General features: G+C 73.5%; 53 protein-coding genes, 3 pseudogenes and 1 riboswitch (1 of these 57 cut by a window edge). Of the genes and pseudogenes, 18 read left to right on the forward strand and 38 right to left on the reverse strand.

What is annotated here, in order from left to right; translation table 11 throughout:
• Positions 1-96 precede the first annotated feature (96 nt).
• Positions 97-321: pseudogene (locus ACPXCB_RS26275) on the forward strand (IS630 family transposase); the annotation flags it as partial.
• A gap of 35 nt (positions 322-356) precedes the next feature.
• On the opposite strand, the gene ACPXCB_RS26280 reads toward ACPXCB_RS26275, so the two are convergent.
• Both ACPXCB_RS26280 and ACPXCB_RS26285 read right to left on the reverse strand, forming a co-directional pair.
• Positions 357-764 (reverse strand): SRPBCC family protein, encoded by a 408-nt coding sequence (locus tag ACPXCB_RS26280; RefSeq protein WP_425878343.1) that lies wholly within the window; start codon positions 762-764, stop codon positions 357-359.
• Positions 761-1,066: an ArsR/SmtB family transcription factor gene (locus ACPXCB_RS26285; protein WP_425878345.1), complete on the reverse strand. Its 306-nt coding sequence runs from the start codon at positions 1,064-1,066 to the stop codon at positions 761-763. The genes ACPXCB_RS26280 and ACPXCB_RS26285 overlap by 4 nt, the downstream gene beginning before the upstream one ends.
• Positions 1,067-1,131: 65 nt before the next feature.
• Here ACPXCB_RS26285 and ACPXCB_RS26290 point away from each other — a divergent pair, with 65 nt between their 5' ends.
• On the forward strand, positions 1,132-1,545 hold the full coding sequence (locus tag ACPXCB_RS26290) for a hypothetical protein (RefSeq protein ID WP_425878347.1): 414 nt from the start codon (positions 1,132-1,134) through the stop codon (positions 1,543-1,545).
• A 193-nt stretch (positions 1,546-1,738) separates the two neighbouring features.
• On the opposite strand, the gene ACPXCB_RS26295 is transcribed toward ACPXCB_RS26290, so the two are convergent.
• The 3 genes from ACPXCB_RS26295 to ACPXCB_RS26305 all read right to left on the reverse strand — a co-directional run bounded on the left by ACPXCB_RS26295 (position 1,739) and on the right by ACPXCB_RS26305 (position 3,348).
• Positions 1,739-2,071: a hypothetical protein gene (locus ACPXCB_RS26295; protein ID WP_311413558.1), complete on the reverse strand. Its 333-nt coding sequence runs from the start codon at positions 2,069-2,071 to the stop codon at positions 1,739-1,741.
• 213 nt (positions 2,072-2,284) lie between these two features.
• Positions 2,285-2,740 carry a hypothetical protein gene (locus tag ACPXCB_RS26300; RefSeq protein WP_425878349.1) on the reverse strand — a complete coding sequence of 152 codons (456 nt, stop codon included), beginning with the start codon at positions 2,738-2,740 and terminating at the stop codon, positions 2,285-2,287.
• Positions 2,741-2,862: 122 nt separating this feature from the next.
• Complete coding sequence (locus ACPXCB_RS26305; RefSeq protein ID WP_425878351.1) at positions 2,863-3,348, reverse strand: hypothetical protein; 486 nt, start codon at positions 3,346-3,348, stop codon at positions 2,863-2,865.
• Between the two features lie 435 nt (positions 3,349-3,783).
• On the opposite strand from ACPXCB_RS26305, the gene ACPXCB_RS26310 reads away from it, so the two are divergent.
• Complete coding sequence (locus tag ACPXCB_RS26310) at positions 3,784-5,388, forward strand: Na+/H+ antiporter (protein ID WP_425878353.1); 1,605 nt, start codon at positions 3,784-3,786, stop codon at positions 5,386-5,388.
• A 16-nt stretch (positions 5,389-5,404) separates the two neighbouring features.
• Here the strand turns inward: ACPXCB_RS26310 and dinB are convergent, their stop codons facing one another.
• From dinB to ACPXCB_RS26325, 3 genes are all read right to left on the reverse strand, one after another.
• On the reverse strand, positions 5,405-6,592 hold the full coding sequence (gene dinB, locus ACPXCB_RS26315) for a DNA polymerase IV (RefSeq protein ID WP_425878355.1): 1,188 nt from the start codon (positions 6,590-6,592) through the stop codon (positions 5,405-5,407).
• Positions 6,593-6,700: 108 nt separating this feature from the next.
• On the reverse strand, positions 6,701-7,225 hold the full coding sequence (locus ACPXCB_RS26320; protein ID WP_393170604.1) for a GNAT family N-acetyltransferase: 525 nt from the start codon (positions 7,223-7,225) through the stop codon (positions 6,701-6,703).
• A 57-nt stretch (positions 7,226-7,282) separates the two neighbouring features.
• Positions 7,283-7,687 carry a DUF2809 domain-containing protein gene (locus ACPXCB_RS26325; protein WP_425878357.1) on the reverse strand — a complete coding sequence of 135 codons (405 nt, stop codon included), beginning with the start codon at positions 7,685-7,687 and terminating at the stop codon, positions 7,283-7,285.
• Positions 7,688-7,791: 104 nt separating this feature from the next.
• Between ACPXCB_RS26325 and ACPXCB_RS26330 the strand changes: the two genes are divergently transcribed.
• On the forward strand, positions 7,792-8,328 hold the full coding sequence (locus tag ACPXCB_RS26330; RefSeq protein WP_425878359.1) for a hypothetical protein: 537 nt from the start codon (positions 7,792-7,794) through the stop codon (positions 8,326-8,328).
• Positions 8,329-8,648: 320 nt separating this feature from the next.
• Here the strand turns inward: ACPXCB_RS26330 and ACPXCB_RS26335 are convergent, their stop codons facing one another.
• From ACPXCB_RS26335 to ACPXCB_RS26380, 10 genes are all read right to left on the reverse strand, one after another.
• On the reverse strand, positions 8,649-10,223 hold the full coding sequence (locus ACPXCB_RS26335; RefSeq protein ID WP_425878361.1) for a glutamate synthase-related protein: 1,575 nt from the start codon (positions 10,221-10,223) through the stop codon (positions 8,649-8,651).
• A 107-nt stretch (positions 10,224-10,330) separates the two neighbouring features.
• Entirely contained in the window at positions 10,331-11,551 is a 1,221-nt protein-coding gene (locus ACPXCB_RS26340; RefSeq protein ID WP_425878363.1) for a PP2C family protein-serine/threonine phosphatase, read from the reverse strand.
• A gap of 69 nt (positions 11,552-11,620) precedes the next feature.
• Positions 11,621-13,774, reverse strand: coding sequence for a glycogen debranching N-terminal domain-containing protein (locus ACPXCB_RS26345; RefSeq protein WP_425878364.1), 2,154 nt, complete (start codon positions 13,772-13,774; stop codon positions 11,621-11,623).
• Between the two features lie 176 nt (positions 13,775-13,950).
• Positions 13,951-14,364 carry a VOC family protein gene (locus ACPXCB_RS26350; RefSeq protein WP_425878366.1) on the reverse strand — a complete coding sequence of 138 codons (414 nt, stop codon included), beginning with the start codon at positions 14,362-14,364 and terminating at the stop codon, positions 13,951-13,953.
• A 121-nt stretch (positions 14,365-14,485) separates the two neighbouring features.
• Positions 14,486-15,616: a peptidoglycan recognition protein family protein gene (locus ACPXCB_RS26355; RefSeq protein WP_425878367.1), complete on the reverse strand. Its 1,131-nt coding sequence runs from the start codon at positions 15,614-15,616 to the stop codon at positions 14,486-14,488.
• Between the two features lie 106 nt (positions 15,617-15,722).
• Entirely contained in the window at positions 15,723-16,460 is a 738-nt protein-coding gene (locus ACPXCB_RS26360) for an amino acid ABC transporter ATP-binding protein (protein WP_425878486.1), read from the reverse strand.
• A 2-nt stretch (positions 16,461-16,462) separates the two neighbouring features.
• Entirely contained in the window at positions 16,463-17,242 is a 780-nt protein-coding gene (locus tag ACPXCB_RS26365; RefSeq protein WP_425878369.1) for an amino acid ABC transporter permease, read from the reverse strand.
• A gap of 40 nt (positions 17,243-17,282) precedes the next feature.
• Positions 17,283-18,137 (reverse strand): ABC transporter substrate-binding protein, encoded by an 855-nt coding sequence (locus ACPXCB_RS26370; protein WP_425878371.1) that lies wholly within the window; start codon positions 18,135-18,137, stop codon positions 17,283-17,285.
• A gap of 109 nt (positions 18,138-18,246) precedes the next feature.
• Complete coding sequence (locus ACPXCB_RS26375; protein WP_357580726.1) at positions 18,247-18,378, reverse strand: hypothetical protein; 132 nt, start codon at positions 18,376-18,378, stop codon at positions 18,247-18,249.
• A gap of 31 nt (positions 18,379-18,409) precedes the next feature.
• Positions 18,410-18,521, reverse strand: a riboswitch (SAM riboswitch).
• An 81-nt stretch (positions 18,522-18,602) separates the two neighbouring features.
• The gene (locus tag ACPXCB_RS26380) at positions 18,603-19,295 is read right to left on the reverse strand and encodes an RraA family protein (protein ID WP_425878374.1); all 693 of its coding nucleotides are present in this window, start codon (positions 19,293-19,295) and stop codon (positions 18,603-18,605) included.
• A gap of 466 nt (positions 19,296-19,761) precedes the next feature.
• Between ACPXCB_RS26380 and ACPXCB_RS26385 the strand changes: the two are divergent.
• Positions 19,762-20,316: pseudogene (locus ACPXCB_RS26385) on the forward strand (MFS transporter); the annotation flags it as partial.
• A gap of 167 nt (positions 20,317-20,483) precedes the next feature.
• Here the strand turns inward: ACPXCB_RS26385 and ACPXCB_RS26390 are convergent.
• A complete protein-coding gene (locus ACPXCB_RS26390) occupies positions 20,484-20,606 on the reverse strand; it encodes a hypothetical protein (RefSeq protein WP_425878375.1) in 123 nt (40 codons plus the stop codon).
• 302 nt (positions 20,607-20,908) lie between these two features.
• Between ACPXCB_RS26390 and ACPXCB_RS26395 the strand changes: the two genes are divergently transcribed.
• Complete coding sequence (locus tag ACPXCB_RS26395; RefSeq protein ID WP_425878377.1) at positions 20,909-21,763, forward strand: SPFH domain-containing protein; 855 nt, start codon at positions 20,909-20,911, stop codon at positions 21,761-21,763.
• 21 nt (positions 21,764-21,784) lie between these two features.
• Here the strand turns inward: ACPXCB_RS26395 and ACPXCB_RS26400 are convergent, their stop codons facing one another.
• Positions 21,785-23,344, reverse strand: a complete 1,560-nt coding sequence (locus ACPXCB_RS26400) for a sensor histidine kinase (protein WP_425878379.1) — start codon at positions 23,342-23,344, stop codon at positions 21,785-21,787.
• 272 nt (positions 23,345-23,616) lie between these two features.
• On the opposite strand from ACPXCB_RS26400, the gene ACPXCB_RS26405 reads away from it, so the two are divergent.
• From ACPXCB_RS26405 to ACPXCB_RS26420, 4 genes and pseudogenes are all read left to right on the forward strand, one after another.
• On the forward strand, positions 23,617-25,242 hold the full coding sequence (locus ACPXCB_RS26405; RefSeq protein ID WP_425878380.1) for a serine/threonine-protein kinase: 1,626 nt from the start codon (positions 23,617-23,619) through the stop codon (positions 25,240-25,242).
• Between the two features lie 46 nt (positions 25,243-25,288).
• Complete coding sequence (locus ACPXCB_RS26410) at positions 25,289-26,302, forward strand: hypothetical protein (RefSeq protein WP_425878382.1); 1,014 nt, start codon at positions 25,289-25,291, stop codon at positions 26,300-26,302.
• Positions 26,303-26,375: 73 nt separating this feature from the next.
• Positions 26,376-27,401 (forward strand): mechanosensitive ion channel family protein, encoded by a 1,026-nt coding sequence (locus ACPXCB_RS26415; protein WP_425878384.1) that lies wholly within the window; start codon positions 26,376-26,378, stop codon positions 27,399-27,401.
• Positions 27,402-27,769: 368 nt separating this feature from the next.
• Positions 27,770-28,102 (forward strand): annotated as a pseudogene (locus tag ACPXCB_RS26420) (hypothetical protein); the annotation flags it as partial.
• A gap of 158 nt (positions 28,103-28,260) precedes the next feature.
• Here ACPXCB_RS26420 and ACPXCB_RS26425 read toward each other — a convergent pair.
• On the reverse strand, positions 28,261-29,022 hold the full coding sequence (locus ACPXCB_RS26425) for a FadR/GntR family transcriptional regulator (RefSeq protein ID WP_425878386.1): 762 nt from the start codon (positions 29,020-29,022) through the stop codon (positions 28,261-28,263).
• A gap of 151 nt (positions 29,023-29,173) precedes the next feature.
• Between ACPXCB_RS26425 and ACPXCB_RS26430 the strand changes: the two genes are divergently transcribed.
• From ACPXCB_RS26430 to ACPXCB_RS26465, 8 genes are all read left to right on the forward strand, one after another.
• Positions 29,174-30,463, forward strand: coding sequence for an ABC transporter substrate-binding protein (locus ACPXCB_RS26430; RefSeq protein WP_425878388.1), 1,290 nt, complete (start codon positions 29,174-29,176; stop codon positions 30,461-30,463).
• A gap of 77 nt (positions 30,464-30,540) precedes the next feature.
• Positions 30,541-31,491 (forward strand): carbohydrate ABC transporter permease, encoded by a 951-nt coding sequence (locus ACPXCB_RS26435; protein ID WP_425878389.1) that lies wholly within the window; start codon positions 30,541-30,543, stop codon positions 31,489-31,491.
• Positions 31,488-32,303: a carbohydrate ABC transporter permease gene (locus ACPXCB_RS26440; protein ID WP_151453636.1), complete on the forward strand. Its 816-nt coding sequence runs from the start codon at positions 31,488-31,490 to the stop codon at positions 32,301-32,303. The genes ACPXCB_RS26435 and ACPXCB_RS26440 overlap by 4 nt, the downstream gene beginning before the upstream one ends.
• A 7-nt stretch (positions 32,304-32,310) precedes the next feature.
• Positions 32,311-33,459 carry a galactonate dehydratase gene (dgoD, locus tag ACPXCB_RS26445; RefSeq protein WP_425878391.1) on the forward strand — a complete coding sequence of 383 codons (1,149 nt, stop codon included), beginning with the start codon at positions 32,311-32,313 and terminating at the stop codon, positions 33,457-33,459.
• Between the two features lie 4 nt (positions 33,460-33,463).
• On the forward strand, positions 33,464-34,102 hold the full coding sequence (locus ACPXCB_RS26450; RefSeq protein WP_425878392.1) for a bifunctional 4-hydroxy-2-oxoglutarate aldolase/2-dehydro-3-deoxy-phosphogluconate aldolase: 639 nt from the start codon (positions 33,464-33,466) through the stop codon (positions 34,100-34,102).
• On the forward strand, positions 34,099-35,052 hold the full coding sequence (locus ACPXCB_RS26455) for a sugar kinase (RefSeq protein ID WP_425878394.1): 954 nt from the start codon (positions 34,099-34,101) through the stop codon (positions 35,050-35,052). The genes ACPXCB_RS26450 and ACPXCB_RS26455 overlap by 4 nt, the downstream gene beginning before the upstream one ends.
• The gene (gene manD / locus ACPXCB_RS26460) at positions 35,049-36,314 is read left to right on the forward strand and encodes a D-mannonate dehydratase ManD (protein WP_151453658.1); all 1,266 of its coding nucleotides are present in this window, start codon (positions 35,049-35,051) and stop codon (positions 36,312-36,314) included. The genes ACPXCB_RS26455 and manD overlap by 4 nt, the downstream gene beginning before the upstream one ends.
• Positions 36,304-36,849, forward strand: a complete 546-nt coding sequence (locus ACPXCB_RS26465) for a gluconokinase (RefSeq protein ID WP_425878396.1) — start codon at positions 36,304-36,306, stop codon at positions 36,847-36,849. The genes manD and ACPXCB_RS26465 overlap by 11 nt, the downstream gene beginning before the upstream one ends.
• A 44-nt stretch (positions 36,850-36,893) precedes the next feature.
• Here the strand turns inward: ACPXCB_RS26465 and ACPXCB_RS26470 are convergent, their stop codons facing one another.
• From ACPXCB_RS26470 to ACPXCB_RS26550, 17 genes are all read right to left on the reverse strand, one after another.
• Positions 36,894-37,310, reverse strand: coding sequence for a YchJ family protein (locus ACPXCB_RS26470; RefSeq protein ID WP_425878397.1), 417 nt, complete (start codon positions 37,308-37,310; stop codon positions 36,894-36,896).
• 60 nt (positions 37,311-37,370) lie between these two features.
• Entirely contained in the window at positions 37,371-38,402 is a 1,032-nt protein-coding gene (locus ACPXCB_RS26475) for a methyltransferase (protein ID WP_425878399.1), read from the reverse strand.
• Positions 38,399-39,577, reverse strand: coding sequence for an aminotransferase class V-fold PLP-dependent enzyme (locus ACPXCB_RS26480; RefSeq protein ID WP_425878401.1), 1,179 nt, complete (start codon positions 39,575-39,577; stop codon positions 38,399-38,401). The genes ACPXCB_RS26475 and ACPXCB_RS26480 overlap by 4 nt, the downstream gene beginning before the upstream one ends.
• A complete protein-coding gene (locus tag ACPXCB_RS26485; protein ID WP_425878403.1) occupies positions 39,574-40,848 on the reverse strand; it encodes a tryptophan 2,3-dioxygenase family protein in 1,275 nt (424 codons plus the stop codon). Before ACPXCB_RS26485 ends, ACPXCB_RS26480 begins: the two co-directional genes overlap by 4 nt.
• Positions 40,849-40,923: 75 nt before the next feature.
• Positions 40,924-41,628, reverse strand: coding sequence for a tryptophan 2,3-dioxygenase family protein (locus tag ACPXCB_RS26490; RefSeq protein WP_425878405.1), 705 nt, complete (start codon positions 41,626-41,628; stop codon positions 40,924-40,926).
• Positions 41,629-41,995: 367 nt separating this feature from the next.
• A complete protein-coding gene (locus ACPXCB_RS26495) occupies positions 41,996-44,041 on the reverse strand; it encodes a glycosyl hydrolase family 28-related protein (RefSeq protein ID WP_425878407.1) in 2,046 nt (681 codons plus the stop codon).
• A 57-nt stretch (positions 44,042-44,098) separates the two neighbouring features.
• Positions 44,099-46,474: a discoidin domain-containing protein gene (locus ACPXCB_RS26500; RefSeq protein WP_425878409.1), complete on the reverse strand. Its 2,376-nt coding sequence runs from the start codon at positions 46,472-46,474 to the stop codon at positions 44,099-44,101.
• A gap of 164 nt (positions 46,475-46,638) precedes the next feature.
• Positions 46,639-47,643 carry an LLM class flavin-dependent oxidoreductase gene (locus tag ACPXCB_RS26505; RefSeq protein WP_425878411.1) on the reverse strand — a complete coding sequence of 335 codons (1,005 nt, stop codon included), beginning with the start codon at positions 47,641-47,643 and terminating at the stop codon, positions 46,639-46,641.
• Positions 47,640-47,966: a TIGR04076 family protein gene (locus ACPXCB_RS26510; protein ID WP_425878412.1), complete on the reverse strand. Its 327-nt coding sequence runs from the start codon at positions 47,964-47,966 to the stop codon at positions 47,640-47,642. Before ACPXCB_RS26510 ends, ACPXCB_RS26505 begins: the two co-directional genes overlap by 4 nt.
• Positions 47,963-48,340 (reverse strand): nuclear transport factor 2 family protein, encoded by a 378-nt coding sequence (locus ACPXCB_RS26515; protein WP_425878414.1) that lies wholly within the window; start codon positions 48,338-48,340, stop codon positions 47,963-47,965. The genes ACPXCB_RS26510 and ACPXCB_RS26515 overlap by 4 nt, the downstream gene beginning before the upstream one ends.
• Positions 48,341-48,391: 51 nt before the next feature.
• Positions 48,392-50,050, reverse strand: coding sequence for a DUF885 domain-containing protein (locus tag ACPXCB_RS26520; RefSeq protein WP_425878416.1), 1,659 nt, complete (start codon positions 50,048-50,050; stop codon positions 48,392-48,394).
• Positions 50,047-51,285 (reverse strand): amidohydrolase family protein, encoded by a 1,239-nt coding sequence (locus ACPXCB_RS26525; RefSeq protein ID WP_425878418.1) that lies wholly within the window; start codon positions 51,283-51,285, stop codon positions 50,047-50,049. The genes ACPXCB_RS26520 and ACPXCB_RS26525 overlap by 4 nt, the downstream gene beginning before the upstream one ends.
• Before the next feature lie 10 nt (positions 51,286-51,295).
• On the reverse strand, positions 51,296-52,279 hold the full coding sequence (locus tag ACPXCB_RS26530; RefSeq protein WP_425878420.1) for an ABC transporter ATP-binding protein: 984 nt from the start codon (positions 52,277-52,279) through the stop codon (positions 51,296-51,298).
• Positions 52,276-53,253, reverse strand: a complete 978-nt coding sequence (locus ACPXCB_RS26535) for an ABC transporter ATP-binding protein (protein WP_327028434.1) — start codon at positions 53,251-53,253, stop codon at positions 52,276-52,278. The genes ACPXCB_RS26530 and ACPXCB_RS26535 overlap by 4 nt, the downstream gene beginning before the upstream one ends.
• Before the next feature lie 3 nt (positions 53,254-53,256).
• Positions 53,257-54,177 (reverse strand): ABC transporter permease, encoded by a 921-nt coding sequence (locus tag ACPXCB_RS26540; protein WP_357580079.1) that lies wholly within the window; start codon positions 54,175-54,177, stop codon positions 53,257-53,259.
• Positions 54,174-55,262, reverse strand: a complete 1,089-nt coding sequence (locus tag ACPXCB_RS26545; RefSeq protein ID WP_199184498.1) for an ABC transporter permease — start codon at positions 55,260-55,262, stop codon at positions 54,174-54,176. Before ACPXCB_RS26545 ends, ACPXCB_RS26540 begins: the two co-directional genes overlap by 4 nt.
• Before the next feature lie 7 nt (positions 55,263-55,269).
• Positions 55,270-55,969: the final stretch of an ABC transporter substrate-binding protein gene (locus tag ACPXCB_RS26550; RefSeq protein ID WP_425878423.1), read on the reverse strand. Its footprint extends 908 nt past the window's final position; the window shows 700 of its 1,608 coding nt (coding positions 909-1,608); its start codon lies off the right edge, out of view; the stop codon is at positions 55,270-55,272.

The raw sequence follows: 55,969 nt of genomic DNA on the forward strand, positions 1-55,969 counted from the left end.
CGCCGTCCGCTACGAAGCCACCGTGCACATCGCCGCGATCAACGAGTGGCTGTAACCGACTTCGACACAGGCCCTAGTGGGCTGTCCACGTCGTGAGCCAACCCGATCGAGGCCCAGTTCGGGCCACTGCGCACCTTTACGATGGCCGGCTCGAACCACCCGAACCGCACCGTGCTGGCCCGTGAGCTGCAGAAATACCTGAGCTGGCGCAACGCCAACGCCCGCCACCCCGACGTCCTGGCAGCTCAACGCCGCGAACGCGCCCGAGTCCGCAGCGAACGCCAACACCGCTGGGGCCGACCTCGCATCAAAGCCGCCTGACCGATGAGACCCGGTGACCGTTCATGGACAGCCCGCTATGCGTTCGCGGCTTCAGCTTCGAGATTACCGAGGAAGCCGGCCCAGCCGGTGTGAGTGTTTACGACGAGATCGGGCGGCACGTTGGTGTGGTGCAGGGTCAGCAGGGTGCCGCCGGCCTGCGCCGACAGGGTCACCTCGACCTGGGAGGAGCCGGACGGCAGATCGGGCACGCCGGGCGTCGGATCCCAGCCAAATGTAAAGACGATCTTCTCGTATGGCCGAAGCTCGATGAAGCGGCCGCGTACAACGGGCCGTGGACCGTCGGGAAGCTGGAACATCAGTTCGCCGCCCGGCACCGGGTCGAGATCGGCCGGACCGAGCCAGCGGGCCATGCGCGCCGGATCGGTGAAGAAGCGCCAGACCACCTCGGGCGGGGCTTCGATCTTGATGGTGTGCTCAATCATCCCTGGTGTTCCTGCTCCACTTCTCGCTTGAGTTGGTCGAGCCGGGCCGCCCACATGGCGTCAAGGAAGCCAGCGGCCTCGGCGAAGCCTTCGGCCCGCAGCCGGTAGAGGCGGCGGCTTCCGTCGCGTCGCACGTGGAGCAGGCCGGCGTGGACCAGGACACGCAGGTGCTGCGAGACGGCTGGCCGGCTGATCACCGGGAACTGCGCGGCGATCTCGCCGGCTGCGACCTCGCGGTCGCGGGTGAGAAGAAGGATCCCACGGCGGGTGGGGTCGGCCACGGCAACGAACACCTCGTCCATCCGCACCCCTTTCGATGTTAGCTTGTGCCTACGAGCTTACGCGAAGACGGGAGTGTGATTCGGTGATGGAACGGCTGGAGCCCCTGGTCGGACGGTGGCGATCCAGCGGCGGCACGGTGGACGGCGTGCAGATCGCCGGCACCGACGCCTACGAGTGGCTCCCGGGCGGCGGGTTCCTGGTGCACTACGTCGACGTTCAGATGGGCGAGGACCGAGTGCAGGTGATCGAGATGATCGGCGACCCGGACCCGACCGACGGCGGCCGGCTGCGGATGCGGGCGTTCGACGACCAGGGCGGATACGGCGAGATGCGGGCAAGCGTCGACGAGGCCGGTGTCTGGACGTTCACCGGGGACACGATGCGCGCGACGCTAACCATCGACTCGGGCGGCAAGACGATGGCCGCGAAGTGGGAGCGCTCGCCCGACGGCGCAACCTGGGTGGACTGGATGGACATGGAGTTCGCCCGCGAAGCATGAGCGCTACATTGCGCCCGCTCGTGGCCAGCGCCCGGCCTCCTGGTGGTGGTCAGCGGGGACATCGCCGACCGACGGCCCAGGCATACCGCGCAAGCAAGTGCGCCGACGAAGGCTGACCGAGTGTGAACTCAGGCGGCCTTGGCGCAGGGGCCTCCGCGGCGTGCCAACCCGGTGAACGTTCGTGGTCAGCGCACTAGGCCGCCGACGCGGCCCGCGGGTCGTTCGGCCGGATGCGCTGCGCCAGCCCGGGCGCTGAACGGTCGGGGCGGCCCTGGCCGCCAGTCGGCCGTGTCGCGTGCGGCGACGGCTGTCCGGAGTCGGTGCGGGCCATGCGCAGGGCGCGCTGGGCGTTGTTCCAGGCCGGGCAGGGCCAGGCCTGGCCCGCGCAGAGCAGGTTGCGGCAACCACCGTCCCCGTCCGGCTCGTGGGCGTCGGCCACGTCGAGGGCGAGCTTCCACAGCAGCGGGTCGGTCACCTCGGCGGGACGGTCTGCCTGACGGTCGGACCGGGCGGTGGTGTCGGACACGAGTTGATCCCCCTTGAGCGCAGGTGTGATCTTCACCTTCTCCAGTCTGCCTGCCGGCGAAACCTCGGCACCCCTTCCAGGCTGCGCAACAGGGCGCCGGAGGGCGCGCAGGCCGGGGGCCGGGTGAGCCAGCTCACCGAGCAGCCCTGCCGAGAGGGGCCGGCGGGCTGCCGTTGCCGACGTAGCCGTCCACCGCGTCAGTGGTTCCCGGCGCTACCGCAGGTCCAACAGGTGTGGTGGCACCTGGCAGGCCAGGCCGGTCGCGTTCATGCGGTCGGTGATCGCGACCCCGTCGACGACCGGAACGACGAAGTGGGGCTCGCGACCGGCGGACAGCGCTGCGGCATGGCGTTCCCGGCTGTCGACCAGGGTCTCCCAGTCCGACAGCCAGTCGGCGGCCGGACGATCGTCGCGCAGTCTGGCGCTCCCCAGGCGCCGTACCTCTGCCACCATGGCGACCACCGCCGCGTTCTGCTGCCGGATCGCGCGCACCTTGGCCTTCGTCGCGGCACGTGGTGGTGCGGCCCGCACCACCACGGCGGCCCGCATGGTGGTGCAGGCGCGCTCCGCGACCTCGGCCACCTCGGGGCTGTCGATCAGTCCAGGACGGTCGTGGCCGCCGTAGGTGTGGACGAACAGGCCCAACAGGCACAGGCACGAGGCCACCACGGCGACACCTGCGGCGAGAACGGCGCCCGGTGACGCCCCGGGCTGACGTTCCGGGCGGACGCGGGGATCGACACCCGGCGGTGGGGGCGGGCTCTGGGCCATTCTCCCCGGCGGGCCGGTCGTCACTCGGCGTGGTGCGGGGCTCGCGGCGGCCGGTTCCGGCGCATCCGCAGCGCCGCGACTGCGGCGACGATCAGCAGGACCGCCAGGGCCGGTCCACCCGCGATGACCATGAGCCCCGCTCCGATGTTGGCGCCGATCCCGCCGGCGGTCAGCACCCGCCAGGCGAGGCCGAGGAGGACGCCGGCTGCGACGAGCGGCGCCAGCACCCACCACCACCGGCGATCGAGACGGCGGCGTGCGGTGGCCCGGATCAACCAGGCGAGCGTGAGGGCGACGCCGACGCACGCCAGCACGCCGACGATCCGGTCTCCCGCCGTACCGAGGCTGACCGGCCGGATCGCGTAGTCCAACTCGACGCCCTCGGCGGCGAGCCGTCGGGCCTCGTCGCCGGTCAGGTCCCCGATGAGCCACCAGGCGGCCACCGGGGTGCACAGCACCAGGACGAGCGCGGTGATCGGAGACGTCGGTCGGTGCTGCTTCGTCATGCCTGTGGCCTTCTCCCGGCGATCTTGTCCAACTAGCTCGGGTAAGTATGTGGGTGGTCTCCGGGCGGGGCGTGAGCACACCTACTCAGGGCGGCCCGCAGGTCGACCGGCGGCGCGGGCGGGATATCGACGGTGATTGACAGATCACTTTGTGCGCTGAGGATGACCCAATCCACCGACACCGCCCCGACGGCAACGGCCGCAACTACCGCAAGGGCACCGCCGTACCGCCGAGGCGCTGACGACCGGGTCGCGAACGGGGGTGCGTCGGGGTCCCGCCCGGCGCACCCCCGTCGCCCCCGCCCGGGCGCGACGGGCCCCCGCCGCCCGTCGCTCCCGCCCCGGGCGAGGGGAGGCGCGCTGCGCCGGCCACCCCCGCATGATCGGTTACGGTGATGGCCGGGGCGGAGGCCGACAGCGGGAGGGACCGGCGGGATGGGCGAGCTGGTGGCGTTGGCCCTCGGCGGCCTGGTCGTGGTCGTCCTGACCAACGCCCTGGCCCGTCGCACCCACCTGCCGGCGGCGGTGCTGCTGGTGCTCGCCGGGATCGGCTACGGCTACCTGCCCGGCCCGAACCTGGAACTCGATCCCGAGGTCGTGCTCTACCTCGTCATCCCCCCGCTGCTCTACGGCGCTGCCCTGCAGTCGAGCCTGACCGCGCTGCGCCGCAACGGCCGCACCGTGATCGGCCTGTCGGTGGCGCTCGTCCTGGTCACGGCGCTCGCCGTGGGTTTCGGGCTCAACGCGGTGGTGGCCGCCGTCCCGCTGAGCTTCGCCATCGCGGTGGGCGCGGCGGTCTCCCCGCCGGACCCGGTGGCGGCGCTGTCGATCGGCCGGCGTGCCGGCATGTCGCCCCGGCTGACCACACTGGTCGAGGGTGAGGGGCTGCTCAACGACGCGACCGCCCTGACGATCCTGCAGGTCGCCGTGGCGACGGCGATCGGCGGCAGGTTCTCCGTCGGGCACGCCGTGGGCGACTTCCTGTTCGTCGCCGCCGGTGGGCTGGCCGTCGGCATGGCCGTGGCGTGGGTCATCGCGTACCTGCGGAAGATGGCCTCCGATCCGCTGACCGACAACGCCCTGTCCCTGGGCACCCCGTTCGCCGCCTACGTGGCCGCCGAGAGCCTGCACGTCTCCGGCGTCCTGGCGGTCGTCGTGGCCGGCCTGTGGCTGGGCCACCGCAGCGCGTCCCTGCAGTCCAGCGGCGCACGGCTGCAGACCCGTTCGGTCTGGCACCTGGTGGAGTACCTCCTCGAGGGCTACGTGTTCCTGCTCATCGGCCAGCAGTTGCCCGCCGTCGTGCGCGGGCTGGCCGCCTACGACCTCGGCACCGTCGTCGCGGCGGGGGCCGTCACCGTCGGCATCGTCCTGCTGGTGCGTCCGCTGTGGCTGCTGGCCGCCGCGCACCTGCCCGCCCGGATGCACGCCCGCCTCGGCGGCGACCCCCGTCCCGACAACCCGCCGTTGTCCGGTCGGGAGTTGCTCGCGCTGAGCTGGGCGGGCACCCGGGGCGTCATCACCCTCGCGGCGGCGTTCACGCTGCCCGCGAGCACGCCCGCCCGGGACCTGCTGCTGTTCTGCGCGTACCTGGTCGTGCTGGTCACGCTCGTCGGTCAGGGCCTGACCTTCGCCCCGCTGCTGCGCCGGCTGCGGCTGCCGGGCAGCGCCGTCAGCCGGGCGCTGACCCGCAACGAGGCCCGCGCCGCGGCGGTGCAGGCCGCCCTCGACCGGCTGACCGCCCTGGCCGAGGCCGACCCGGGCGTACGCGACGTCGCCGCACCGTTGCGCCGGGCCGCCGAGGGCCGCCACAAGCGCTACACCGAACGGGTGGCACTGCTCTCCCACGTCGAGGACCAGGTGCTGCCGGTGGACGACCGCTACCGGGCGGCCCTGCTGGCACGCCGGGAGATGATCGCCGCCGAGCGGGACGAACTGCTCGCCTGGCGGGACGCGGGTCGCCTCGCCGACGCCGACATGCGCATCCTGGAGCGGGAGCTGGACCACGAGGAGAGCGTCCTGCCGTCGCTGCCCCCGTCCTGACTCGCCGCACGACGGTTCAGTCCGGCAGCAGCGGCATCTCCACACCGGGGTCCCGGCCGAGCAGCACCGCCCGAGTGAGCGCCCCCGACCCGAACCGGTCGCGCACCGCGTCCACGGCCGCGTCCAGGTCCGCCCCCGGATCGCGGTCGAACGGCAGCGGCGGCTGGACGGGGGAGTCGTCCAGGTTCCCGACCGACACGCCGAGCAGGGTCACGCCCCGCCGCTCGATCTCGGGCAGCGCGGCCCGCAGCAGCGCACGCGCCGCGGCGAGCAGCGGGGCCGTGTCGGCGGTCGCCTTGGCCACCGTGTGGGAGCGGGTAGCGCGGGTGTAGTCGCCGAACCGCAGGCGTAGCGTCACCGTCCGGCCGGCCCGCGTCGCCGCCCGCATCCGCCGGGTCACCCGGTCGACCAGGCCGGCGAGGACCGCCTCCAGCTCGGCGGGGGAGTGCGGAACGGCGGCGAGGGCGTGCTGCGCGCCCATCGAGGAGCGCCGGCGGCCGACCTGCACCGGCCGGGGGTCGCGGTTGTGCGCCAGGGCGTGCAGGTGCCGACCGGCGCCCGCGCCGAGCAGCGAGACCAGGGTCGCCTCGCCGAGACGGGCGACCTGCCCGACCGTACGGATGCGCCGCTCGCGCAGCTTCGTCGCGGTCACCGGCCCGACGCCCCACAACCGCTCCACCGGCAGCGGGTGCAGGAACGCCAGCTCCCCGTCCGGCGGGACGACCAGCAGCCCGTCGGGCTTCGCGACGCCGCTGGCCACCTTGGCGAGGAACTTCGTCCGGGCCACGCCCACCGTGATCGGCAGGCCGACCCCCTCGCGTACGTCCCGGCGCAGCCGGGCGGCGATGTCTGCGGGCGGGCCGACCAGCCGGCGCAGTCCGCCCACGTCGAGGAACGCCTCGTCGATGGAGAGCCCCTCGACGATCGGGGTGGTCCGCCGGAAGATCTCGAACACCGCGCGGCTCGCCGCCGTGTAGGCCGCCATCCTCGGCGGCACGACGATCGCCTCGGGACAGAGCCGCCGGGCCTGCCGGCCACCCATCGCGCTGCGGACGCCGCGGGCCTTCGCCTCGTAGCTGCACGCGAGGACCACGCCCCCGCCGACGATCACGGGCCGGCCGCGCAGGCGCGGATCGTCCCGCTGCTCGACCGACGCGTAGAACGCGTCCAGGTCGGCGTGCAGGATGCTGGCCTCTCGCGACACGAACACATGTTCGCACGCAGACCCGCTGCGACGGCACTGACCTGCCCGAACGCGGCCGGGCTAGTGTCCCCGGAGCTGCCCGTGGCCGCGACCGGCGGGCGCGGCGGCCTACAGCTCGTCGAACGGGCGGGCGTAGCTGAACCCGCCGCGGATCGACGACCGCCACGCGCTCAGCGGGCGGGCCATGAAGTATTGCGGCCCCCACGGCTGCGGCGGGGTGACGCCGAGGTCGACCGCCGGGCGGAACCCGAAGCGTGGGTAGTAGTCGGGGTGCCCGAGCAGCACCACCAGGGCCTCCTCGCGCGCGTCGGCCGCGCCGAGCACCGCGTGCATCAGCGCGGAGCCCACCCCGCGCCGCTGCCAGGCCGGCAGCACGCCGAGCGGACCCAACCCCAGCGCGACCGGCTCCCCGGCGACCCGGCCACGGGTGCACACCACGTGCCCGACCACCCGCCCGGCGTCGTCGGCCGCGACGAGGGAGAGGGCCGGCAGCCAGCCGTCGTCCGCCCGCAGCGCGTCCACCAACCCCGCCTCGACGGGTACGGCGTCCGGCTTCTCCGGGTCGGCGAAGGCGGCCAGGTGCACCGCCCGGATCGCGTCGACGTCGGCGGGGGTCTCGCGTCTGATCAGCACCGGGCCACGATAGGTGGAACGGTGCACGTGGTGCGCGCCATTATCGACACCACCCGATCATCGCGAGGGCTGCCGGCGTCGGGCGCGGATGGCGACGATTCGGTGCACCGCCACCAGCGGCAGCACCCCGACGGGGTACCAGGCGAGATCGACCGGATCGAACTGCGCCCCGAGCACCAGTCGCGCCAGCGGGCTGCGCGCCGACAGCGCCGCCGGTATCCCGGTCAGCTGCGACACCTCGACCGCCCAGCAGAGGGCGATCGCGATCGCGCCGGCAGTCGGCGGCGACAGACGCGGCCGGAGGAACAACACCCCGGCCCAGACCACGGACGCGTACAGCGCGGTACCGCAGTGCTGTGCGAGGCCGCCGCCGGCTGTTGCGCGCACGCCGAGGGCGACGACGATGAAGAGGGCGGCCGCGGCGAGCATCAGGACCCGGCACCGACGAGGAGTGATCGACATTCCGGCGATGCTAGGCGGTGCTTGAGAACACCAGATCGCCCGATAGAGCCGGGTTCACCGACCGGTTTGACCCTCACGCCGCGTGAGGCCGGAGGGTGGGGCACATGAGTGACTACTACGACGCTTTCGAGATGAGTCCCGTGCCCGACCCCGGTCCGGACGCGGTGGCACCGGAGCCGTTCCGGGGCATCTATGGGATGCCCGCGTTCGCGTCGATCCCCACGAGCGATCTGGCGGCGTCGGTGGACTTCTGGATTCGCGGGCTCGGGTTCTTCGAGCTGTTCAGCATCCCCGGCACCCTCGTGCATCTGCGCCGGTGGGCGTTCCAGGACGTACTCCTCGTCTCGGCGGCGGGCGTCCCGGCGCAGACACCGGCGGTGAGCTTCAGTTTCGCGTGCGTGCTAAGCCAGATCGATCCCCTTGTCGAGGCATGTCGTGCGTTGATCCCGGACTCGGTCGACGGCCCACGGGATACGTTCTGGAACACCCGCGACGTGGAGGTGATCACCCCCGAGAACGCACGGATCGTCTTCACCGCGGCGAAGCCCTTCGATCCGGCCAGTCAGGAGGCGCGGAACCTTGAAGCCATCGGGATCACCCCACCAGGTGTCGGGCGCGGTGACAATGAGGGGCATGCCTGATGCCACTGACGCCGATGGCCTGACCGTCAGTCAGGTCTCGACGCGTCTGGGCGTGACAGTCCGCGCGCTGCACCCCTGGGATGACATCGGCCTCGGCCTGGACAGGATTCGGGCCGTCCTGGACGCCTCGGCCGCAGACGTGCCCGGCGCACTGCGCGCGCAGCGCACCCAGGTCGCCGAGTTGCCCACTACGCCGGCATGCGCGCCGGCCTTGCCACGTGGCTCCGGCAGAGCACCGACGCCAGCGCACGTGCCCACGACATCGACCCGACGCCGCCACCTGGCGGTAGGGCGCGGGTCCCTCTCGTCCGCGCAATCAGCTACGTCATCGCGGTCGGCGAGGGCGGGGCGGTGCCGCCCTGCGGGGCCTCCGCCGTCATCAGCCGGGCGATCTGCGCCCGGTCGGAGGCGGACGGCAGGCCCCACTCGGGGCGGTAGCCGTACACCTCGTGCAGGGGGTGCGAGGCGGTCCGGCCGTCGAGGATCTCGATCGCGTCGGTGTCGATGAGGCCTGGATGCTCGACGCCGCAGGCCTCGGCGACCTTGACCAGGTCGCGGCGCAGCGTCCGGATGTAGTTGGCCGCGCGGACCGACTTCGAGCCCGGGTCCACGCCCCGGGCGAGCCACTGGTTCTGGGTGGCCACGCCGGTGGGGCAGGTGTCGGTGTGGCACTTCTGGGCCTGGATGCAGCCGATCGCCAGCATCGCCTCCCGGCCGACGTTGACCATGTCGCAGCCGAGCGCGAACGCCACCACCGCGTTGTCGGGCAGGCCGAGCTTGCCGGCGCCCACGAACACCACCTGCTCGTGCAGGTCGCGCTCGGCGAAGATCTTGTAGACCCGGGTGAAGCCCTGCTGGAACGGCAGCGACACCGAGTCCGTGAAGATCAGTGGCGCGGCGCCGGTGCCGCCCTCGCCGCCGTCGACGGTGACGAAGTCGACCCCACGCCCGGTGTCGCGCATCAGGGTGGTCAGCTCCTCCCAGAAGCCGAGGTCGCCCACCGCGGACTTGATGCCGACCGGCAGGCCCGTCTCGGCGGCGAGCAGTTCCACCCAGTCGAGCAGGCTGTCGCAGTCGGAGAACTCGGCGTGCCGCGACGGGCTGACGCAGTCGCGCCCCTGCGGGATGCCCCGGGTCGCCGCGATCTCCGCGGAGACCTTGGCCGCCGGCAGCAGGCCGCCGAGGCTGGGCTTGGCGCCCTGGCTGAGCTTGATCTCCAGTGCCCGTACCGGCGCGCCGGCGACCAGGTCCCTGAGCCGGTCCAGGCTGAACCGGCCGCGTTCGTCGCGGCAGCCGAAGTACGCGGTGCCGATCTGGAAGACCAGGTCGCCGCCCTTGCGGTGGTACGGCGACAGCCCGCCCTCGCCGGTGTTCTGCAGGCAGCCGGCCAGGGCGGCGCCCCGGTTGAGGGCCTCGACGGCGTTGCCGGACAACGAGCCGAAGCTCATCCCGGAGATGTTCACCACCGACTCGGGCCGGAACGCGTGGGCGCGGCCCCGCGCGGCGCCGAGCACCTTGGCGCACGGCAGCCGCACGTCGTGTCCGGCGCCCGGCGTCGACGGCGGGACGGCCCGGCCGAAGGTGCGGTGCTTGATGATCGGATATCCGGGCGTGAACTCGATGTCGTTGTCGGTGCCGAAGCCGAAGTAGTTGTTCTGCTGCTTCGCCGACGCGTACACCCAGCGGCGCTGGTCGCGGGTGAACGGCCGCTCCTCGTTGTTGCCCGCGACGATGTACTGGCGCAGCTCCGGCCCGATGGACTCCAGCAGGTACCGGGCCCGGCCGAGGACCGGGAAGGTACGCAGCAACGCGTGGTCGCGCTGGATCAGGTCACGCGCGGCGAGGGCCGCGACGGCGGCGACGGCGGCGGGTACGGCTCGGCTTGCCCACTTCATGCCCGCCACTCTTTCCGCGATCGCCCTCCGCCAAACGGGCCGGCCACCACGCGGCCGGCGTCGCCCGTCCGGACTGCGTTCCGGGGCGCGCAGGGCGGCCCGACGGATCAGTTCGGGGTCAGGAGCCGGTGGACGACCAGCATGGCGATGTCGTCGGTCGGCTGCTCGGTGCCGAGGGCGGCCATGACCGTGGCGCAGACCTCCTCGGCCGGTGCCGGCCGGACCACGTCGGCGAGCTGATCGAGGCCGACGTCGATGACCTCGTGGCGGCGTTCGACGAGACCGTCGGTGAAGCAGACGAGCGCCGCGCCCGGCGGGAATTCCACCTCCGCCTGCTGCCGGGGCGGTGGCCGGCGACCCGTGCCGAGCGGGGGATCGGCGTGGACCGGGACGGGCGCGCCCGGCTGGCCCGGCACGGCGAGGACGGGGCGCAGGTGCCCGGCGGCGGAGAGCCGGATGCGGGTCCGGTCGGGGGAGACCATGGCGTAGAGCGCAGTGGTGAGGTTTCCGGCCTCGAAGTGGCTGACCTTGCGGTCGAGGAGCGTCAACGCCTCCGCCGGGTCGTCGCAGACCAGCGCGTACGCGCGCAGCGCGCTGCGGACGCGCCCCATGACCACGGCCGACTGCAGGCCGTGGCCCGACACGTCGCCGATGACCAGGCCCAGCCAGCCCGAGGGTAGGACGAACACGTCGTACCAGTCGCCGCCGATTCCGGCGACGTGCCCGGGCACGTACCGGGCGGCCATGTCCAGGCCCGGCAGGCAGGGCAGCTGGGTGGGCAGCAGGCTGCGTTGCAGGGCGAGGGCGGCGTTGTGGTCGAGGTTGTTGGACCGGGCGAGGTTGGCCAGGCTGGCCCGGTCGGCGACCAGCTCCAGCAGGCGTACGTCGTCGGTGGTGAACCGGCGGTGGCTCAGCGTGCCGACGTGCAGTACGCCGATCAGCTCGCCCCTGGCGAACATCGGCACGCCGAGCAGCGACCGCAGCCCCATCGACAGCAGGACCGGGTTGACCACGACGTCGGGGGTGACCTCCTCGACGACCACCGGCCGTCGGGTCAGGGCGATCCGGCCGGCGAACCCGCGGCCCACGGAGATGCGGAACCCCTGCCGGACCTCCTCCTCCAGCCCTTTGGCCGCGGTGGCCACGAGCTGCTGGGAGTGCGTGTCCAGCATCAGGATGGCCGCCGTGTCGACGTCGAGCAGGTCCCGGACGCGGTCGAGGAGCTCGTCGAAGAGGTCGGCCGCGTCGAGGCGGGACAGCGTCGCGTCGGTCACGGCCTCGATGCGGCGCAACCGTTCGTTGTCCTGGATGAGCCCTTGATCGCCCACCACCGGATCCTAGCCCTGACGGCTGCGTACGCCGCTTCCGCGCTGCGCGGACCGGCCCGGGCCGGCCGGTCAGGACCGGCGGCGGGTCGCCGAGGCCTGGAGCGTGGGCCGGCGGACCACCGCGATCCGGTCGCCCCGGACGCGCAGGGACGTGCGCCCGCCGCGCCCGCGTCGTACGGTCAGGTCGACGGTGCGCCCGCCCACCCGCACGCCCTCCAGCGTGAGGTCCGGCAGCCACTCCGGCAGGTGCGGGTCGACGAAGATCGTCCGCAGCGGCGCGGCCGGGCGCAGCGCCAGCAGCGCCTGGATCAGCGCGACGACCGCGCTGGCGGACCAGGCCTGCGGGGAGCAGGAGTCCGGGTAGACGCCCGGGTGCGGATGGGCGGCGTCGCGGGGCAGTCCGCTGAGCACCTCCGGCAGGCGGTGTTCCGTGAAGAGCGCCGCCGCGGAGAACATCCCCTCCGCGAGCCGGTGCAGGTGCTCCCAGCAGCCGTACCGGGCCAGCCCCAGGCCGATCGTGCCCGCCTCGACCGGCCAGACGCTGCCCCGGTGGTAGCTGAACGGGTCGTACGCCGGGTGCGCCGAGGACAGGGTGCGCACCCCCCAGCCGCTGAACATGTCGGGGGCGAGCAGCCGGTCGGCGACCAGGGGCGCGATGCGGGCGGGCACGATCCCGGTGGCCAGCAGGTGGCCGTCGTTGGAGTTGACCGAGCGCACCTGCCGCTTGTCCGGCCCCAGCGCCAGCGCGTGGCAGCCCCGGTCGGGCATCCAGTAGGCCCGGTGGAAACGGCGCCGCAGGGCGGCGGCCCGGCGGATGAGCCCGGCGCCGTACGCGGGGTGGCCGGTCGCGGCGAACACCACCCCGGCGTGCCGCAGCGCGGCGTACCAGTACGCCTGCAACTCGCTGGTCGCGATCGGGTTCGGCACCACCTCGCCGTGCTCGTCGACGATGGCGGTGTCCGAGTCCTTCCACCCCTGGTTCTTCAGGCCGGCGGGGGACCGGCGGTGGTATTCGAGGAAGCCGTCCCGGTCGAGGTCGCCGAAGCGGTCGATCCAGCCCAGCACGCGCCGCGCGGTCGGCAGCAGGTCCCGTACCGTGTCGAGGTCCCCGGTCCAGGCCAGGTACTGGCCGAGGAAGACCAGGAAGTCCGGCGCGGTCGACCAGTCGCCGTAGTAGCCGTCGAACGGGTCGATCCCGAGCGCGGACACCGGGCCCCGCCGGGCCTCGTGCAACGGCTTGCCGGGTTCCTCGTCGCGCCAGTCGTCGATGCGCCGGCCGAGGTGGTGGGCGTTGAGCCGCAGGCTGTCCGCCAGCATGGTCGGCCCGGCGAGCAGGGACTGCCACGAGGCGGTCATCGTGTCGCGGCCGAAGATCTCCTGGTAGATGGGCAGGCCGGCCATGGGCGCCGTCGGCCCGTCCGGTTCTCCCAGTGGCAGCACGGCCAGGTCGTCGACCGCGCACCGCCAGGCGGCGGTGACGTCGAAGTTGCTGCTGGCGAGCCGGGCGAGTTCGCGGGCCAGGGTGCCGCGGGCGCGCGCGGCCGCGTCGTCCGGCTCGGCGAAGGTCGGCGGCGGCGCGGCGAGGCGCTGCCCGTCGAAGACGGGTTCGACGAGGAGTTCCACCCGGCGGGACCCCCGGGGCGGCACCGCGAGGTCGACCGTCAGGGCGGCGTCGGCGTCGGCGTACCGGACGGGCGTGTCCGCCCGTACGCCGATCGCCACCGCCCGGTCGAGGCCGTCGCACCGGTAGGTCAGGCGGAGCTCCCGGTCCCGGTCGTCCCAGCTCGCGTCGACCGTGCCGGACTGCACCCGGCGGCCGGTCTCGGCCTCGCTGGTGTCGGCGAAGTCGGCGGCGAGGTGGATCCGCAGCCGCAGGTCCAGCGGCACGGCCGCGTAGCTGACCACGGTCAGCCGGGTCCGCAGCCCCGCGCCGACGAAGCGCTCCACCAGCAGGTAGGCCGCGTGGGAGGGCAGCGTGTCGCCGTCGCCGAGGGCGGCGTACGAGAGCTGGGCGTGCCCCGCCACGTTGGCCGTGCTGAACGGGACCGGCTCGCGGCCGTCCACGCTGAGGCGTTCGGTGCTGAGCACCCGGGTGTTGCGGGCGAAGAAGCCCTGCGGGTCGGCGCCGGTGATCCGGCCGCGCACGTCGGTCACCAGGGTGCTCCAGCCGCTCGCCACGTAGAGCAGGTCCGGGCGGACGCGCAGGTTCCGGACCCGGGTCATCGCGGCCGGGGCGCGCTCGGGCGGGCGCACCGGGCGGGGCGGGCGGGGTGCGCGAGCGGCGACAGCATCGGGTGCACCCCTCTGGCCGGCGGCTGCGGGCCGGGGCGCACCGGTGGGGTGCCGCCCGGGCCCGCCGGACAGCGGTCCCTACCCGCCCACACCGCCACTACACCTCGTCAGCCCTGCGGCTGGCCGATGTTCACCATCCAGCCGATGCCGTAGCGGTCGACGCACATGCCGAACTCGTCGCCCCACATCTGCTTCTCCAGCGGCACGGTCACCGTGCCACCCTCGGTGAGCTTGCCCCAGTAGCCGCGCAGGTCGTCGGCGTCGTCGCCGCTGAGGCTCACGGCGACGTTGTTGCCGGGGTCGTGCGCCATCCCCGGCGCGGTGTCCGAGCCCATCAGGGTGAAGCCCCGGTCGGTCTCCAGCATCGCGTGCATGATCTTGTCGGCCAGCGCGGGATCGTCGGTGCCCATCGCGCCGAAGGTGCTCGTCGACAGCGAACCGCCGAACACGCGCTGGTAGAACTCCATTGCCTCCCGCGCGTTGCCCGGGAAGCTGAAGTACGGGTTGAGTCGAGACGCCACAGCACCCTCCTCCGGTCGCGACGGACCCATCGTCGCAGATCAGGAGCCTGGCGGGGGTGAGGTGCGACCGCGTTTCGCCGGCCCGCGGGGCGGGTCGCTCCCACGGACCGGCGGACGGTGTTCAGCCCCGGAACGACCGGCGTACGACGCCGCCGACGACCGCGCACCAGGTGTCGAGGTCGAGCTTGCCGTGCGCGGGGAGGCGGTGCAGACGCTGGACGTCCTTGACGGCCGTCCTGGTCGCGTGGTCGTACTCGCCGGTGACGGCAACCTCGGGGTAGCCCCGGTAGTTGAGCAGGAACTGCGCGGCGGTGACAGGCGCGCCGCTGGCGTGGGCGCCCAGCTCCGGCACCAGGGTCTCCCAGGTGGGCGTGGTGAGGGTGGCGTCGACGTCGACCGCGATGCCGTTGCGGTACTGCCAGTCCTGCACCGCGGCGACGGTGGCGGCGTCGAAGACGCTGTTGACCGGCACGGTGTAGCCGCGGTGGGCCAGCAGGTACTGCACCACCCGGACGCTGGGGGAGCCGACGAAGCGCCACAGGTCCGGCCAGCGGCGGGCCGGCACGTCGGCGAGGTCGGTGCCGAGGGCCTCGAAGACCCGGCGGCGCAGGGCGGGGAACTGCCCGTAGAAGGCGGCCCCGGGGCACAGGGTGGTACGGAAGTCCCAGTGGCCGAAGATGTCGTGGGCGTGCAGCCCGTACCGCCGGCAGATGGTCGCGCAGAGCGTGACCAGCGAGTCCAGCAGCGCCTCCGGCGGGGTCTCGGTGACGTACGTGCCCTCGTTCTCGATGCCGATGGCCCGGCCGTTCTCGCCCGGGCAGTGCGCCGAGATCATCTGCCGGTCGCCGGCCTGCAACCGCTCCAGGCTGCCCCGGCGTCCCTCCATGACGTACCCGCCGCGGCTGATCGTGAAGTGCTGGCCGGTGTCGGACCAGCCGTTGCCGTCCATGTGCAGGTTCTGGCAGTCGCGGGCCAGCTTGACCGCCTGCGCCTCGGAGTAGTCGGTGACGTTCGGGAACGCCATGTGGTGCACGATGATCTTGTTGGTGGGGATGGCGCTGACCGCCAGCGGGTCCGCCGGCGGGCGCGCGCCCCACTCGTCGCAGCTGTAGATCCAGTCCAGGTCGGTGCCGGGGTCCGCCTGCGCGGCGCCGGGGAGGGCGAGTTGGCTGCCGACGACCGCGACCGTGGCGGCGCCGAGGCCGGCCCGCAGCAGGGTTCGGCGGTCCAGTGCGGAATTCTCGACGTGCATGGCGTCTCTCCTCTGCGGCCGGAGGTGGGGGCGGGGGCGGCCCCATGAAAAGGAACTCCAGGCGTCGCGTGTGCAGTGGAGGATATTGCCAAGCGTCGGCCGGGCGCTAGAGCACCTGGGAGAGGAAGCGGCGCAGCCGGGGATGCGCGGCCCGCTCGAAGATCGCGGCCGGCTCGCCGGCCTCCAGCACCACGCCGCGGTCCATGAACGCCACGGTGTCGGCGACCTCGCGGGCGAACCCCATCTCGTGGGTGACCACCACCATCGTCATGCCCCCGGCGGACAGCTCGGCCATCAGCCCGAGCACGCCCTTGACCAGCTCCGGGTCCAGGGCGGAGGTGGCCTCGTCGAAGAGCATCACCTGCGGGCGCAACGCCAGCGCGCGGGCGATCGCGACCCGCTGCTGCTGCCCGCCGGACAGGTGCGCGGGACGGGCGTCGGCCTTGGCCGCCAGCCCCACCAGCTCCAGGTGCTCGCGGGCGACGGCCACCGCCTCGTCCTCACCGAGCTTGCGGATGCGGCGCAGCGCGAGGGTGACGTTGCGCAGCACGCTCATGTGCGGGAAGAGGTTGAACTGCTGGAAGACCATGCCGATCCGCTGCCGCAGGGCGTCCGGGTCGTCGCCCAGCACGCTGCGCCCGTCCAGCAGCACGTCGCCGCGGTCGGGCTCGATCAGCCGGTTGATCGTGCGCAGCAGGGTGGACTTGCCCGACCCGGACGGGCCGATCACGCAGGCCGTCGCCCCGCGCGCCACGTCCAGGTCCACCCCACGCAGCACCCGGTGCGCCCCGAAGGCCAGGTGCACGTCGCGGACGCTCAGGCTCACCGAGGTCGTCGTGTCGATACTCATCGCTGGTTCCCTCCCGCCGCGCCCGGCAGCGCCAGGTCGAGGTCGTCGTCGCCGTCACCGGGCGCGGTGGCCTGCCGGCCGTGCCGCAGTCGCCGGTCGATCCAGTTGACGGCGTGCGTCAGCGGAACCGTCAGCGTCAGGTAGAACAGCCCGGCCAGCAGCAGCGCCGACTGGTTGCCGGTGTTCGCCGCGTAGTCCTGCCCGATCCGGAACAGCTCCCGCTGGCTGGCCAGCAGGCCGAGGAAGTAGACCAGGCTGGAGTCCTTGATGAGCGCGATCAGCTGGTTCACCCAGGCCGGCAGCACCCGCCGGATCCCCTGCGGCACGATCACCAGGCGCATCGCCTCGCCCCAGGACAGGCCCAGCGCCCGGGCCCCCTCCAACTGGGCGGCCTCCACCGACTGGATGCCGGAGCGGAAGATCTCGCCGATGTAGGCCGCCGCGATCAGCGACAGCGCCAGGATGCCCAGGGGATACGGGTTGGGCCCCCACACCTGCATGCCCAGCGGCGCCAGGCCGACGCCGATGAGCAGGATCGTCGCCGCGGCGGGCAGGCCGCGGAACACGTCGGTGTAGACCCGCGCCGGCCACCGCAACCATCGGGTACGCGAGATGCCCGCGACGGCCAGCGCCATGCCCAGCACCGAGCCGAGCAGGGCGGCGGAGATCGCCAGGATCAGCGTGTTGGGCAGCCCCACCGTCAGCATCTCGGGCAGCGCCTCGCGCATGGAGTCCCAGTCGAAGAAGGTCTCCCACAGGGTGCTCAACGGATCCATCGTCGCTCCTACCGCCCCGCTCGCTCGTCGTCCGTACGTCTCAGGAGGTGGCCGACGCCGACGGCACCGCGACCGTGCCGCTGCCCGGCGTGAAGTCGGCCGGGATCGGGCGGCCCGGGTAGTACTGGGCCTGCAGGCGGCTCCACGTGCCGTCCGCGATCACCTCGTCGAGGCCCTTGTCGAGCGCCTCGCGCAGCTTGTCGTTGCCCTTGGCGAACGCGTACGCCGTCGGGGCCGGGCTGAGCAGCTTGGCCGCCACGGTGATCTTGCCGGCGCTGTCGGCGGCCGACTTGTCGCCGATCTCGGCGGGGGCGATCCAGGCGTCGGCCGTGCCGGCCTTGAGCTGGTTGATCGCGCCGTTGTAGTCGGGCACCCGGACCGGGTCGAGCCCCTCGCCGGTGGCGTAGTCGTCCTGGACGGTGCCCTGCACGACCACGACCCGCTTGCCGGCGAGCTGGTCGAAGCCGGTGATCGACGAGCCGGCCGGCACGTCGAGTCCGAAGTGGCCGAAGTCGTAGCCGTTGCCGAAGTCGACGGTCTTCTTGCGCGCCTCCGTGATCGTGATCGAGGAGCTGCCGACGTCGAACTTGCGGTTGTTGACCTGGGAGAGCAGGGCGGAGAAGTCCGTGCCGACGAACTCCACCTTCAGGCCGACCTTCCCCGCGACCGCGGTGAGCAGGTCGTTGTCGAAGCCGGTGAACCTGCCGTCCTTGAGGTAGACGTTCGGCGGGGCGTCGGTGAGCGTGCCGGCACGCAGCACGCCCGGCTGGAGCAGGCCGTACGGGTTGTCGGCCGCGCCGGCCGCGTCGTCGCCGCAGGCGGTCAGGGCGGTGGCGGCGAGGACGGCGGCCACGCCGAGGGCGGCGGCCCGGGTGAGGGAGGAAAGGAATCGCACAGGTGTCTCCGATGAGGTGTCTGCGGCGACGGGCACGGGGCGCGCGTCACCGACGGTGCGCCCGATGGGCGTACCGCTGGAATGGTTCGGGAAAGAAGGGGTGGCGCGGCTAGCGCGCGTCGCCGGGGCGACAGGAGGTGGCGCAGACCCGCATCATGTCGATGTGGCGGCGCCGGATCAGCGCCGGCGACGTCGGGGCCACGGCGGGGACCGCCGGTGGGGCGCAGATGCGGAAGGACATGGCTCTCCTCGGTCGGGACGACCTGGGAACCAGGCCGCGCTTGCACCGGAGCCGCTCCGGTGCCTGGTCCTCACCCGGGGCACCCCTGCGCGGACGAGGGTTGCCGGCCAGCGAGCCGGGGCTTGACGCTGGCGCTCATGACCTGCCGACGAGGCTAGCAGCCCGCCACGGTGGGTCGTCCAGCCGCTATGACCACCCTCACGCGCGCCTGCGGTGGAACCCGGTCACTCCTCGATCGCCCCGCCGACCTGCCGCAGGTGCTGCCGGAAGGTGTGGGCGGGGTCGGCGGCGCGGCGGGCCAGGTAGTCGGCGAAGGCGGTCTGCTCCCGCAGCGTCTCCCCGGCGCGGATCCGCCGCGCCTGGACCCGCTCGACGGTCCCGATGCGCTCCGCCGCCGCGAACAGCTCCGCGGCCCGCGCGGCGGGCACGAACAGCACCCCGTCGTCGTCGGCGACGACGAGGTCGTCGGCGGTCACCACGTGCGGCCCGACCCGGGCGCTGGTGAGGGTCTCCGGCTCCCGCGCATCGAGGCGGGCCGGGCCCGACGGGAGGCTGCCGTAGCTGAAGACGGGCAGGCCGATCTCCACCAGCTCGGGCGTGTCCCGGTGCAGGCCCCAGACGACGAGCCCGGCGATGCCGGCCGCGACGCCTTCCAGCACCGCCAGGTCCCCGACGCACGCCTCGTCGCTCCGGCCGCCGTTGTCGATCACGAGCACGTCGCCCGGGGTCGCGTGCGCGTACGCCTCCAGGAACACGTCCACGCTGCCGTGGTGGCGCACCGGCAGCGCCCGGCCCACGAGGCGGTGACCGGGGACGACCGCCCGGATCCCGGCCGGCGCCGCGCGCGGGGGCACGCCGAGGCGTACGCAGGCGTCGGCGATCAGCGGCGTGGACAGGTCGGCGAAGCGCTCCCGCATGACGTCCTCCCGGCGGTGCCCAGGTCGTTGGGCAGCCATCGTAGGGAGGCCGGTCGGCGCGGTGGCCAGGGCCAATCCGGCGCGGCTGGCCCCCATCGGTGGCGGCGTTCGGGTCTAGACTGTCCATCGTGATCCCGTCGCCGCCGCGCACGGCCTCTGGATCACCCCGGACCTGCCGCTCTACGGCGACGGCCACGAGCGCTCCGACTACGTTCCCTGACCGGCCCGGCACCCCACCGCCCACCGGTCCATCTCCGCCACGCTCTGGGAGTGCTCAGTCATGCCCGGATCCGATCACCGCCAACTCGTACCGCCCGCCGACCACCCACCCGCCGACCCCGCCGACACCTCCGCCCTCGCGGTGCTGCGGGCGCCGCAGACCGCCCGGGTCCTGGCGGCCAGCCTGCTCGGCCGGCTCCCGCTCGGCGCGGCCCCGCTGGCCCTGCTCGTCTTCGCCCGGGAGACGATGACGCTGACCGTCGCGGGCCTGCTGGTCGGCGCGTTCACCGCCGGCACCGCCGTGGGCCAGCCGATGCTCGCCCGGATGGCGCAGCGCTGGCGGCAGCCGCCGGTGCTGTGGCTCTCCGTGGCGGCGTCGACGATCGGCTTCGCCCTCACCGCCGTGCACGTCAACCTGCCGGTGACCGTGTTCGCCGCCGCCCTGGCCGGGGCGGGCGCGCCGCCGTTCGAGTCGTGTCTGCGGGTGCTCTGGCGCGACCTGCTCCCCGCGCACCGGGTGCAGACCGCGTACACCCTGGACATCGCCGTCCAGGAGCTGATCTTCATCCTCGGCCCGGTGGTCACGCTCGCCGCCCTGGGCCTGGCCGGCCCGACCGGCGGTCTGGCCGCCGCGGCGGGCTTCCAGGCCGCTGGCACCGCGTGGTTCGCCACCACCGACGCGGTCCGGCGCTGGCGGGGAGAGCCGGCGGTACGCCACTGGGCCGGGCCGCTGCGCGCCGGCCGGCTCCGACTGATCCTCGGGGCGCTGCTGCTGGTCGGGGCGGCGGTGGGGAGCGTGACAGTCGCCGCGACCGGATACGCGGAGGCGGCCGGGGCCCGGTCCTGGGCCGGCTGGCTGCTCGCCGCGCAGGCCACCGGGGCGCTGGTCGGCGGCCTGCTCTACGTACGCTTCGGCGGACTGCGCCGGCACGCCACGCTGCCGCGCGTGGTCGGCGTCTTCGCCGCCGGCTACCTGCCGTTGCTGCTCACCCCGGCCCCACCCGCGATGCTGGCGCTGATGGCGGTCAGCGGGCTCGCGCTGCCGGCGCTGCTGACCATCGCCTTCGTCGCGATCGACGACGTGGCGCCCACCGGCACGGTGGCCGAGGCGTTCGCCTGGGCGGCGACGGCGTTCTCGGTGGGCAGCGCGGGCGGCGCGGCGGTGGCCGGCGTGGTGCTGGACGCGGCGGGGGAGGTGACCGTCGGCTTCCTGATCGCCCCGCTGAGCGCCGTCGCGGCGTGCGGGATCGCGCTGGCGGCCGCCCGCCCGCCCGTCCGGCCGCGGCGGGTCGGCGGGCTGACCCGACGGGCCGGCCGGCCACCGCCGGTTCCGGGACTACTTCCCGGCGCAGCGGGAAAGGGGCGGCCGGGGAGCCGTTCGGATCGGGGGTGCCGTGGAAGCGGTCGTGATCGGCGTGGTGATCGTGGCCGCGCTCCTGGCGCTCGTCGGCGCGCTGAGCGTCCGGCTGGTGCAGCAGTACCAGCGCGGCGTCGTCTTCCGCTTCGGCCGGGTGCTCACGCCGGTCCGGGAGCCCGGCCTGCGGCTGATCGTCCCGGTCGCCGACCGGATGGTCCGGGTCAGCATGCAGACGACCGTCATCGGTGTGCCTCCGCAGGGGGCGATCACCCGGGACAACGTCACCCTCACCGTCGACGCGGTGGTCTACTACCGGGTCGTCGACCCGGTGAAGGCGCTGGTCAACGTCCGCGACTACCCCTCGGCCGTACTCCAGGTGGCACAGACCGCCCTGCGTTCGGTGATCGGCAAGGCCGACCTGGACACCGTGCTCGGCGACCGGGACCGGGTCAACGCCGAGCTGAAGGCGGTCATCGACGCGCCGACGGAGGGGCCGTGGGGGCTGCTGATCGAGCGGGTCGAGGTCAAGGACGTCGCGCTGCCCGAGGGGATGAAACGGTCGATGTCCCGCCAGGCCGAGGCGGAACGCGAACGCCGCGCCCGGGTGATCGCCGCCGACGGCGAGTACCAGGCGTCCCGCCGGCTCGCCGACGCGTCCCGGGCGATGGCTAACACGCCGGGGGCCTACCAGTTGCGGCTGTTGCAGACGGTGGTGGACGTGGCGGCGGAGAAGAACAGCACCCTGGTGATGCCGTTCCCGGTGGAGCTGCTGCGCTTCTTCGACAAGTTCACCCGGGGCGCGGAGCCACCGGCGGCGGAGCGCCCGCCGGCCGGGCGGCCGGAACCCGTCGCGCCGGTGCCCGGTGACGGCCACCGGCGCCCGCAGGCCTGATCCGGGGCGGCGGGCAGGCTCTCAGACCTCGGCCGCCGACTCCGCGGCCGGCTCGCCCGGCTGCGCGGGTACGACCGCCGTCGGCACCCGCGGCATCGTGAACACGAAGCGGGTCCCGTCGCGGTACGCCTCGTCCAGGCTCAACGTGCCGTCGTGGAACTCGACGACCTTCTTGCACACCGCGAGCCCGATGCCGGTGCCCGGGTACGCGCCACGGGGGTGCAGGCGCTGGAAGATGACGAAGATCTTCTCGGCGTACCGGGGGTCGATGCCGATGCCGTTGTCCTCGACGGCGAAGGACCAGCCCTGCGGGGTGTCCGTCACCGTCACCCGGATCAGCGGCGCCCGGTCGGGGCTGCGGAACTTGACCGCGTTGCCCAGCAGGTTCTGCCAGAGCATGGTCAGCAGGGTCGGCTCGCCCCGCACGGTGGGCAGCGGGTCGCGGGTGATCGTCGCCCCGGACTCGTCCACCGCCCGGGACAGGTTCGCCTCGGCCTGCGCGAACACCTCGGCCAGGTCGACCTCCCGCAGGTCACCGTAGACCCGACCGATCCGGGAGAAGGTGAGCAGGTCGCTGATCAGCTCCTGCATCCGGGTCGCCCCGTCGACGGCGAAGCCGATGTACTGCCGGGCGCGGTCGTCGAGCTGGTCGGCGTAGCGGCGCTCCAGCATCTGGCAGAACGACGCCACCTTGCGCAGCGGCTCCTGCAGGTCGTGCGACGCGACGTACGCGAACTGCTCCAGGTCCTCGTTGGAGCGGCGCAGCTCGGCCGCCTGCTGTTCCAGGGCGTCCCGGTCGTGCTGGCTGCGCTCCCACGCCTCCACGACGGTGCGGCGCATCGTCTCCACGTCACTGGTGAGCCGGGCGATGTCGGCGGGGCCGTCGGGCCGCAGCCGGTGCCGGAAGTCGCCGCCGGCCACCTGCCGCACCGAGGCGCCCAGCCGGTCCAGCGGGCGCAGCACCCTCGTGCGCACCAGCACGGATCCGACGATCCCGCACAGCAGCAGGGCCGCCAGGATCGCCACGAAGGTCAGGTCCCGCAGCGCCCGGGCCCGGTCGAGGTCGTCCCGGCCGGCGTCCCGGATCGCGTCGAGGCGGCCGCCCAGCCCGGTCAGCTCGGCGCGTACCGCCGCGAAGGTCTCCGCGTCCCCGGTCACCAGCGGCGCCAGCTCCTCCGGCGTCCCGCCGGCCTGCCGGGAGGCGACCAGGCGTTCGGCGTACTCGGTGCGCCAGCGGTCGGCCAGCCGCTGCGCCCGGTCCAGGTCGGCCAGCGCCTCCGGCTCGCCGGCGAGCAGCTCGCGCAGCCGGGACATGGTCGCGCGTTCACTCTCGACGCCCCGCCGGTACGCGTCGAGGAAGCGCGGGTCGGCGGTGACGACGTGGCCGCGTACGGCCGCCGCCTGGGCGAGCAGGCCGCTGTCGAGCTGGCCGACCGCCGTACGGGCCGGGGCGACCTGGTCGGCGAGGTGGTTGGAGACCGCGGCAGTGTGCCTCAGCGCGGCGGCGCCGGCGGCCCCGCCGAGCAGGACCAGGGCGGTCATCGTCAGCAACAGGACAGTGAGCCAACGCCGGGTCGTCATCGGCCGACGGGTCGCTGCCTCGGGAGTCGCCTCGCTGCCCACGGCCTGCACCCTAGTCCAGCCGACCCGGCCGGAGCGCCGTGGCGCGGTGCGGTTGCCGGCGGGTGGTACCAGTGACGTGTGTCCGTAACCGACCATGCCGCCACCCGCCGGGACGCCCCGGACGTCCGGGGGCCGGAAGCAGCCGTTGCGCCGATGGCCGCGCCGGCTCCCGCGACCACAATGGCGACCGGGGGACGGCCCCGTCGTCCCCGGGGCGGGGAGGTGAACGCGTGACCGGCTGGCAGGTCTCCGGCTACCGCCCGGTGCGGCAGCTCGGCGCCGGCGCGTCCGGCCGGGTGGACCTCGCCGTGCACGAGGCGACCGGCACCCCGGTGGCGATCAAGTACCTCACCGCCGGCATCGGCGACGACCCGGCGTTCCGCACCGCGTTCCGCGCCGAGGCCCGGCTGCTGGCCGGCATCGACGACCCGCACGTCTCCCGCCTCTACGAGTACGTCGAGTCGCCCGGCGGCGCGGCGATCGTCATGGAGCTGGTCAACGGCGTGTCGCTGCGGCAGCTGCTGCGCGCGCACGGAGCGACGACGCCGGAGTCGGCGCTCTGCGTCCTCAAGGGCTCGCTGGCCGGGCTCGGCGCGGCGCACGCCCGGGGCGTCGTGCACCGCGACTACAAGCCCGAGAACGTCCTGGTCACCGCCGAGGGCGCCAGCAAACTGGCTGATTTCGGCATCGCCATGCCGGTGGGTGAGAGCTCCGGGGTCAGCGTCACCGGCACTCCCCGCTACATGGCGCCCGAGCAGTGGACGGGCGCCCCGGCGAGCCCAGCCTGCGACATCTACGCGGCCACCGCCACCTTCTACGAGTGCCTCACCGGCCGGCCGCCCTTCGACGGGCGGGACCTGCTCACCCTGCGCCAGCAGCACGCCCAGGCGCCGATCCCCACCGAATCGGCCCCCGAGCCGGTGCACGAACTGCTGCGGCACGGCATGGCCAAGCAACCGGCCGAGCGGCCGCAACCCGCCCAGGTCTTCCTCGCCGTGCTGGAGCGGGTGGCGGCCGAGGCGTACGGGCGGCGGTGGGAGGAGCGTGGCCTGCGCGAGCTGGCCCGGCGGGCGGCCCTGCTCGCCGCCCTCCTGCCGTTCCCGGACGGCACCGGCGGGGCCACCAGCCTGGCCAGCACCGCGTTCGGCGAGGCGACGGACCGGTGGACGTGGCTGCGATCCGGCCGGGCCCGCGCGGCGCTGGTCGGCGGCGGGCTGGCGGCGGCGCTGCTGCTCGGCGGCGCCGGGTTCAGCTACGCCGGCCGCGACGAGCCGCTGCCCGCCGCCGGGACGACCGCACCCGAGGCGCCGGCGGAGCCGACGGGTGCGCCGTCCGCGTCGACCCCCGCGCCGAGCCCGACGGCCGGTACGACGCCCACCCCGACCCCTCCCGTCGCACCGACGGTGACGACGGCCGCACCGGAGCCGGCCGGTACCGGCGCGCCGGCGACGTCGGCCCCCGCGCCGCCGACCGCGTCGGCCAGCGCCAGCGCCGCGCCGGCGGACACCGTCGCGCCCTCCGTCGGCCGGGTCGCGGCCAGCCCGAGCGAACTCGACCCCCGCGGCTGCCCGTACGGGCCGACGTCCAGCACGATCTCCGCGGTCGTCGCCGACGACCGTACGGCCACCGGGGAGCTGAGAGTGAGCCTGCGGTACACGCTGGACGGTCGCACCACCGAGGTGCCCATGGCGTCGGGCGCGCGCGGGGTGTTCCGGGGCGTCCTGGGCGAGCTGCCCCAGCCGAAGACCAGCACCCGGATCCCGGTCCGGGTCGTCGCCGTGGACGAGGCCGGCAACGCCTCGCCCGAGAGCTCGCCGGTCCACGTGACGCTGCGTTCGTTCTGCACGCCGGGCTGAAGCCCGACACTTCGATGCCGACCACGACGACGGAGGGCGGGCCGCCGTGACCCAGCCGAACGACCCGACCGAGGCGCTGCCCACCCGCCGTCAGCCGGACGACGGCGCGGCGACCGCCCGCCTCGGCGCCCACCATCCGCAGCCACGGGCGGAGCCGACGGCGCACCTGCCGTCGCGCGACGCGACCGTGTACCTGGCCGGTGGAGAGCCGACCGTGCACCTGGCGGCGGGAGAGCCGACGGCGCACCTGCCTTCGCGCGACGCGACCGGGTACCTGGCGGGCACGGCACCATCCCCGGCTTCGGGTGAGCCGACCGTGCACCTGGGGGCGGGGGAGCCGACGGCGTTCCTGGCCCACGGTGCGGCGACCGTGCGCCCGGACCCCGGCGAGGCGACGCTGCCGCAGCGCGCCCTGGGCGGGGGGCCCGGGCCGTGGCCGGCGGCGCGGCACGCACCGGGGGAGTGGACCGCCCGAGCGACGGCCACGGAGGTCGGGCAGGTGGCCGGCACCGGGCGTACCACCGCGCCCGGTCCGGGGACGCAGCTCGGCGGGTCCGCCGTCCCGCCCGGCGGGGAGGTGCGGTTCGGGCCGGGCGTGCCGACGACCCCGCCACCGGCACCCGCGTGGCCGGCGCCGCCGCGACGGCGGTCGGCGTGGCGGACGGTGGCCTCGGTGCTGTCGACCCTGCTGACCGTCGCCCTGCTCGCCGCCGTCGGCCTCTACCTCTGGCAGCGGATCAGCCCGCTCGAGGTGACCGGGGTGACGGTGGCGGTTCCGCAGCCGGCCGGCGACCGGTGCGACGTCACCGTCGACGTGGTCGCCACCGTGTCGACCAACGGCCGGGCGGGGGAGATCCGCTACCAGTGGCTGCGCACCGGCAGCGCGCCCGGCAGCCTGCTCACCGAGCGGGTCGGGTACGGCCAGCGCACCGTCGAGTTGACGCTGCGCTGGGCCTTCAGCGGTGTGGGCAGCACGACCGAGACGGCCACGGTCAACATCACCTCACCGGCTCCGGTGCAGGCCCAGGCCCCGGTGTCCTACGGCTGCCGGCGCCGCTGACCGGGCGTTTCCCCGATCGCCGCCGGGGGTAGGTCGGGCCGGACGAACCCGGATGCCGTGTGGAGGAATTCCGATGAGAGACAACTTCGGCGACGCGGTGGGGGACGCCCTCCGTTCGGTGATGCTGTTCCTGCCCAAGGCCGTCGCCTTCGTGGCGATCCTGGTGGCCGGCTGGCTGATCGCCAAGGCCGTGCTGAAGATCGTGGACAAGGTGCTGGAGCGGGTGGGCTTCGACCGTGCCGTGGAACGCGGTGGGGTCCGCCGGGCCCTGGCCCGCTCCCGGTACGACGCCAGTGACATCGTCGCCAAGCTCGCCTACTACGGCGTGCTGCTGGTGACCCTCCAGCTGGCCTTCGGCATCTGGGGGCCGAACCCCATCTCCGACCTGATCGCGGGTGTGATCGCCTGGCTGCCCCGCGCCTTCGTCGCGATCGTCATCGTCGTGGTGGCCGCCGCCATCGCCAACGCGGTGAAGGACATCATCAGCGGCGCCCTCGGCGGGCTGTCGTACGGCCGGCTCCTGGCCACCATCGCCTCCGTGTTCATCCTCGGCCTGGGCGTCATCGCCGCGCTCAACCAGATCGGCGTGGCCACCGCGGTCACCACTCCGGTGCTGATCGCGGTGCTGGCCACCGTCGGCGGCATCCTCGTCGTCGGGGTGGGCGGCGGGCTGGTCCGTCCCATGCAGAGCCGCTGGGAGTCGTGGCTGAGCCGGGCCGAGCACGAGTCGCGGCTGATCGCCACGCACGCGCGCGCCTACCAGGCCGGACGCCGCGACAGCGAGGCCCACCTCGCCGCGGCGGCCACGAACGGCGACCCGGACGCCACGCAGGTGGTCTCCGGCCCGCGCGTCGGCACCGACCCGGAGGCCACGCAGGTGGTCTCCGCGCCGCGCGTCGGCACCGACCCGGAGGCCACGCAGGTGGTCTCCGGTGCCCGCGTCGACGCCGACCCGACCGTGCCCGTGCCGCGCCAGGGCGACCCGGACGCCACCCAGGTCACCTCGGGCGGCGCCACCGTCCCGGCCGGCCCGGCCGGCGAGGAGAGCGAGGCCACCATGGTGATCCCGCCGCTGGAGGGCGAGCAACGCCGCCGCTGACCGCACCGCCGGGGGTGGGATCCACATCGGATCTCACCCCCGGTGTGTGTCCGGCGAAGGGCGCGACGGCCCGGGCCGGCGTGGCTACCATCGCGGCATGACGTGGCGATGTTGATGCACTGCTAGGGGCCACTGCCGTGGGCCGCCACGGTCGCCGTACGTCCGGCGCCGTTTCGTCCCCACGGGAAGGTCCCATGACTGTCCACCCTCCGCGCGTGCCCCGACACGCGCGTCCGCCGGCTGGCGGCCACCTCTACGGGTACGCGTTCCTCAGCGAACTCGTCCTGCTCTATCCGCTGTATGCGCTGCTGTTCAGCGACACCGGCCTGTCGGTGTGGCAGATCTCGTCGCTGTTGGCCCTGGCCTTGGCCCTGGTCGCGGGGGCGCTGTCCGCCCGGCCGGCCGGCTTCGCGCTGGTCGCGGCCGCGTTCTGCGGCTTCCAGCTCGCCACCGTGCTCGTTGACGCCCGGTTGCAGGCCCGGATCACCGGGGGCAGCCGCGCCACCGTCACCTCGCTGGCCGGGATGGCCACCGACGTGACGGTCATCGCGGTCTACGGCGGCTACGGCCTGCTCGCCACCGGGGTCGCGTTCGCGGTGGCGGCGGTGCCGTACCTGATCGTGGCGCTGTTGCTGGTGACCCGCGTGGGCCGCTCGGCCCGCCGCGGGCCGGCGCGGACGACCGCCGGGCACGCCGGCTGACCACGGCCCGGCGGCGGTCCGTGCGACCGCCGCCGGGCCCGTCACCCGTCAGCCGGAACGACCATCGGTGGCCCTCGAGGTCCGGGGGCTCGCGCACGCGCAGGCTCGTCGGCGGCGAGCCGCTCGCGCCGGTACGCCGTCAGCCCGGCGGGCGGCCCTCAGGCGCCGGCGGTCTCGCCGGTCTGCTCCCAGATCGAGCTCATCTCGTCGAAGGCCTGCTCCATGAGCTGCACCATGGCCCGCCGGGCGCGCTCGCCGTCGCGCCGCTGGATCGCCTGGGCCACCTCGGCGTGCAGTTGGAGGGCCTGCTCGTGCGGGTGGTGCGGCATCAGGTGGTGCTGGTGCCGGCCGGTGAGCACCTCCGCGATCAGGTCCTGCAACCGGACGAACATCTCGTTGCCGGAGGCGACCAGGATCCGGCGGTGGAATTCTATGTCGAGCTGGAGGAAGCGCTCCTCGTCGCCGGCTTTGCCGGCGGCCCACATCTTCGCCGCGAGCCCGACCAGGTCGCTCGCCTCGTCGTGGCCGACCCGGTTGGCGGCCAGCCAGGCGGCGTGCGGCTCGATGGCGGTCCGCAGCTCGGTGATCGAGCGTAGCTGGACGATGCGCCCGGCCGAGGCGAGCCGCCAGCGGATCACCTGCGGATCGAAGACGTTCCAGTCCTCGGACGGGCGGATCATGACCCCGACGCGGCGGCGGGTCTCGATGAACCCGATCGAGGCGAGCACGCGCAGCACCTCGCGCACGACCGAGCGGGACACGGCGTAGCGGTCCACCAGGTCGTCGATGTTGAGGACCGCCCCGGGTGCCAGCTCGCCGTCGCAGATGGCCGTGCCGAGGCGGTCGAGGACGCGCGCGTGCAGGCCAGCCTCGGCAGGGGCGAGCTGGGCGGCCACAGCCCCCGGGGAGGACGATTTCACGTTACGGAGCATATCAGTTGGGTCTACCCCTTGTATAAATCTGTTTTTTCGGCCTAGCATCCGGTTGTTAAGCGGATGTAAACCGCGAGGTGGCGGCCCACCCGTCAGGGTGGCGGCCACGGCCACGGCCACGGCATAAGGAGAGTTGGACGTGAGACGTCGATCAGTTATCGGGACTTCCCTGGCGATGGTCGTCGCCCTCGGCCTGTCCGCCTGCGGTGGCGGCGGGGACGACGCCGGCGGCTCGAACACCGTTCGCGTGACGCTGGTGAACCACGTCTGGACGGAGAACATCAAGAAGGCGCTGCCGGAGTTCGAGAAGCAGTCTGGCCTGAAGGTGGAGGTCACCCAGCTCGGTGAGGACCAGCTCTCCGACCAGTACAACGTCAAGCTGAACGCGGGGTCCAAGGACCTGGACGTGATGATGTACCGGCCGCTGCAGGAGGGGAAGCTGTTCGCCAAGAACAAGTACCTCGCCGACCTGACCGAGAAGAGCAAGTCGGACAGCGCGTTCGAGGTCGGTGACTTCCAGTCCGGACCGGTGCAGGCGACCACGTACGAGGACAAGGTGGTCGGCGTGCCGATCATCACCGAGCAGGAGGTCCTCTACTACCGCAAGGACCTGCTGGAGAAGTCCGGCTTCACCGCCCCGCCGAAGACCCTCGACGAGCTCAAGGCGCAGGCGGCGAAGGTCGAGGCGGACAACCCGGGTGTGGCGGGCTTCGTGGCCCGTACCGGCAAGTCGGCCGCGGTCACCCAGTTCTCCAGCTTCCTGTACAGCTTCGGCGGCGACTTCGTCGACGCCAGCGGCAAGGCCTCGATCAACACCGAGCAGGCCAAGCAGGCGTACGCCTACTACGGCGGGCTGCTGCGTGAGCACGGCCCGGAGAACATCAGCACCGACATGAGCTGGTCCGAGGCGATGGCGATCTTCACCCAGGGCAAGGCGGCCTTCTACACCGAGGCCAACTCGCTCTACAAGAACGCCACCGACCCGGCCAAGTCGAAGGTCTCCGACACCGTCGGGTTCGCGGCCTTCCCGGCCGGCCCGGCCGGCTCGAAGCCGTACAACGTCCCGTCCTGGGCGCTCGGCGTCAACGAGGCCTCGAAGAACCAGGACAACGCCTGGAAGTTCATCCAGTGGGCGGCCGGCAAGGAGCAGGCGCTGGCCCAGCAGAAGGCCGGCGTGCCCAGCGCCCGTACCTCCGTCTGGGAGAACCCGGAGGGCGCGGCGACCTACCCGAAGGACCTCGCCGAGGCCACCACGGTCAGCACCGCCAACGGCGTGGGCCACGACCGGCCGCTGGTCGAGAAGGTCGCCCAGGCGCGGGAGATCGTCGGCCAGCCGATCGTCGACGCGATCACCGGCAAGGACGCGGCCGCCTCGGCGGACGCGGCCAACGAGGCGTTCCAGAAGTTCCTCGACGACGAGGCGAAGTAGCCCGAAGCGCAGGTGGCGGAGCCGACCGGCTCCGCCACCCCGCGTCGGGCCGCTGCCCTGACCCACCCGGAGACCTCATGTCAGCCGTCACCACACCAGTCAAAAGATCGCCCGAGGCGCGTCCGGCGTCCCCGGAGACCTCGGCCTGGTCGCGCTGGGCCAACGCGCACCGCAAGTGGCTCTTCGCGGCACCCGCCATGTTGTTCGTCGCCGTGCTGATCGTCTTTCCGGTGGCGTGGACCGGGTACCTCAGCCTGACCGACGCCGAGGGCTCGGTCCGTGCCGAGAGCTCGTTCATCGGCTTCCAGAACTACCTCGACGTGCTCGGCGACACCGACCGGTTCTGGCCGGCCGTGTGGCGCACCGCCCTCTTCACCGGCGTCGTGCTCTTCTTCGAGGTCGTCCTCGGCATGGCGATCGCCCTGCTGCTGTGGCGGCCGTTCCGCGGTGAGAAGTGGGTCCGGGTCGCGATCCTCCTGCCGCTGGTGGCCACCCCGGTCGCGGTCGGCATGATGTGGCGGCTGATCTTCGACCCCAACATCGGCATGGCCAACCAGGTGCTCGGCTGGGTCGGCATCGACCCCCAGCCCTGGCTCTCCGGGCAGAACTCGGCCCTGCCGACGACGATGTTCATCGACATCTGGCAGTGGACCCCGATGGTCGTGCTGATCCTGCTCGCCGGCCTGACGTCGCTGTCCGACGAGCCGCAGGAGGCGGCGCTGATCGACGGCGCCAGCACCTGGCAGCGGTTCCGGCACGTCACCCTGCCGCTGCTGATGCCCACCGTGATCGTCGCGATCCTGCTGCGCGGCATCGACGCACTGAAGACCTTCGACATCCTCTACGCCACCAAGGGGCGCGGCGGCGGGTCGTTCCACGAGGTGGAGACCCTGAACGTGTACGCCTACGGGCTCAGCTTCGACTACAACGACTACGGCGTCTCATCGACCGTCCTCATCATCTTCTTCCTGATCATCATCGGGGTGATGTGGGCCCTGACCTACCGCAAGAAGGGGCTGGACCGATGAAGCTGCGCAGGCCGTACAAGATCTTCCGCACGGTGGCCCTCGTCCTCGTCGTGCTGTCGCTGATCGCGCCGCTGGTGTGGATGGTCGCCGCGTCGTTGAAGACGAACGTCGACATCTACGACACCGACAAGGCGTTCGTCTTCTCCCCGACGATGGACAACTACTCCAACGTGCTCCAGCAGGCGAACTACATCCAGTTCATCGGCAACAGCCTCTGGGTGGCGCTCGCGGCCACCGTGCTGTCGCTGCTGCTCGGCGTGCCCGCCGCGTACTCGATGAGCCGCTTCAACATGAAGAAGTCCGCGCTCGTCGTGCTCATGGCGCGGGTCATCCCCGGCGTCTCGCTGCTGGTGCCCTGGTACTACGTCTTCTCGAACCTGCAGATGGTCGGCGGGTTCACCGTGCTGATCCTCAGCCACATGTTCGTGTCGCTGCCGCTGATCGTCTACATCATGATGGGCTACTTCGACGGCCTGCCGACCGAGCTCGAGGAGGCGGCACTCGTCGACGGGCTGACCCACATCGGCGCGTTCCGGCGGATCACCCTGCCGCTGTCGGTGCCCGGCATCGCCACCGCCGGCATCCTGTCGTTCATCTTCTCCTGGAACAACTTCATGTTCGCCCTCGTGCTGTCCGGGGCCGACACCAAGACGCTCCCGGTGGCGATCTTCGACTTCGTCGGCTACGCCAGCATCGACTGGGGCGGCCTGATGGCGGCGGCCACGGTGGTCACCCTGCCGATCATGCTGATCGCCCTGTTCGTGCAGAAGTACGTCGTCTCCGGCCTCACCGCCGGCGCCACGAAGGGCTGAGGACACCATGACCACGATCGAACGGGTGGAGACCTTCCTCGTCGCGCCGCGCTGGCTGTTCGTCCGCGTCGAGACGTCCTCCGGGATCGTCGGCTGGGGCGAGGCGACCTGCGAGGGCCGCTCCGAGACCGTCCGCACCGCCGTCGAGCAACTCAGCGAGCTGCTGGTCGGCCGGGACGCGCTGCGCATCGAGGACCACTGGCAGGTCATGACCAAGGGCTCGTTCTACCGGGGCGGGCCGATCCTGGCCAGCGCCGTCGCCGGGCTCGACCAGGCGCTGTGGGACATCGCCGGCAAGCACTTCGGCGCGCCGGTGCACCAGCTGCTCGGCGGCCCGGTCCGGGACCGGATCCGGGTCTACGGCTGGGTCGGCGGCGACGAGCCGAGCGAGGTACGCGACCAGATCGCCGCCGCCGTCGCCACCGGCCTGACCGCGGTGAAGATGAACGCCTCCGGCCGGATGAGCACCGTCGCGTCCGTCGCCGAGATCGACGGCGTGGTGCAGCGGGTGGCCGCCGCCCGCGAGGTGCTCGGCGACGAGCGGGACGTGGCGGTCGACTTCCACGGCCGGTTCACCCTCGCCACCGCCCGCCGGGTCGCCCCGCTGCTCGAGCCGTACCGGCCGTTCTTCCTGGAGGAGCCGGTGGTGCCGGAGAACTCGCACCTCATCGGCGAGTTCGTCCGGTGCACCACCACGCCGGTGTCGACGGGGGAGCGGCTCTACAACCGGCAGGAGTTCCTGCCGGTGCTCCAGGCCGGCATCGCGGTCGCCCAGCCGGACCTCTCGCACGCCGGCGGCATCACCGAGGTGCGCAAGATCGCCGCGCTGGCCGAGGTGTACGACGTGCAGCTCGCCCCGCACTGCCCGCTCGGGCCGATCGCGCTCGCCGCCTGCCTCCAGGTCGGCTTCGCCACGCCGAACTACCTGATCCAGGAACAGAGCATCGGCATCCACTACAACCTCGGCGCCGAGGTGCTCGACTACTGCCTCGACAAGACCCCGCTGACGTTCGTCGACGGGTACGTCGAGCGGCTCACGGCACCCGGCCTCGGCATCGAGATCGACGAGCACGCCGTACGGGCGGCGGACAAGCGCGGACACGCGTGGCGCAGCCCCACGTGGCGGCACCGCGACGGCTCCTACGCGGAATGGTGATCACATGACCGTCAACCTGACCGCCGAACTGACCGCGGCCCGGATCCTCGCGATCATCCGCGGCACCGACACCGCCGCCGCGATCGCCGCCGGCACCGCGCTGCTCCAGGAGGGCGTACGCGTCGTCGAGGTGGCCCTCACCACGCCGGACGCCCTCGGGGCGATCGAGGCGCTGCGCGCGGCGGTCCCCGCCGGGTCGCTGGTCGGGGCCGGCACGGTGCTCACCACCGCCGACGTCGCCGAGGTGGCCGCCGCGGGCGCGCAGTTCGTGGTGACGCCGGCCGTGGTCGAGTCGATCGCCGAGGCGGCGCGCCGGGGCCTCCCGGTGGCCGCCGGGGCGCTCACCCCGACCGAGGCCTACACCGCGGTGCGGATGGGAGCGTCGGCGGTCAAGCTCTTCCCGGCGTCGGTCGGCGGCCCGGCGTACCTCAAGGCGGTGCGCGACCCCTTCCCGGACATCCCGTTCGTCGCGGTCGGCGGCGTCGGCCGCGACGACGTGCCCGCCTACTTCCGGGCCGGCGCGATCGCGGTCGGCCTCGGCGGTCCCCTGGTCGGCGACGCCGCCTCCGGCGGCGACCTGGACGCCCTGCGGGCGCGGGCGCGCAGCTACCTCGCCGCCGTGCGGGAGTCGACGCCGTCATGACCGCACCCGACCTGCTCACCGTCGGCGAGGCTCTGGTGTCGCTGCGCTCGGCCGGCCCGCTCGCCGCCGGGGGACCGCTGACCATGCACCTGGCCGGCGCCGAGTCCAACGTGGCCGTCGCGGTGGCCCGGCTGGGCCACCGGGCCGCCTGGGTCGGCCGGGTCGGCGCCGACGAGTTCGGCGAGTACGTGCTGCGTCAGCTGCGCGCCGAGGGCGTCGCCGTCGACGGCGTGACCCGCGACCCGGACCGGCCGACCGGCCTGATGTTCCTGGAGCGGCGCACCGCCGACCTGACCCGGGTGCAGTACCACCGGGCCGGATCGGCCGGCTCCGCCCTCGGCGTCGACGACCTGCGGGCGCCGCTGGCCGCCGGCGCGCGGACGCTGCACCTGAGCGGCATCACCCCGGCGCTGTCCGACACCGCCCGCGCGGCCACCCGGTGGGCGGCCGAGGCCGCCGTCGCCGCCGGCATCCCGGTGTGCCTCGACGTCAACCACCGCGAACGCCTCTGGTCCCGCGACACCGCCCGTGAGGTGCTCACCCCGCTGGCCGGGTACGCCTCGACCGTCGTCGCCTCCGCCGACGAGCTGGACCTCGTCGGCGACCCCGGAGCCGACGAGTCCACCGTCGTGGCGGACCTGCTGCGCCGCGGGGTGGACACGGTCCTGGTCAAGCTGGGCTCCGACGGCGCCCGCGCGCACACCCGCGAGGGGGTCCGGCGGGCCGAGGCGCTGACCGTGACCGCCGTCGACGCCGTCGGCGCCGGGGACGCGTTCACCGCCGGCTACCTGTCCGGCTGGTTCGACGGGCTCGACCTGGCCGGTCGGCTGCGCCGCGCGGCCACCCTCGGCGCCTTCGCGGTCTCCAGCCCCGGCGACTGGGAAGGGCTGCCGCGCCGCGCCGAACTGTCCCTCCTCGACGGCCACGAGGCCGGAGACGTCCTCCGCTGACCACCGAGCACCCCGAAGAAGAAAGGCACCCCGTGAAGATCGTCGCCGCTGACGTCATCGTCTCCAGCCCCGACCGCAACTTCGTCACCCTGAAGATCACCACGGAGGACGGCGTCACCGGCCTGGGAGACGGCACCCTCAACGGACGGGAACTCTCGGTCGCCTCGTACCTGCGCGACCACGTCGTCCCGCTGCTGATCGGCCGGGACGCGCACCGCATCGAGGACGCCTGGCAGTTCCTCTACCGCTCGGCGTACTGGCGTCGCGGGCCGGTCACCATGGCCGCCATCGCGGCGGTCGACGTGGCCCTGTGGGACATCAAGGCCAAGGCCGCCGGCATGCCGCTGTACCAGCTGCTGGGCGGGGCGTCGCGCACCGGGATCATGGCCTACGGCCACGCCTCCGGCCGGGACCTGCCGGAGCTGTTCGACTCGATCCGCCGGCACCTCGACGAGGGCTACCGCTCGATCCGGGTGCAGACCTCGGTGCCGGGCATCAACGCCGTGTACGGGGTCGCCGCCCAGCCCAGCGCCGACGGCAAGCGGTACGACTACGAGCCGGCGCAGCGCATCCCGCTGCCGGCCGAGGAGGACTGGGACACCCGCTCCTACCTGCGCCACCTGCCCGGCGTGTTCGAGGCGGTCCGCAACGAGTTCGGCCCGGAGCTGCCGCTGCTGCATGACGGCCACCACCGGATGACCCCCATCCAGGCCGCCAAGCTGGGCAAGGCGCTGGAGCCGTACGACCTGTTCTGGCTGGAGGACTGCACCCCGGCGGAGAACCAGGAGGCGCTGCGGCTGGTCCGCCAACACACCACCACGCCGCTGGCGATCGGCGAGGTCTTCAACACCGTCTGGGACTACCAGACGCTCATCCGCGAGCAGCTCATCGACTACGTCCGCTCCGCCGTCACCCACACCGGTGGCATCACGGCCATGCGCAAGCTGCTCGACTTCGCCGCCCAGTACCAGATCAAGTCCGGCATCCACGGCCCGACCGACATCTCGCCCGTCGGCATGGCCGCCGCCCTGCACCTGGACCTGGCCATCCACAACTTCGGCATCCAGGAGTACATGCGGCACGGGGCGCTCACCAACGAGGTGTTCCGGCAGTCGTTCACCTTCGCCGACGGCTACCTGCACCCGGGGGAGCAGCCCGGGCTCGGCGTCGAGCTGGACGAGGAGGCCGCCGCGAAGTTCCCGTACGTGCCGGCGTACCTGCCGTTCAACCGGCTCCAGGACGGCACCGTCCATGACTGGTGAGGGCGCGTCCCCGACGCGGCACGTGGTCGTGATGGGGGTGTCCGGCGCCGGCAAGACGACCGTGGCCCGGGGCATCGCCGCCCGTACCGGACTGGTCTTCGCCGAGGCCGACGAATTCCACACGCCGGCGCACGTGGCACAGATGCGCGCCGGCGTGCCGCTGGACGACGCCGCCCGCCTGCCCTGGCTGCGCGAGCTGGCCGGCTGGATGGCCGCCCGCGCCGCCGAGGGCGTGTCGACGGTGCTGGCCTGCTCGGCGCTGCGGAGGTCCTACCGCGACACGCTGCGGCAGGGGCCGCCGAGCGTCGAGTTCGTCCACCTGGACGGCGCCGCCGAGGTGATCCGGGAGCGGATGGCCCGGCGTGCCGGGCACTTCATGCCGCCGAGCCTGCTGGAGTCGCAGCTGGCCACCCTGGAGCAGCACCACCCGGACGAGTCGGTGCTGGTGCTCGACCTGGCGCTGACGCCGGACGAACTCGTCTCGGCGGCGGTCGACCGGCTCGGCCTGGCGCGCGGCGTCGCCGCCAGCGGCTGAGCGCGTCCCGGTCGCGGTGTCCAGGCGCCGCGACCGGGCGACTGTCAGTCGGGCAGCGCGTCGAGGTAGACCCAGCGGCCGTCCTCGCGGACGAACCGGCTGCGCTCGCTCTGCGTGCCCGGCTGGCCGCCGGCGCGGTGGTGGGCCCGGAACTCGACGGTGCCGGTGGCGTCGAACAGCCCGCCCCGGTCGGTGTCGAGGATCTCCAGGCTTGTCCAGCGTTGGCCGGGGTCGAGGTCGAGGGCGCCCGGCCGGGTCGAGGAGTGCCAGCTGCGCAGCAGGTACGCGGTGTCGCCGACGGCGAAGGCGCTGTACCGCGAGCGCATCAGCGCCTCGGCGGTCGCCGCGTCCGCCTCGCCCCGGTGCAGCCGCCCGCAACACCCGGCGTACGGCTGGCCGGCGCCGCAGGGGCAGGGCCGGTCACGGTCGTCGGCCGCCCGCCGGCGGGATCGCTTCGCCACCGGCCCATTCTGGCCGACGGCCCGGCGCGGCCGGCGTCCGCACCCCGCCGGCTCGGCGGATCACACCTCGGCCACCGGTTTGTACGCGCAGACCACCTCCCAGCCGCCGGGCAGCACGGCCACCCGGTCGAAGCCGACCTCCTTGAGCAGGCCGGTGTAGTACTCGACCTCCCGCAGCCGGCTGACGCAGCTGTCGACCCCGATGAGGAAGTAGCTCCAGAAGAACTGCATCGCCAGCCGGTCCGGGGTGCGGAACTCCTCGCAGATCACCAGCAGCCCGCCCGGTTCGAGGGCCGCGTACGCCTTCTCGACCAGCCGGCGGGCGACGTCGTTGGGCCAGTCGTGTAGCACCCGGACGAACGCCATGGCGTCGTAGCCCGTGGGCAGCGGCTCGGCGAAGAAGTCGCCGCCGACGAAACCCAGCCGGTCGGCATGCCCCGTACGCGCCCGGGTGGCCGCCACCAGCGGCGCCACGGCCGGCAGGTTGTACACGTCGGCCCGCAGCCCCGGGGCGTCGTCGAGGACGTGCGCGGCGAGCGTGCCGTCGCCCCCGCCGACGTCCAGCAGGCGACGGCGGTCCGGCCACAGCCGGTCGGCGTTGCGGTGCACCGTCTCGATCACCGGGCCGAGACCGACGGCCATGCTGCGCTCGAAGTCGGCGGTCTGCTCGTCGGTCTTCGGGGGCCAGGCGAAGTCGTCGTCGCTCATGCTCACCTCGCCCCGCAGGCTCTCGGCCAGCCGCCCGTGCAGCCGCCGCCAGGGGTAGCGGTCCCGGTCGCGTTCGACGGCGCCGGGGCCGACGACCGCCGTGACGGCGTCCCGGAGGCCGGGCACCGCGCGGTACGTGGCCGTCGTGATGTCGTCGCCCGGCTCGCTGCGCTCGACGACGCCGAGGCTCTCCAGGCAGTCGAGGAACTTGTAGAGCCGCAGGGGCCGTACGCCGAACCGGGCGGCCAGCTCGCCGAGGCTCGCCGGCCCGGGCTCCAGCGCGTCGAGCAGTCCCATGCCGAGCGCGGTCTCCAGCACGTCCATGGCCTTGGGCCCGTTGGCGAGCAGACTCATCAGCGCCCGGGGGGACAGCGTGACCTTCACCGTTTCAGCTCCTCTTCCAGGGCGTCCATGAACGTGTCGATCTCGTCGAGGGTGTTGTAGACGTGCGGGCCGACCCGCAGGTGGCCCCGCCAGCTGCAGACCATGTCGCGCGCGACCAGCCGCCGCTTGACGGCCTCGCCGTCGGCGACGTCCAGGCAGACGACGCCGCCGCGCCGGTGCGGGTCCGTCGGGCTGACCACGTCGATGCCGGCCGCGGCGGCCCGGTCCAGGACCCGTTGGGTGCAGGCGAGCGAGTGCCGGCGGATCGCGTCGACGCCCACCCCGGCCAGCAGGTCCAGGCCGACCTGGGAGACCAGCGAGGTGAGGGGGAACGGGGTGCCGCCGGCGAACCGCCGGGCCCCGTCGGCCCAGCCGGTCGACGGCTGGAACGTGAACGCCCGGTCGCCGGCCTGCCAGCCGGTGGCCGCCGGCTCCAGCTCCGGGACCAGGCCCGGGCGGACGTAGAGGAAGGCGGTGCCGACCCCGCACAGCCACTTGTGCGCGCCGCCGAGGACCACGTCGACGCCGAGCGCCGTCACGTCCAGCGGCATCACCCCGACGCTCTGGAAGGCGTCGACCACCACCAGGGCGCCGACGTCGTGGGCGCGTCGCACCAGCCGGTGCAGGTCGATGGTGGCGCCGGAGGAGAAGCTGGCGTGCGGGACGCACACCAGCAGCGTGCGTTCGTCGACGCGCGCCTCGAGGGCGTCCTCGTCGAACCGCGGGCCGCCCGAGCCGACCACGTCGAGTCGGGCGCCGTAGCGGCGGAACGCGTTCCAGATGAACGGCACCGTCGGGTACTCGAGGTCTGTGGTGACGATCCGGTCGCGCGGCGGGCGGTAGTCGAAACAGGACGCCACCCGGGCGAGCAGCGTGCTGAGGTTCGCGTCCGTGACGACGCTGCCCGCCGGCGCGCCGATGAGGGCGGCGACCGAGTCGGCGTACCGGTCGAGGCCGACGTGCCAGCCCTGCCAGACCTCGTCGCGCCAGCTCCGCAGCGTCTCCCAGTAGCCGGTGAGGACGTGTTCCGCCCCTCTGGGCACCGCGCCGGTGGAGTTGTTGTTGAGATAGACGGCGCTCTGGAGCAGGGGGAACTCGGCGCGCAGGGCGGCGTGCGCGGTGGCGTCGAGGCACTCGGGCCTGTGCGCGTCAGGGTGCGGTTCGGGCGGGCTCACTCGGGGCTGCCTCCGGTCGGTTCGGTCGGGGACGGGGATCGGGAGTCGTCGGCGACGGAGGTGAAGACCGGGATGGACCGGACGGCGGCCAGGTAGGGCGTGCCCTCCGTGTAGCCGGTGCCGGGGCGGGGGCCGAGCATCCGGGTCGCCAGCCGGTGGTGCGTACGCCGCCACTGGACGACCGCAGCGGCGAACGACCGCATCTCCTCCTCGACCCGCCCGCCGCCGGGCGCGGCGAGCAGGCCGTCGCGTACGGCGGCCCGGAACGCGTCGTCGACCGACGGCCGCCCGGCGTGCACCCGGTCGCGGACCTCCGGCACCTGCTGGTAGGCGGCCGAGTCCAAGCGCGACCCCTCGGGGGTACGGCACAGCGACTCCACCAGCTTGTAGGAGCGCGACTGGATGGCGCTCGCCCCCTCGGTGAACTCCCGGAAAGTCCGGAACGCCTCCGGATGCATGGTGGCCAGCAGCGAGAACAGCGGTCCGGCGGCGGTGAGCTGTTCGCGGGCGTACGCCAGCCGCTCGACCGCTGGCCCCGCATCGCCGGCGGTCAGGGCGGCGACGGTGGCGCGCAGCTCGTCGGCGATTCCCGCGAAGAGGCACTCGTACGCCTGGAGCACCCGGATGAACAGGTACTCGTCGTGTGTCACGTGGACCGGCAGCATGCTCAGCCGCAGCACCAGCTCCCCGGTGGGATCCGGGTCGGCGGCGAGGGCCCGCAGCTCGTCCGGGGTCGCCACCGCCTCCCGGTGGGGGACCGTGCCGGCCAGGCCCATCCGGACGAGAGCGGGGGACGCGGCCCGTACGCCGAGCCGGTAGCGCTTGGCCACCACGTCCCGGCTCGGGCGCCGCTCGGGCAGCAGGTCGGTGGTGCCGGAGGCGGCGGTCAGCTCGAAGGCGAGCGCGTCGGCGACCAGGCGGACGAGGAGCCGGTCCCGGTCCCGCCGGGCACCGACCGGGTCGGCGGCCGGCCCGTCGTCGACGTCGTCCCCGCAGGGCAGCCGGAGCAGCCGCAGCGCCAGGTAACTGCGGTAGTCGTACCGGCCGTCCCACTTGTCGAGCGCGGCGTCGAGGAAGTCACCCAGCAACCGGGCATGGGCATCCCGCGCGGCCGCCGGCACCGTCGACTGCGCACGGGCCTGGTCGAGCAGGGCCAGCAGTTCCTTCTCGACGAAGTGTTTGCCGACCCGGTGAAACTCCGCCAGCACGGCGGAGTATGGGAAACTGTCGGGCTCACCGGCACCGGACAGCCAACTCGTCAGTTCACGCACGAACCGCACCTCGACATTTCGGTCGCCACGCAGACAGGTGGGGAGGGATTGACAATTCCTGGTGGACGAGGATTGTCAGGGACGACCGACCTGTGATTCGTCACCGGATTCGTCGGTGGGCTTCAGGCGGGCCCGCCACAGTTCGGGGAAGAACCGGTACCCGACGAGCTTGGCGAGCATCGTCGCCTCGGCGCCGTCCGGGGCGTGGCCCCCGACGCGCAGGGCGAGCTGGTAGTGCCGCGTCCGCCACAGCGACACCCGCTCGTCCCACTCGACGAGCGCCTCGGCGAGCCGCTGGACGGGGTCCGCCGGATCCGGCCGGCCCAGTGTGGCCGGGTCGACTCCCTGGGCTTCCAGCTGCTCGGCGAACGCCAGGCCGAGCTGTCGGCTCGTGGCCTGGACCTGCCGCCAGCCGGGCGACTCCGCGCCGGATCCCTTGCCCAGCGCCGGTTGCATGGCCTGGAAGTCGGCCGGGGACAGGTGCCGGAACATCTCCAACTGGTCGGTGACCAGCTGGATTCCGAGCGTCGCCCGGGCCAGCAGCGACTCGGTCACCGCCAGCTCGCCGGCGCGCAGCCGGGTGACCGCCTCGGCCAGCTCGGCGGCGGCGAGTTTCAGCCACAACTCAGTGGACTGGTGCACCACCTGGAAGAGCAGCTCGTCGCGGTGGAGCCTCTCCTCCGGACGCCGTTGCAGGTCGAGCAGCGCGTCCAGCCGCATGTAGCGCGCATAGTCCGTGGCGCCGTCGCCAGGCAGCACAGGTGAATGGTCCCGCTTCACGGAATTGTGTCCCCTTCGGTCGGCGTCGCCGCATCGGAAACCGACGGTGCGACAGCGCGTGCGGCGGCCATTATGCAACGACGAGAGGCAATGTGTCACGTCTCTGTCGCGCCCCGTGTCCGTTTCGGAAAGAGGGGGGTTTCCGCCATTTTCGGCGACATTCACAAGGCGGCTTGTTAGCACATTTGGTCGACATTCGTCAATCGTGGGTGAACGGCTGACCCGTCACACGGCCGGCGGGTGGGTGCGGGGTTGGGTCGACGGTTCCCGTCGGGCGGGGCACGAGAAAGCCGCCGCCGTGCCGGGGTGTCCCGGTACGACGGCGGCTGGCGGTGGGCGGCGGAGTCCACCGCCCACCGCGGGGGGCTTACCAGGCCGACGGCGGCGGTGGCGGCACGACCGGCGGCCGGTCGTCGCAGGTGATGGTGTTCGGCAGCTGCCACGGGGCCAGCCAGCCGCCGTCGTTGCCGCCGAGGTCGGTGAGGGCGAACTCCGAGCCGGTCGCCGGGAAGTTGAACGACCCGCAGTTGTTGACGCCGACGGCGCCGACGTTGCGGGCGTCGACGTTGCGCAACGAGGCCGACCCCGCCGCCCGGGCGCTCAGCACGGAGGTGCCCGTGCCGTCGACCCGGATGTCCTGGAACCGGACGCCGGTGATCGAGTGGAGGTCCTTCAGGGGCCAGTCGCTGACCAGCATGATGGCGTTGTACGTGTTGTCGAGGTAGCTGTCCCCGATGACCTCGATCCGCGCGTCGATGTCCCGGTCCAGCGCGTAGAACCAGATGGCCCCCAGCCCGATCTTCCAGTTCAGCTCGTACGTGCCGGCGCGGGCGGTGGTGTTGCCGGTGATCAGCAGCCGCCCGGTGAACGGCTGCGCGCCGAAGCGGGACCCGACCTGGATCGCGCTGCCCTCGCGCACCGGGTCGGCGACCAGGTTGTGCGACACGGTGAGGTCGGTGCCGCCGTAGAGGGCGATGCCGTTGGCCAGCACCGGCGACTGCACGGTGTTGTGGTCGAACCGGTTGCGGGCGTTGCCGACCTTCTCCGACCACATGGCGAGCCCGTCGTCGCCGCTGTTGCGGACGAAGGTGTGGGCGACCAGCGAGTCGGTGACGCCGGTGTGGAAGTTGAGCCCGTCCGCGATCTGGTCGACGATGATCGTGTCGGTGACCCGCACGTTGCTCATCGGCCCGTCGAACCAGATGCCCACCTTCGTGTGGCGCAGGTGCAGGCCGTCGATGGTGGAGTCGCTCATCGCGCCACCGATCGCGTTGACCTGGTCGGTGTCGATGCGCTCGCGTACGTCGCCCTCGATGGCGAAGCCGGAGAGGTGCACGTTGCGGCTGCCGCCGTCGGCGGCGCTCCTGCCGTAGAAGCCGACGCCGGTGTGCACCGAGCCGTCCGGCGCGGGCGCGGGCAGCGTGACCTCGCGTCCCTTGACGATCGTGTACCAGTTGCCGGCGCCCTCGATCGTCACGTCGTCGACGATGATGTGCCGGTTGACCTGGTACGTGCCGGGCGGCAGGTAGACCGGCACGTCCGCCCGCCGGGCGAAGGCGATGGCCCGGTCCAGGGCGGGGGCGGAGTCGCGGCGGCCGGTCGGATCCGCGCCGAAGGCCAGCACGTTCGCGGCGCGCAGCCGGACGCGCGGCGGACCGACGAGTTCGGAGTCGAGCAGGTCGATCACCGTCCACGCCGCGTTGCTGCCGGCCGGGGCGGTGAGCCGGATCCGGTCGCCCGCCCGGTACGTCCGGCCGAGCAGCAGCCGCTGCTCGTCGTAGAAGTGGCTGGGGCGGAACGGGGTGGGGATGCTCGGGTACGGCGTGGTGGCCGCCGGCACGCACGAGCACTCGGTGATCCACCAGTCCGGGTGCAGCAGGCCGGCGGTCGGGTCGTTGGAGAACGGGTACTGGTTGTAGAGCCAGGCGTACTGCGAGGTGAGGGTCATCGTCCGGACCCGCCGGTCGTTGACCGCCACGTCCAGCGGGGCGGTGATGCCGCCGCCCTGTGGAGCGTCGGGGATGCTGTAGCGCACGGTGATCGCGTTGGCCGCGCGGGGCAGGACGAACTCGACGTACCGGCCGGGGGTCAGCCGGACCGCGCGGCGGCCGGAGGCCTCGGCGGGCAGCGTGTAGGCGGTGCGGTCGGGGCCGATGACCTCGCCGTCCGTGGTCGCGTTCTCCGCCTCCTGCTCGACGAAGTCGACGTCGGCGCCGCGCCCCGCGACGAGTTGCGGGTCGAGGCCGGCCCTGGTCACCACCGGTGCGGTACCGGCGGGTGGGGTGGCGGTGGCCGGGCCGGGCGCGCCGGCCAGGACGCCGAGGGCGGTCGCGAGCGCGACGGTGGCGGCGACCGCGGCCCGGGGCCGTCGCCGCGACGACGGTCCGGGCAGCGCAGATCTGCTCAGGGGCATGGCGTGACTCTTCTCGTGGTGGGACGGGTCCGGCCGCGCGGCCGGCAGTGACCGCCGCTACGCGGCGTACACCTCAAGCTGGGACAGTTGCGCCGCCGGCCAGCCGGTGTTGCCGGTGACGCGGATCCGCACGTACCGGCCGGGCGTCGCCGGGACGGCGATCGTCACCTGGTTGCCGGTGGCCGGATCGAAGACGTGGGCGGCGGACGCGACGGCGGTGCTCCAGGCGGTGCCGTCCGGGCTCGTCTCGACGGAGAGGGTCTGGGTGCGTCGCTGCCAGGCTGCGGCGGGCGGGAGCCGGAGCACGACCTGTCCGACGGGGACGGTCGCGCCGAGGTCGACGCGCACCCACTGCGGGAAGGCGTTGCCGGCGCTCTCCCAGTAGGTGTCGGCGCTGCCGTCGACGGTGTTGGCGCAGCCGTAGGCCTGCACGTGGCTGCTCTCCGTCACCGGCCTGCCCCGGGCGAGGTCGGCCCCGGGCGCCGGCGCGGTGGTCGCCGACACGGCGGCGGAGGGCGCCGACAGCGTGCCGGTGCCGTCCACTGCGACGACCGTGAAGGTGTACGCGGTCTGGGGCGTCAGGCCGCCGACGGTGGCGGAGGTGCCGGGGACGGACGCCACGGTCTGCCCGCCCTGGCGCACCTGGTAGCCGGTGATGCCGTCGGGGTCGGTCGACGCCGTCCAGGCCAGCGACACGCTCGTCGAGGTCCGGCCGGTCACCGTGAGGCCGCCCGGCGGGGTGGGCGTGCCGGTCGCCGCGTACACCTTGACCTGGGCGAGTTGGGCCGCCGGCCAGCCGGTGTTGCCCGCGACGGTGACCCGGACGTGGCGGGTGGCGGTGGACGGCACGGTGAGGGTCGCGGTGTTGCCGGTCGCCGGGTCGAACCGGACCCCGACGGGCCCGGTGAGCGTGCTGAAGGTCGTGCCGTCGGTGCTGCCCTGCACCGTCACCGTCTGGGTGCGCGCCTCCCAGCCGGCGGGCACGGCGAGGACGATCCGGGCCAGCGGGTGGCTCGCGTCCAGGTCGACCCGCCACCACTGCGGGAAGGCGCCGTTGGTGGACTCCCAGTAGCTGTTGGGATCGGCGTCGACGGCGTTGCCGGCGGCGAACGCGCCGTTCTGGCTGCTCGCCGACGCCGGCCGGCCGGCGGCCAGGTCGGCCCCGGGCTGCGGGCCGCCGCCGACGACGGGTGGCGTCGGCCGTACGGGGGTCAGGGCGAGCTGCCCCTTGAACATCCGGCCGCCGTCGGCGGTGATCCGCAGGTAGTAGTCGGCGGAGCAGGCGGTGCCGTCCTCGTCCAGCGCCCGGATGCCCGCCCCCGCCGGCGTCGTCGCCTGCGTCTCGCTGGTCTTCGCGATCTGGTTGCCCTCGTTGTACTCGTCGAACATGGAGACGTAGAGGCCCTGCGCGCCCAGCCGGGTCATGTTGTAGAGGTGCCGCCAGTAGAAGTCGCCGTGGCGGCGGTGCCCGGCCGACAGGTCGCCCGGCATCACGCAGGGCTGGTAGTCGATGCCGTGCGCGGCGCAGTCGGCCAGGTCGGGGACGTTGACGTTGGTGTGGAACCAGTCGAGCCCGTCGAGGGTGCCGGTGCGGCCGACCATCCACGGCGAGAGCATGTGGAACGCGTGGTAGACCTCGGAGAAGCCCGGCCGGGAGTCGTTGACGCCCTGCCGCCAGTACGTCGGCACGCCGCCGATGACGTAGCAGCCCTGGGCCTTGAACCAGTTGACGACGTCGAGGCAGGCGGCGGGGGCGAAGGGGCGGCCGTCGTCGTTGAAGCCGAAGCCCCAGACGCAGACCACCGGCCGGCCGTTCTGCCGCGCGTACGCCGGGGAGGCGGTGTGCGCGGACATCCGGTCGAGCCAGTCCTGCTTGATCTGGGACTGCATCGCGGTCCAGCCGGTGACGTCGTACATGACGTAGAACTTGCGGCCGAAGCGTTCCGCCGCGCCACGGACCTTGACCGTCATGGCGTCGCGGGTCGGCCCCTCGTCGCCGAACGGGTTGAACCGTTGCAGGGCGGCGGTGTCGCAGCGGTGCTCCTGCATCCAGCGGAAGTGGGTGTCGACGGTCTGCTGGTCGTAGGAGGAGAAGAGCTGCGCCGGCTGGCCGTTGCCGAGCGGCGGGTAGGCGGTGGTGTAGCCGCGGGCGTACTCCCGCATGTCGGGCCAGGAGACGATTGTGGTGTTGACCGGGGAGGGCGACTGGAACCGGTCGCGGCTCCAGTGCCACCAGCCGCCGATGGGCGCGCCGTCACCGGGGCAGCTGAACCAGCCCTGGTAGCCGACCGAGACCTTGCCGACGACGTCACCGGGCGGGCTGGCCGCGTACGCCGTGCCCCGCAGGGCGGAGACCAGGTCGGTGGGGGAGACGGCGGCGAGCGCCGAACCGGCGGCGAGGGATCCGATGAGTTTCCGACGGGACACCGCCATGGCCGTCTTCCTTCCGGTCGCGGAAAGGTATCGATGGCCATGGTGCAGTAGGCGACTCCACAATGCAAGAGCGAGACCCAGGAATGAAAGAACGCGACCGGGCTCGGAAATTTGTCAGATGGGGGCGGGTCGGGAACCCCTTCCGGCCCGCCCCCACCGCGGCGTCACTCCCTGAGCAGCGGCAGCACCCGGCGGCCGAGCAGGTCGACGCCGCCGGTCGGGGACAGCCCGTGCGGGGTGCCGAACTCCACCCGGGTGGCCCCGGCGTCGAACACCGCCGCGGCCTGCGCCGCGACGTGTTCCGGAGTGCCGGAGAAGGCGAACAGGTCGAGCAGGTCCCCGCCGATCAGCGCGCCGGCGACGTCGTGTTCCTGGCGGGCGACGTGCTGCTGGATCCGCGCCAGCAGCTCCGGGTCGATGTCGACGTTCGGGTCGAGGGCGGCGACCACGGCGAGGTACATGGCCACCTCCGTGCGGGCCACCCGGCGGGCCAGGGCGCCGTCCTCGTCCACCACGGTGACCGCACCGATGACCACACCCACCTGGTCCCGGCCGGCGGGCGTGGCCTCGTCCAGCCAGGCGCGCATCGTCTTGGCCATCGCCGGGTTGGCCGACCCGCCGACCTTGATCTCCGAGGCGAAGGCGGCGGCCGTCCGGGCGGTCTGCTGACCCCAGGTGCCCACCAGGACGGGCACGTCGGCGCGGACCGGGGCGTAGCGCAGCGCCGTGCCGGGCGCCACGGTGAACTCCCGGCCCGCGAAGCCGCCCTCGTCGCGGGAGAGCAGCAGTCGCACCACGTCGACCGTCTCGGTGATCCGGCGCAGCGGCCGGGCCTGCGGCACCCCGACCTGGTCCAGCCAGGTGCCCCGGGCCAGCCCGAGGTACGCCCGCCCGTTCGACGCCAGGTCCAGGGCGGCGACCTGCCCGGCGATCTCCACCGGGTGCATGGTGAACGGGTTCAGGCAGGCCGACCCGAGCCGGATCCGCCGGGTGTGCCGGGCGGCCACCAGCAGCGGGAAGAACGGCGGCTGGTACATCAGGTCGCCGAAGACCGACAGCACGTCGAAGCCGTGCCGTTCGGCGAGTTCGGCCAGTGCGGCGTACTCGTCGGCGCTCTTGTCGGACTGCAGTCCGATGCCGACCAGTCGGCGTCCGTCGTCGGTGCTCACGTCAGGTCTCCAGTGGGAATCTGCCGCCGGGCGGTCCGTTCGATGCGCATGATGACCCGCTCGTCCGGGTCCGGGCAGGCCACGTGACTGTCCCGGGCCAGCCAGTCCTCCGGCGGCAGCGGCCGCTGCTTGGCCGGCAGCAGCGGCAGGCACGCCGCCAGGGCGTAGAGGCAGAAGTGCTTGCCCGGCGGGATGCTGAGCCGGTTCGACTCGGTCAGGTCGATGTGGTCACCCGGCCGCAGGCCGCACACGGAGCGGCCCTCGATCCGCTCCACCACGACCCGCAGGTCGTAGAGGTCGGTGACCGGTTCCTCGGCGCTCATCGGACCGCCTCCGCGTGGTGGTGCACGATCCGCCAGCCCCGCTCGTCGCGGCGCAGCACGTCGGTGACCCGGAAGCAGCCGTCCGGCTGCCCGCCCGCGTACCGGGCCCGCAGGACGTAGCGGACCAGGCCGGTGTCGTCCCACGACTCGACCCGGAACTGCTCGGGCGCGACCGAGGTGGGCGGCGCGGCCGGGCCCCGGTCCGCCGCCCGGCGGTTCCGCAGGTCGTCGAGGGCGGCCAGCCCGTCCAGCAGCTCGGGCGCGTCGGACTCCCAGATCGTCAGGTCGGGGTGCAGCCGGGCGTCGAACGCCGACCGGTCGCCCAACGACCGGTACATGTCGGTGATGGCGGCGGTGAGATCGTCAACGGTCATCGGGGCTCGCTTCCGGTCGGGGCGGACGGGGGTGTCGGGGGTGACGGTGGATCAGGAGAGTTCGGCGAGGCGGGCGCGCAGCGGATCGAGCCCCATCGGGCCGAGCCGCAGGGCGCGGTGGTGGAACCGCTTGCGGTCGAACCTCGCGCCCTCGCGCCGTTCGACCTCGTGGCGGGCCTGCTGCCAGAGCCGCGCCCCGACCTTGAAGGCCAACGCCTGCGCCGGCCAGCCCAGGTAGCGGTCGACCTCGAACCGCGCCGTCGCCGGGTCCAGCCCGGCGACGCGGACCAGGAAGTCCACGGCCAGCTCGGGGGTCCACCGCCGCGCGTCGGTGAAGCCGTTCCCGGCCGGGATCGGCACGTCCAGGTGCAGGCCGAGGTCGATGACCACCCGGGCGGCGCGCCACATCTGCCCGTCGAGCATCCCGAGCCGCTCGGCGGGACCGGCGTAGAGGCCCAGTTCGTCGGCGAGGCGTTCGGCGTAGTGCGCCCAGCCCTCGGCGTACCCGTGCACCTGGCACAGCGAACGCTGCCACGGGTGCAGCTCGGTGGTGGTGAGGGTGATCGCGTGCTGGAGGTGGTGCCCGGGCAGCCCCTCGTGGCAGAGCGTCCCGACGTGCCGCCACACCGGCACCGTCGACTCGCCCGGGGGCGTCGACCACCAGATCCCGCCCGGGCGGGTCAGCCCGGCGTCGGGCGGGGTGTAGTACATGACACCGGAGGCGGCGGGGCTGAGCCGGCACACCACCTGGCGGGTGGCGGCCGGGATGTCGAAGTGCGGGCCGTCCAGGGCGTCGGTGAGCCGCTCGGTGCGCTCCCGCAGCCACCGCTCCAGGTCGGGCCCGACCGGCACCCGGCCGGCGGGGTCGGCATCCAGCGCGGCCCGCGCCGCCGCCACGTCCGGGTGGCCCAGCTCGGCGGCGACCGCCCGCTGCTCGGCGGCGGTGCGGGCCAGCTCCGCCCAGCCGTACGCGTACAGCTCGTCCAGGTCGACGGTCGCCCCGAGGAAGCTGCGCGCGGTGACGGCGTACAGGTCGCGGCCGACGCCGTCGACGCCGGTGGCCCGGGGCGCCATCTCGGTGCGCAGGAACACGGCGAAGTCCGCCGTCGCGGCGGCGGCCGACCGCGCCCCGGCGGCCAGCTCCCCGGCCAGCTCCCCGGCCAGCGGCCCGCCCGGGTGGCCGGCCACCAGCCGGCCGTAGAAGTCGTCGGCGGTGACCCAGGCGGTGCACTGGTCGGCGACCGCCAGCACCTGCCGGCGGGCGACCAGGTGTCCCCGCTGCGCCGACCAGCGCAGCGTCTCGGCGTACTGGCCGAGGGCCGCGGGCACCCGGCGCAGGTGCGCGGCGACGACCGCCCAGTCCTCGTCGGTGGCGCGCGGCAGGTTGTCGAAGACCTGCCGGACCAGGTGCACCGGCGTCGCCAGCGGGGCGAGCAGCCGGGTGGTGAAGCCCGCGTCGTACAGGTCGACCTCGCTGGCCAGCCGGTCGCGCAGCGCGCCCGCGAGGGCCCGCTGCGCCGTGCCGTCGGCGTCGGCGCCGGCCGCCGCCGTGGCGGTGCCGCGCGCCAGCTCCGCGCGGGCGGCGAAGCCGTCGGGGGAGAGGTCCGCGAAGTGCGATCCGGGGGTACGTCCCGCCGCCTCGGCGGCCTCCGGGTCGAGCTCGGCGAGCGCGTCGAGGTACCCGTCGGCGACCTCGGTGATGGTCGTCATCGGGCGAGGCCCAGGCGGCCGTGGTCGTCGCGGTAGGGGACACCGCCCTTGAGCACCGCGTGCAGGGTGCGCAGCGCGGACACCGACCGGGTGGGGTCGTCGCGCAGGACCAGCAGGTCGGCGTGCTTGCCGACCTCGACGCTGCCGAGGGTGTCGGCCTGGCCCAGCCACTGGGCGGGGCGGATGGTGGCGGACCTCAGCGCGTCGGCGACGGGCATCCCGGCGTCCACCATGAACTCCAGCTCCCGCACGGTCGCGGTCGTCTCGTCGTAGCCGGCGTGCGGCGGCATGTCGCTGCCCAGCGCGATCGGCACCCCGTTGCGGATGGCGTGCTGGAGGCTCTCCCAGTGCCGGGGCCCGGCGGACAGGGCGCGGTCCATCAGCCAGCCCGGCACGCCGGCGTCGCGGAAGAACTGCTCGCAGCGGCTGACCACGATGGTCGGGACGTACCAGACACCCCGGTCGGCCATCAGCCGGGTCACCTCGTCGGTCAGCTCGTAGCCGTGCTCGACGCAGTCCAGCCCGAGTTCCACGGCGCGGCGCACCGACTCGGCGGGCCCGGCGTGCGCGGTGACCTTGCGGCCCCAGTCGTGCGCCACCCGGATCACCGCCGCCAGTTCGTCGTCGAGCAGCTGCGGGGTGTCGATCGACTCGAACTCGCCGGCGATGCCGCCGGAGATGCACACCTTGATCAGGTCGGCGCCGGCCCGGATCTGCTGCCGGGTGAGCCGGCGGAACCCGTCCGCCCCGTCGGCCTCCAGGGCGTCGGCCTCCCAGCCGTGCCCCCCGGTGCAGCAGAGGGCGTGCCCGGCGGTGAAGATCCGCGGGCCGTCCACCGCGCCGCGCTCGATGCCCTTGCGCAGGGCGAAGTCGGCGTACCGGCTCTCGCCGACGAGCCGGGCGGTGGTGACCCCGGAGTGCAGGGTCCGCCGCGCCGAGTCGGCCATCAGCAGCACCAGCTCGGCGAGGTTGGAGCGGTGCACCTCGTCGCCGAAGTGACCGGGCAGGCCGAGCGAGAGGTGCACGTGCATGTTGGTCAGGCCGGGCATGACGTGGTCGCCGTGCAGGTCGACCACCCGGGCGCCGCCGGCCTCGGCGAGGACGTCGTCGACCGCGCCGACCGCGCGGATCGTGCCGTCGGCGCCGATCCAGACGCCCTGGTCGCGCTGGAGGTCGTCCCGCACGCCGTCGTAGAGCGCGAGGTTGACCAGGACCTGTTCGGTGGGGATGTGCATGCGGAGTCCTCTACGCGGCGGGCGCGGTGGTCGGCGCCACCGTCGGGTCGTTGAGCCAGCAGGCGGCGCTGCGGCCGCCGAGGTCGAGCGTGGGCGGCTGCTCGCCGCACGGCGCGAACGCGTGCGGGCAGCGCGGCCGGAACCGGCACCCGGTCGGCGCGTGCGCCGGGTCGGGCACCTCGCCGGCCAGCGTCCTGGGCAGCTGCGGGTGCGGGCCGATCTGCGGCACCGCGTCGATCAACGCCTGGCTGTACGGGTGCCGGGGCGAGCGCCACAGCTGACGGGTGGGTGCGGTCTCCACGATCCGGCCCAGGTACATCACCGCCGTGACGTCGGCGATCTCGTGCACCAGGGACAGGTCGTGCGAGATGAACAGCATGCCCATGTCCAGGTCCCGGACCAGCCCGACGAGCAGGTTGACCACCTGCGCCTGGGACGAGGCGTCCAGCGCGGTGACCGGCTCGTCCGCGATGATCATCCGGGGCTCCGGCGCGAGTGCCCGCGCGATGGCGAGCCGCTGCCGCTGGCCGCCGGAGAACTGGTGCGGGTACCGCTCCGCGGCCCCGGTTGGCATGCCGACCCGGTCCAGCAGGTCGGCGACCCTCGCCCGGCGGGCGGCGCCGGTCACCGTGTCCGGCACCCCGTCGAGGAGCTGGGCGCCGATGGTGCGCCGGGGGTTCAGCGACGCGTACGGGTTCTGGAAGACCATCTGGAGCCCCACCTGCGGCACCGGCCGGCGCCGCCAGCCGAGCGGGGTGACCGGGCGGCCGGCGAACCGGATCGCCCCGGCGCTCGGCGCGGCCAGCCCGACCGCCACCCGGGCCAGCGACGACTTGCCGCAGCCGGACTCGCCGACCAGGCCGACGATCTGGCCGGGCGCCACCTCGAGGCTCACCCCGGCCACGGCCCGTACCGGCCCCCGCCCGCGCGCCTTGTACTCGACCTCGACGTCGCTGATCTCGAGCAGGTTGCCCGAGCCGACGGGCTCGTTCATGCCGCCACCTCCAGGTGCGGACGGACCACGCAGGCCACCGACCGGTCGGCGCCGGCGGGGGCGAGCGGGGGCGGCGCGCTGCCGCAGGACGGCTCGGCGTACCCGCACCGGGGTTGGAACGGACATCCGGGCGGCGCCTGCCCCGGCGCCGGCGGTCCGCCCGGGATGGGGCGCAGCGTGCCGACGGCCTGGGTGCCGTGCGGGCGGGCGCCGAGCAGCGCCGCCGTGTACGGGTGGCGCGGCGCGGTGAGCAGCGCCCCGGTGGGACCGGTCTCCACCACCCGCCCGGCGTAGAAGACGTACCCGCGGGTGGTGAGCGCGCTGAGCACCCCGAGGTCGTGGGTGATGAACGCGACGGCCAGCCCGGTCTCGGCACGCAACTGGTCCAGCAGCGCCAGGATGCCGGCCTGCACCGTCACGTCGAGCGCGGTGGTGGGCTCGTCGGCGATCAGCAGCCGGGGGCGGGCGGCGAGGGCGATCGCGATGGCCGCCCGCTGCCGCATGCCGCCGGAGAACTGGTGCGGGTACGCCCGCACCGCCCGCTGCGGGTCGGGGATGCGGACCTGCTCGAGCAGCTCCACCGCCCGCCGGTCGGCCGCCCGCCGGTCCAGGCCCAGGTGGACCTGCATGTGTTCGGTGAGCTGCCGGCCGATCGTGAGCATCGGGTGCAGCGCGGCGGTGGGGTCCTGGAAGACCATCGCGATGCCGGCGCCGCGTACCTTCTGCCAGCGCTTCGTGTCCAGGCCGAGCAGCTCGGTGCCGGCGAACCGGGCCGATCCGGTGACCTTGGCGCCGGCGGGCAGCAGCCCGAGCAGGGTCTGCGCGGTGAGGCTCTTGCCGCACCCGCTCTCCCCGGCGATGCCGACCATCTCGCCCTCGTCGACGGTGAACGACACGTCGTGCAGGATCGGCAGCGGCCCGGTGGGGCCGGGCAGGGTGACGGCCAGGGAGTCGACCTCGAGCAGGGGTGCCATTTCTCAACGTCCCTTCGCGTAGCGGGGGTCGATCCGGTCGCGCAGCGCGTCGCCGAGCACGTTGAAGGCCATCACCACGGTGAGGATGGCCAGACCGGGGAAGACGCTGACCCACCACATGGAGAGGTCCTGCGAGCCGAGCGCCACCATCGAGCCCCACTCGGCGGCCGGCGGGCGGGGGCCGAGGCCGAGGAAGGAGAGCGCGGAGAGCAGTAGCACGGCGTTGCCCAGTTCGAGGGTGGCCAGCACGATCGCCGGGCCCACGCTGTTGGGCAGGACGTCGCGGCGCAGCGCGCGCATCGGCCCGATGCCGAGCAGTCGGGCGGCGCTGAGGTAGTCCTCGCCGCGCATGGTCAGCACGGCGCTGCGGATGACCCGGGCGTAGACCGGCCAGGAGACGATGACCAGCGCGAGGACGGCGTTGCGGGTGCTGGGGCCGAACGCGGCCGTGACGGCCATCGCCAGGATGATCTGCGGGAACGCGAAGACCAGGTCCGTCAGGCGCATCAGCGCCTCGTCGACGAACCGGCCCACGTAGCCGGCGACCAGGCCGAGCAGGCCGCCGATCAGCAGGGCGAGCGAGACGATGGCGAGCGCGAGGGGGATCGACAGGCGGGAGCCGTGGATCACCCGGCTGAACACGTCCCGGCCGAGGGAGTCGGTGCCGAACCAGTGCGTGCCGGACGGCGGCGCGTAGGCGTCGGGACTCTGCGCCAGCGGGTCGAACGGCGCGACGAGCGGGGCGAAGAGCGCCGCCAGCAGCCACCCGCCGAGGATGACCAGGGCCACCACGGCGATCGGCTGTCGCCAGATGGGCCGCGCCGTCGAACGTCCCCGCAGCCGGCCGCCCAGGAAGCGGCGCCGAGTCAGCGCGGCGGTCGCCTTGGGGTCGGGCGCCACGGGATCGGGTGCGAGTGCGGTCATGACAGGCGGATCCTCGGGTCGATGAGCCCATACAGCAGGTCGACCGTGAGGTTGACCAGCGTGTAGACCAGCGCCACGAACAGGCTGACGCCGAGGATCGCGGGCAGGTCCAGCGCCGTCGCACTGCGGTACGCGTACTGGCCGAGGCCCGGCCAGCCGAAGATGTTCTCCACCAGCACCGTGCCGGAGAGCAGCGAGGCGAAGGCCAGCCCGGAGACGGTGATCACCGGGACCAGGCCGGCCCGCAGCAGGTGCCGGCGGAACACCACCCGGGCGGGCAGGCCCTTGGCGTACGCGGCCCGGATGTAGTCCTGCTGGAGCACCTCCAGCATCGACGAGCGGACGAAGCGGACGAGCATCGCCACGGTCAGGCTGGTCAGCACGAGCACCGGCAGGATCAGGTGCTGGGCGGCGTCCCAGGCGACGTCCCACTGCCCGGCGAGGGCGGCGTCGACCGTGTACATGCCGGTCACCGTGGGCGGTGGGCTGAAGTCGGTGGAGAGCCGGCCGCCGCTGGGCGCCAGGCCGAGCTGGTAGAAGAACACGTAGAGCACGACGAGCGACAGCCAGAACGGCGGGGTGGAGAGGCCGAGCAGCGCGCCGACGCGGATCAGCTGGTCGGTGACCCGACCGTTGCGTACGGCGGCGAGCATGCCGATCCCGGTGCCGATGAGCAGCGCCAGCACCATGGTGGGGATGGCCAGTTCCATGGTCGCCGGCACGTACTGCAACAGGTCGTCGGCCACGGTGCGGCCGGTCTGCTGGGAGATGCCGAGGTCACCCGTCAGCAGGTTGCCCAGGTACTGGAAGTACTGCACGTACAGCGGCTGGTCCAGGCCCCACTTCTCGCGGAACGCCGCGACCGTCGCGGGGTCGTTGAGCGCCTGGTCGGAGAGGTTGGCCGTGACCGGGTCGCCGGGCACCACGGTGACCAGGCCGAACGTCACGATCGTGACGCCCAGCAGCAGGCCGGCGGTGATGGCCACCCGCTTGAGCAGGAAGACCAGCAGTGCCCGGTGCGGCCGGGGCCGGGACACGGTCGTGGTGACCGCGCCCGGCTCGGCGTCGTCGACTGTCGTCGTCATGGAGTGGCTACCCCCGGCCCACCGCGGCGAGGTCGACCTGCCAACCGGCGGCGGTGTAGTCCGTGCCGGTCAGGTCACTGCTCGCCACCACCACGGAGGAGTTGCTGGCGAGGACGACGTACGGCGAGGCGGCGTTCATCGCCCGCTGCCACTCCTGCATGGCGGCGGCCCGGGCGGCCAGGTCGAGGGTCTCGGTGACCTTCTTGCCGGCGGCCACGACGGCCGGGTCGGCCCGCTCCACCGTCCAGCCCGAGCGCAGCGCGGTGGCCTGGCCGGGGGACATGTTGTTGATCAGCGAGTCGGCGACCGGGTAGTTCAGGCTCTGCGGGGTGAACCCGAGGGCCATCTTGCCCGTACGCATCTCGTCGAGGAAGGTGGTCAGCGGCTGCGGGGTCAGCTCCAGCTTGATGCCGGCCTCGGCGGCGTCGCCCTGCACCTTCGTCGCGACCGTGCCCAGGTCGACCCCCTTGTAGGTGATGGCCGGGTAGTTGAACTTGACCGTGGGGTTGGTCAGCCCCGCCTCGGTGAGCAACGCCTTGGCCTTCGCCACGTCACGCTTCGACTCCTCGCCGGCGGGCAGCGCGCCCGGGTAGGCCGGGGCCACCAGGCCGGCGCCGGGGGCGGCGCCCTTGCCGTACAGCCCGGCGATGCCCTGGTAGTCGATGGCGGCCCGCAGCGCCTGGTTGAACTTCGGGTTCGAGCTCACC

It is taken from the genome of Micromonospora sp. DT62, from assembly GCF_049847285.1.
In the GTDB taxonomy this organism is placed as follows: Bacteria; Actinomycetota; Actinomycetes; order Mycobacteriales; family Micromonosporaceae; genus Micromonospora; species Micromonospora reichwaldensis.

Bases quoted from the DNA above. Each gene is read 5' to 3' on its own strand.
- ACPXCB_RS26520 (WP_425878416.1), bottom strand. From the start codon at position 50,050: ATGACGACCATCACCGAGGTCGCCGACGGGTACCTCGACGCGCTCGCC.
- ACPXCB_RS26345 (WP_425878364.1), bottom strand. From the start codon at position 13,774: ATGACCCGGGTCCGGAACCTGCGCGTCCGCCCGGACCTGCTCTACGTG.
- ACPXCB_RS26465 (WP_425878396.1), top strand. From the start codon at position 36,304: ATGACTGGTGAGGGCGCGTCCCCGACGCGGCACGTGGTCGTGATGGGG.
- ACPXCB_RS26540 (WP_357580079.1), bottom strand. From the start codon at position 54,177: ATGACCGCACTCGCACCCGATCCCGTGGCGCCCGACCCCAAGGCGACC.
- ACPXCB_RS26435 (WP_425878389.1), top strand. From the start codon at position 30,541: ATGTCAGCCGTCACCACACCAGTCAAAAGATCGCCCGAGGCGCGTCCG.
- ACPXCB_RS26280 (WP_425878343.1), bottom strand. From the start codon at position 764: ATGATTGAGCACACCATCAAGATCGAAGCCCCGCCCGAGGTGGTCTGG.
- ACPXCB_RS26440 (WP_151453636.1), top strand. From the start codon at position 31,488: ATGAAGCTGCGCAGGCCGTACAAGATCTTCCGCACGGTGGCCCTCGTC.
- ACPXCB_RS26285 (WP_425878345.1), bottom strand. From the start codon at position 1,066: ATGGACGAGGTGTTCGTTGCCGTGGCCGACCCCACCCGCCGTGGGATC.
- ACPXCB_RS26495 (WP_425878407.1), bottom strand. From the start codon at position 44,041: ATGCCCCTGAGCAGATCTGCGCTGCCCGGACCGTCGTCGCGGCGACGG.
- ACPXCB_RS26305 (WP_425878351.1), bottom strand. From the start codon at position 3,348: ATGACGAAGCAGCACCGACCGACGTCTCCGATCACCGCGCTCGTCCTG.
- dgoD (WP_425878391.1), top strand. From the start codon at position 32,311: ATGACCACGATCGAACGGGTGGAGACCTTCCTCGTCGCGCCGCGCTGG.
- ACPXCB_RS26400 (WP_425878379.1), bottom strand. From the start codon at position 23,344: ATGACGACCCGGCGTTGGCTCACTGTCCTGTTGCTGACGATGACCGCC.
- ACPXCB_RS26525 (WP_425878418.1), bottom strand. From the start codon at position 51,285: ATGCACATCCCCACCGAACAGGTCCTGGTCAACCTCGCGCTCTACGAC.
- ACPXCB_RS26375 (WP_357580726.1), bottom strand. From the start codon at position 18,378: ATGTCCTTCCGCATCTGCGCCCCACCGGCGGTCCCCGCCGTGGCCCCG.
- ACPXCB_RS26290 (WP_425878347.1), top strand. From the start codon at position 1,132: ATGGAACGGCTGGAGCCCCTGGTCGGACGGTGGCGATCCAGCGGCGGC.
- ACPXCB_RS26380 (WP_425878374.1), bottom strand. From the start codon at position 19,295: ATGCGGGAGCGCTTCGCCGACCTGTCCACGCCGCTGATCGCCGACGCC.
- ACPXCB_RS26310 (WP_425878353.1), top strand. From the start codon at position 3,784: ATGGGCGAGCTGGTGGCGTTGGCCCTCGGCGGCCTGGTCGTGGTCGTC.
- ACPXCB_RS26355 (WP_425878367.1), bottom strand. From the start codon at position 15,616: ATGCACGTCGAGAATTCCGCACTGGACCGCCGAACCCTGCTGCGGGCC.
- ACPXCB_RS26535 (WP_327028434.1), bottom strand. From the start codon at position 53,253: ATGGCACCCCTGCTCGAGGTCGACTCCCTGGCCGTCACCCTGCCCGGC.
- ACPXCB_RS26455 (WP_425878394.1), top strand. From the start codon at position 34,099: ATGACCGCACCCGACCTGCTCACCGTCGGCGAGGCTCTGGTGTCGCTG.
- ACPXCB_RS26325 (WP_425878357.1), bottom strand. From the start codon at position 7,687: ATGTCGATCACTCCTCGTCGGTGCCGGGTCCTGATGCTCGCCGCGGCC.
- ACPXCB_RS26365 (WP_425878369.1), bottom strand. From the start codon at position 17,242: ATGGATCCGTTGAGCACCCTGTGGGAGACCTTCTTCGACTGGGACTCC.
- ACPXCB_RS26330 (WP_425878359.1), top strand. From the start codon at position 7,792: ATGAGTGACTACTACGACGCTTTCGAGATGAGTCCCGTGCCCGACCCC.
- ACPXCB_RS26515 (WP_425878414.1), bottom strand. From the start codon at position 48,340: ATGACCGTTGACGATCTCACCGCCGCCATCACCGACATGTACCGGTCG.
- ACPXCB_RS26450 (WP_425878392.1), top strand. From the start codon at position 33,464: ATGACCGTCAACCTGACCGCCGAACTGACCGCGGCCCGGATCCTCGCG.
- ACPXCB_RS26530 (WP_425878420.1), bottom strand. From the start codon at position 52,279: ATGAACGAGCCCGTCGGCTCGGGCAACCTGCTCGAGATCAGCGACGTC.
- ACPXCB_RS26335 (WP_425878361.1), bottom strand. From the start codon at position 10,223: ATGAAGTGGGCAAGCCGAGCCGTACCCGCCGCCGTCGCCGCCGTCGCG.
- ACPXCB_RS26510 (WP_425878412.1), bottom strand. From the start codon at position 47,966: ATGAGCGCCGAGGAACCGGTCACCGACCTCTACGACCTGCGGGTCGTG.
- ACPXCB_RS26545 (WP_199184498.1), bottom strand. From the start codon at position 55,262: ATGACGACGACAGTCGACGACGCCGAGCCGGGCGCGGTCACCACGACC.
- ACPXCB_RS26500 (WP_425878409.1), bottom strand. From the start codon at position 46,474: ATGGCGGTGTCCCGTCGGAAACTCATCGGATCCCTCGCCGCCGGTTCG.
- ACPXCB_RS26415 (WP_425878384.1), top strand. From the start codon at position 26,376: ATGAGAGACAACTTCGGCGACGCGGTGGGGGACGCCCTCCGTTCGGTG.